Raw genomic sequence first — 57,671 nt, forward strand, 5'->3', positions numbered from 1 at the left:
GGGCCTCGTCGCGCCCGGGGACCCGGGCGATGCTCTCCAGGTCGTTGGGCACGCTGGGGAACGCGACGTCGAGTTCGTCGACGATGATCCCGTCGGTGTCGACGGGGGTCCGCACGATCGACAGGCGCGGGAGGTCGCGCTCGGCGTAGTCGTCCCTGGTGTCGTGGCAGACCAGGAAGATCTGCTGGGGTTCCCCGTCGCTCCCCGCCGTGTCGGAGGTGGCCAGCCAGGTGATGCCGCTGAACTCGCGTGGTGCGATGATCTCTCCCCGGTCGGCCGGTGGGGTGCCGGTGGAGGCCTCGACGCCGCCCGCGGTGAGTGGCAGCACGCTCAGCGCGGCCGCGGTCGCCGCCAAACGGCGTGTGATGAATCGACGTCGCATCGGTTTCCTCCCATCATGTGGCGGGCGCCGCCGCCGGGTCCGCTCCGCACAAAACTAGGACAGGAGACCGGGATCCTGGTTCAGGCATCGCCTGGTTCCCGCGAGAATTCGAAATTCCGCGGTTCAGGGGACATGTGTAAGGACTGTGTCAGACGATGGGCGCTCTCCGGATCGGCGTGTACGGTCCGGTCTTCGACATCCGATCCGGCACCAGGACTTTTCACCGGGAAAACCCTGATACCTCTTTGGGCCGAGAATCCCGATTCCTCACAAAACCGTCGACGAGTGACTTCACCGCCGCCCGACGAGACCGGGACCGGGGACACGGTGCCGTGAACGACCACGTCATTCGTTGGCTTCGAGCAGCGCCCGGGTGCGGCGGAGCAGTGCCTCACGCACGGCGTCGGTGGAGAGCACACGGACGGGGGTGCCCAGGCCGAGCAGGTAGCCGGCGAGCTGTTCCACGTCGTTGCCGCCGATCTCGACCACGGTGGCGTCGGGGCCGTCGGGGGTGTGCGCGCCGATCGTGGGCGGGACCACGGCCAGGGCCTGGTCCAGGGGAAGCGGGAACCGGACCGTCGCGTACACCGGGTACACGACGCTCGCGATGCTCCGGGAGACCAACGACGCGGCGTCTGGCGGATCGACCAGTTCGGTGGGCTCGGCGGTGAGCCGTGTCCCCGTCACACGGTCGGCCCGGAACGTACGCCACTCGCCCCGAGCGACGTCGCGAGCGACGAGGTACCAGCGAAGGCCCGTGTGGACGAGGCGGTACGGGTCGACGTAGCGGACCGTCGCGCGCCCCGCGTGGTCCCGGTACGACAGCTCGGTGCGCGTCCCGTTGCGGCACGCCGTCGCCAGTTCCAGCAGCCTGTTCGGGCTGATCTGCGGTTCCTCGGACCGCGGGGTGTGCGCCAGGGTGGCGTCGAGTTCACCCAGCCGACCGGCCAGCCGCCGGGGCATGGCCTGTTGGAGCTTCAGAAGGGCTGACAGCGCGGCCTGGCCCGCGCCCAGGGCCCCGCTGAGCGCGGCCGAACGCAGGCCGGCGGCCACGGCGAGCGCTTCCTCGTCGTCCAGGACCAGCGGCGGCATCCGGGCGCCGTGGCTGAGGCGGTAGCCGCCCCAGGGGCCCGGGTCGGACTCGATTCCGTAGCCCAGGTCCCGTAGCCGGGCGATGTCACGGCGGACCGTCCGGTCGGTGACCGACATGCGCTCAGCCAGTTCTCGGCAGGTCCAGACCGGTCGTGTGGACAGCAGAGACACCAGGCGCAGCAGTCGGGAAGTGGTACCCATCACAGTCACCCAGTGTGGGGTAGGACCCGGACAGCACCTGTCCGGGTCGCCTTCTACGGTCCCACCATGAGCACAGGAGACACCTCGTCCGCCCCCGTGATCCGATTCCTTTCCGTCGACTTCGACTGCCCGGACCCGGCCGAACTCGCCCGCTTCTATCGCGACGCCCTCGGTCTGCCCGTGCTGTTCTCCAGCGACGACTTCGTTCTGCTCGGCCGCGCGGACGCCCCAGGGCTGGGATTCGTCCGGCAGGCCGACTACCGGCCCCCGTCCTGGCCCGACCCCGCCCAGCAGAAACAGGCGCACATCGAACTGAGCGTCGACGACCTGGACTCCGCTCAGGACCGGATGCTGGCTCTGGGCGCTGTGATGGCGTCGTTCCAGCCTCGGCCCGATGTGTGGCGGGTGCTGCTGGACCCGGCGGGCCACCCCTTCTGCCTCTCCACGCACGGAGTCTGACGCCGGGGAAGCCTTGACCGGTGGGCCGGGGGCCGTGCGCCCCCGGCCCACCCGGGAATCACTCCTCCGGGGAACTCCGGAGGGCGTCGGCCGCCTCCCAGTCCGCCCGCGTCGGGGGGATCGCGGCGAAGCGCCTGTCCAACAGGCGGTCGGGAAGGACCCGGGACAGCACGTCGGCCGTCCAGGCGTCGGCGCCGACCCGGTAGCGGGTGCGGGGGACGGGATCGGTCAGGGCCCTGGCCACCGTCGCGGCGAACCGCTCCGGGGTCGTGCCGCTCTGCGCGGCCGCTTCGGCGTTGGCCGCCAGGAAGGCGGAGAAGGAGGCGCGGTAGACCGACGCGACCCCCGGCGCGGCTCCGCGCAGCGCCTCATCGGCGACCGAGGCGATCTTGCCCCAGATGGGGGTCATGATCGCCCCGGGCTGCACGACCGAGACACGCACCCCGCTGTCGGCCAGTTCCCGGCGCAGCGCGTCGCTCAACGCCTCCTTGGCGAACTGGGCCGCGGCGTAGGCCCCGAGATAGGGGATCGCCACCCGTCCCAGGCCGGAGGTGATGTTGACGATGCGGCCGCGTGCCCGGCGCAGGTGGGGCAGGTGGGCCCGGACCATCGCGAGCTGACCCACGACGTTGGTCTCCAGCTGGCGTCTCAGGGTCGCGCTGTCCACGCACTCCAGCGGCGCGGACACGGCGATCCCCGCGTTGTTGACCAGACCGCGCAGTCCCGGGTACCGGGACGCGACGAGGTCGGCGCAGGCCTCGACGGAGTCCTCGTCGGTCACGTCGACGACCGCGTACTCCAGGCGGCCGCGCGAGGACGCGGCGACCAGCTTCTCTCCGTCCTCGACGCGCCGCACGCCGGCCAGCACCCCGAACCCGCGCCGCTCCAGATCCAGGGCGCAGGCTCGGCCCAGCCCCGATGAGGCTCCGGTGATCAGCACCGGGCCCGCCTCCTCGCTCGCTTCGCGCTTCTCGCTCAACGGTGCTCCTTTCCCGCGTCCGCGGCCATGGTGTCCCCGAGTCCGGTTCCGGGGAAGGTGAGGGCGGGCTCGAGGCGCCCGACCAGAGACGCGTGCGGCATGTGCCGGAAGTAGGCGTCGCGGACCCACCGCCGGACCGGTCCCTGGGACTGTTCGAAGTCGCTGATGGCGCGGGTGGCCGTCACGATGGCGCGGGTGCGTTCCCTGCGGGCGTCCTCGTAGGCCCGCAGCGCCCGGGGCCCGTCGGGTTGGGCCTGCACGTGCCGGGCCAGGACGACCGCGTCCTCGATGGCCATCGCCGACCCCTGCCCCAGACTGGTCAGCATGGGGTGGGCGGCGTCGCCCAGCAGGGTCACCGGGCCGGTTCCCCACCGCTCCAGGAAGGGGCGGTCGCGTGAGGTCACCGACAGGACGTCCGCCTCCGGTGTGACCCGGATGGCTGTTCGGACCTCGTCCGGCCATCCGTGGTAGGCGGCGAGGATCTCGTCCTTGCCGCCGTCCCAGGCCGCCGAGACGGCCGCGGGCATGTTCTTCGTGCCCCACCAGTACAGTCGGCCGTGGCCGATGTCGACCAGCCCGAACCGCATGCCGTCGCCCCAGAAGTGGACGACCGACCCCGGGGTGAACCGGGGGTGGGAGTACTCGGTGATGCCCAGCCAGACGATGTAACCGCTGTCGTGGGCCGGTTCGTTCGGACCGACCAGCTGCCTGCGCACCGCCGAGTTGAACCCGTCGGCGCCGATCAACAGGTCGGCCTCGTCGCTGACCCCGCCGTCGGCGAAGCGTACGCGCGCGCGGCCGCCGTCCACCTCGAACCCCTCCGCGGCCCGGCCCAGGGCGATCGGGATGCCGGCGGCCTCCTCCCGCAGTGCGGCGAAGAGGTCGGGGCGGCCGATGCACACACAGGGCACGCCCAGGCGGTCGACGATCTCGGGGAAGGGGAACTCCCTGATGAGCCGCCCGCCCCGGGATTTGACCAGATAGCGCTCCAGTGTGCTCCCGCGCTTGTCGAGCCGCAGGTCGACGCCGAGGGAGTCCAGCGCCGCGATGGCGTTGCTCATCACCGACAGTCCGAACCCCCGTGCCCTGATGTGCGGGGCCCGTTCGTAGACCCGCACGTCCAGGCCGACCCTGCGCAGGGCGATGGCGGTGGTCAGGCCACCGATACCGGCGCCGATGACGATCGCGTTCCTCGTCCGTGCCATCGCCCTCACTCCTCCACGTCGCCGGTCGGGTGTTCGACGGCGTCCAGTACCGCGGTCACGACGTCGGCCACGTACGGTTCCTCCATGATCGTGAGGTGGTCGCCCTCGACCTCGACCACCGACAGACGGCCCGAGGTCCGCTCCCGCCACCCGTTCTCGGCGTCGGCGTGCATGCTGCCGATCGCCGTGTGCATCGACAGCAGCACCTCCGGGAGCGGTCGCCTGGCGCGCACGAGGAGCATGTCCTGGTCGACGACCTCGGGCCAGTACTCGAACGCCGAGCGCCAGTTCGCCTCGTAGAGCCGGAAGAGGCGGCGCACGACGCTGTCCGTGCTGCCCGGGGGCAGGACGCCCTCGTCCACCGCCAGGCGGGTGATGTACTCGAACTTCTCGTCCAGGGTCGCGGCCCCGTCGGGGATGACCGCCTCGGGGGAGTCGCCCCCGCGCTCCAGCCAGAGCAGCTCCCAGAAGAACCAGGCGATCAGGGCGTTGTCGTCGACCCACGCGCTGCGGTCGTCGCCCAGCGCGGTGGTGTCGAGGACGACCAGCGAGCCGACCTCGTGTCCCTCCGCGCGTAGTTGGCGGGCCATCTCGAAGGCCACGAAGCCACCGAAGGACCACCCTCCGATGTGGTAGGGGCCCTCGGGCCGCACACGGCGCATGGCCTCGATGTAGCGGCGGGCGATCTCCTCCATCCCCCGCACGGGCTCGGTTCCCGCGTCGGCGCCGAAGGCCTGGAGCGCGTAGAGCGGCCGGTCGTCGGGCAGGTGCTGGGCGAACGGCACGTAGCAGAGCACGTTGCCGCCCATCGGGTGCACGTAGAACAGAGGCGCGGCGTCCCCGCCCTCGCGGATGCGCACCAGCGGGTCGAACCCGCTCTCCGGACGCCGCTCGCCGTCTCCGGCCCCGGGCAGCTCCCGCGCGAGTTCGGCGATGGTGGGCGCGGCGATGAGCCTGGACAGCGGTATCGGCGTTCCGAAGCGCTGTTCGACCAGGACGGCCAGCCGCATCGCCGTGATCGAGGTGGCGCCCGCGTCGAAGAGGTTGTCGTGGACACCGAGTTCGGTGCGGCCGAGCAGGTCTCCCAGCATGTCGGCGAGGACCTGTTCCTCCGCGGTGCTCGGCGGGGCGGACGTGCGCCGGGAGGGCGCCGCGAGCGGCCGGCGGCCCAGCGCGGCGTCGTCGCGCTTGCCGCTCGGCGTCATCGGCATGGCCGTGATCCGTTCGACGTGCGCGGGGACCATGTACTCGGGCAGGACTGCCCGGAGGCGGCGGCGGAGCGCCTCCACGTCCAGGTCCGCCTCCGCGGAGACCGCGTAGGCGGCGAGGAAGGTCTCCCCCGCCGCACGGGTCCGGGCCACGACGGCGACCTCGACCGCCTCCGCGCCCAGTTCCGCCGCCGCCTCGGCCAGGGCGATCTCGACCTCGGCCGGCTCCACCCGGTATCCGCGCACCTTCACCTGGCGGTCGGAACGGCCCAGGCAGACGACCTCGCCGCCGGGCAGGACCATGCCGATGTCACCGGTGCGGTAGAGCCGTTCGCCCTCCCGCGTCGGGTCGGCGACGAACCTCTCCCGGGTCAGGTCCGGGCGGCCCGCGTAGCCCGAGGCCAGGCAGGCCCCGCCGAGGTGGATCTCGCCCTTGCCTCCGACCGGCGCCGGGCGCCCGGACGGATCGAGCACCAGCACCCGGGCGCCGTCGACCGGTCGGCCGACGGGGGGCAGCGCCGGGAAGCGGGCGGGGTCGCCGTCGAGTGTGTGGACCGTGACGACGTGGCTCTCCGTCGGACCGTACTGGTTCTCCAGGACCACGTCCTCTCCCAGGGAGCGGCACAGGCCGCGGATCTCCGGGGTGATGCGCAACTGCTCGCCCGAGGAGGCGATCACCCTCAGGGATCGTGGCACGACGCCCAGCGCGGTGGCGGCCTCCGCGAGCCGTTGCAGGGCGACGTAGGGCATGAAGACGCGTTCGACGCCCGCCTCGTCGATGTGGCGGAGCAGCCCGGGGACGTCCCGGCGGAGGTCCTCGGGGATCACCACGAGCGTGCCCCCGCCGCAGAGCGTGGAGTACACCTCCTGGAACGAGACGTCGAAGCTGAGCGGCGCGTACTGCAGCGTCCGGCCGCCGACGGCCCCGCTGGGCACGCTGTTCTGCCAGGCGACGAGGTTGGCCAGGGAACGGTGCGGCATGGCCACGCCCTTGGGCGTACCGGTGGAGCCGGAGGTGAACAGCAGGTAGGCCTCGTCCTCCGGGGACACCCGCGGCAGTGGTGCGGAGCGGTCCGGTGCGGGGGCCGCGCTCCCGTCGAGGAGTGACTCGGCCACGAGCACCGCGCTCCCGTCGTCGATCAGGTGCTCGTAGGCCTGCGCCACGACCACGCGTTTGGGCGCGCCCTGCTCGACCATCTCCCGAAGCCGTCCGGCGGGGTAGGTGACGTCCAACGGCACCGCCGAGCAGCCCGCCCGTGCCACACCGAGCAGGACCGCGACGGCTCGGGGACCGCGTTCCAGGGCGATGCCGACGCGGTCACCGGGTCTCACCCCCACCGACAGGAGTGCGCGCGCGACGCGTTCGGAGACCTCGGCGAGCCTGGCGTAGGACCAGGAGTCGTCGCCGGACACGACGGCCGTGGCGTCCGGTGCGGCTTCGGCCCGCTCCTCGAAGGAGCGCACCACGCACACGGGCGGGGCCGGTCGGGGCGGTGGACTCGAGGGGGCGGGCGCGAGGAAGGAGGGGTCGGCCTCCTCCAGGGGCCTTTCGGCGATACGGCGCAGGATCTCGGTGTAGGAGGCGGCGAACAGGTCGGCCTGGCCCGCGGTGAAGGTCTGGCCGGAGAAGTCCATGCGCAGCCGGACACGGCCGTCCACCGGGTCGGTCATGGCGTTGACCAGCAGCGTGAAGTTGGTCTCCTCCCAGGCGGTGAACCCGCGGTCGCGCACACCGGTGAGCCCGAGCACCTCGCCCAGCTGCCGGAAGTGGACGTAGTTGAAGGCCGTGTCCACCAGGGTGGCGCCGCCCTGGTCCTGCTGGATCACCTCCAGCGGCACCCGGCGGTGCGGATAGGCCGCGCGCTCGGCCTCCGCGACGTGGTGGACCGCGTCGATCCAGGTCCCGCGGGTGGGTGAGACGCGCATGGGCAGGGTGTTGAGGAACAGCCCGCAGACGCGTTCGCCGTCCTCGACGTCGGGCCGCCCGTGGGCGACCAGCCCCGTGCACAGGTCGTCCTGGCCCGCCATCGCCGACAGGGTGAGCGCGTGCGCGGCGAACAGCACCGACTTGATCGGAACGCGGTGTTCCTCGACCAGTGCGCGGACGCGGGAGAGGAGGTCGTCGGGCGGGCGCACCTCCCTCACGATCATCTCGTCCCCCTCGGGCGGTTCGTGGGACCGGAAGCCCTCCAGGTTCGGCGGAGCGGCCCCGGCGAGTCGGCCCCTCCAGAAGGCGCGGCCGTCCGCGGAGGAGATCGCCGCGCGCTCGTCCGCCGCGTGCAGGGCGGGGCTCGGCAACGGCCCGCCCGCGACGGGGCCGACGTCCAGTCCGCAGGAGTGCAGATGGTCCTGCAGCAGCTCGCTCACCAGGTTGGCGACGCTGCCCCCGTCGAGCAGGGCGTGGTGGAAGGAGAACACCAACTCGACCGCGCCGTCGGTGACGAAGGCGTGGAAGAGGTAGAGCGGCGGGCGCTCGAAGACGTAGTCGTGCCGACGGCGTTCCCGCATGTGGGCGATGATCCGCTCCTCGGCCTCCCGTGCGTCGACCCCTCTGAGGTCGGTCGTCTCCAGGCCGCCCGAGGGCGCGTGGCGGTCGACGATCTGCAGCGGCTCCGAGTAGCCCGTGAGCGCGAAGGACGACCGTAGGACGGGATGGCGCGCGACCAGCCGGTCGAAGGCCGCCCGGAGGTGCCGTGCGTCCCATGGCATCTCGATGCTGTAGCGGAAGACGTCCTTGTAGACCGCCGACTCCTGGGTCCGCCTGCTGTGGAACAGGAGCCCCAGCTGGAGCCGGGTGACCGGGAAGGCGTCGGCGCGGCCCTCCAGGCGTGCCCGGTCCACGTGGGAGACCAGGGCGAAGGGCGGGTGTGCCGTGTCCCTCGGGGCGGTCGCCCCGCCGCGCCGCCCGATCGCCGCGGCCAGCCCTCGGACGGTGGGGTTGCGTACCAGGTCCGACAGGTCGAATCCGACGCCGGCCCGCTCGGCGAGGGCGCGGATCCGGAGCATGGTGATGGAGTCTCCGCCGAGCGCGTAGTAGTCGTCTTCGACGCCCACGCGCCCGAGGCCCAGGACCTCGCCGATCACGTCGGCGAGCGCGGCCTCGGTGGGGGTGTGCGGCTCGTCCCCGCTGGAGGGGGAGGCGGCGGACGGTCGGGGAAGCGCCCTCCGGTCGGCCTTTCCGTTGGGGGTGAGGGGGATGCGGTCGAGGCGGACGTGGCGGGCCGGAATCATGTAGTCGGGCAGGCTGGCGCCCAGGCGCGCGGAGAGCTCGCCCGGGTCGAGCTCGGCGTCGGCCACGTAGTAGGCGACCAGGACGGTCCCGCGGCCGGGCGGGGTGTGGTCGATCACCACCGCCTCACGTATCTCCTCCAGGCTCACCAGGGCGTTCTGCACCTCGCCGAGTTCGACGCGGTTGCCGCGGATCTTCACCTGGTCGTCGATGCGGCCGAGGTACTCGATGTTCCCGTCGGAGAGCAGGCGGGCCAGGTCGCCGGTGCGGTAGAGCCTGCCGCCCGGGGAGTAGGGGTCCTTGATGAACTTCTCGTCGGTGAGTTCGGGGCGGTTGAGGTAGCCGCGCGCGACCTGCACTCCTCCGATGCACAGTTCTCCCGGGACGCCGACGGGCTGCGGTCCGCCGTGCGCGCCCAGCACGTACAGGCTGGTGTTCTGCACGGGTCGGCCGATGGGCACGCGGTCGACCCGGGTCGCGGGCGGGCAGTCGAAACGGGTGACGTCGACCGCGGCCTCGGTGGGACCGTACAGGTTGACCAGGACCGGCCCGCCTCCCCTCTTCTGGGTCTCGGCGAAGACGCGGTTGAACTGGTTGACCCGCTCGGCCGGGAGCGCCTCGCCGCTGCAGAAGACCCAGCGCAGGCTCGCGGCCTTCGCGACGGCGGTGGAGTCACCCTCCACCATGTCCAGGAACGGCCCCAGCATCGAGGGGACGAAGTGCAGGGCGCTGACCCTTCGGGCGGCCACCGCTTCGAGGATGCGCCGGGGGTCCTTCTCCGCGCCGGGCGGCAGCATGGCCAGTCGCGCGCCCTCGACACCCCACCAGAACAGTTCCCACACCGACACGTCGAAGCTGACGGGGGTCTTCTGCAGGAGGGTGTCGCCGCGGCCGATCGGGTAGTGGCGCTGCATCCACGCGAGCCGGTTGATCACCGAGTGGTGCTCGACCATCACACCCTTCGGACGGCCGGTGGAGCCGGAGGTGTAGATGACGTAGGCGACGTCGGTGGACTGCGCGGAGGGTGCGAGCGGCCGGTCCGATCCGCGGTAGAGCTCGGCGACGCGGTGCACCGGGATCCCCGGCGGAACACGGTCGGTGCCGACGCCCCGGCTGGTGAGGACGGCCGCGGGGGCGCAGTCGTCGAGGAGCAGCTCGATCCGGGCCCCGGGGTAGCCCGGGTCGACGGGCACGTAGGCTCCGCCGGCCTTGAGGATGCCGAGGAGCCCGGGGAGGAGTTCGGGACCGCGCTCGGCCATGACCGCGACGCGCGACCCGGGGCCGACCCCCTGGTCGCGCAGCCCGCGGGCGACCTGGTTGGACCTGCGGTCCAGCTCGGCGAAGGTGAACGCGGCCCCGGTGGCGGTGTCCTGGACGGCCAGACGCTCGGGGGTGAGGGCCGCCTGCTCCTGGAAGAGCCCGTGGACGGTCTTCTCCCGCGGGTAGTGGGCGTGCTCCCCCTGTCTGCGGCGCACCAGGTCCTCGTACTCGTCACCGGTGAGCATGGACAGGGCCGAGACGGGCAGTTCCACCATGTCCAAGCCCTTGGCCACCAGCTCGGTGATGTGTCCGGCGAACGCCTCCGCGGTGAGTTCCCCGTCGAAGACGTCGCGCGCGTAGTCGAGGTCGACGCGCAGGTCGTCCTCGTCCTCGAAGGCGTGGACCATGATCGACAGGGCGTTGTCCTCGTGGACGGGGGCCATGACGGTGGTGCGCCGTTCGATCCCCTCCCCCGGTGACGGGTGCGGGTAGCGCAGGTAGGACAGGGTCACGTCGAAGGGCCGGCGCGCTCCGTCGGAGGCGGTGGGCATCTCCTTGACGATCTCGCTGAGCGGCAGTCGTTCGTGGTCGCGCATCTCCCGGAGCCGCGCGCGGGCGGCCTCGGCGAGTTCCAGGAGGGGACGGGACTCGTCCGCGTCCAGGCGCAGTGGCAGGTTGTTGGCGAGGTGGCCGACGACGTGGCGCTCGGTGTCGGTCCGCCGGTTGAGGAAGGGGACGCCCACCGCCACCTCGGAGGCGCGCAGCACGCGGCCGAGCCAGACTCCCAGGGCCGCGGCGAGGTAGGACATGGGCGAGCCGCCGGCTTCGAGGATCCGCTGCACGGTCTTGCCGTCGACCGTGAAGGAGTGTCTCCCCCGTCGTGTCCGGCCCGTACCTGAGCGGGGGAAGAGCACGGGGGTGAAGCCTTCGAGGTTGCGCCGGTGGAACCGCCGGTCGCTCTCGCACTGCCGCGACTCGGTGTAGGCGCGTGTGCGGGCGAACTCGTCGGTGTAGGCGGGCGGTGCGGGTTCGTGCTCCGGTCCGCCGTCACGTCGTCTCCGGTAGGCGGCCAGGATCCGCGCGGAGACCTGGTTGAGTGCCCAGGCGTCCGCGACGATGTGGTGCGCCTTCAGGTGCAGGTGGACGACCGACGCGTCCTCGACGAGCAGTGCCGCGCGGACGAGGCCGCCGCGGTGCTGGTCCAGTGGTCGGTAGAGGTCCTTCTCCCGCCAGGCGAGGACGGCGCCGGCGGGGTCGTCCTCGCCGGAGAGGTCGACCGTCTCCACCGGGATGTTCGCCTCCCGCGGGTCCTCCACGCGGACGAACGGCACTCCCCCGTCGTCGAGGAACCGCATGCGGAACGCGTCGTGCTCGCGCAGGGTGTCGGCCACGCAGGCCCGGAACAACGGTAGGTCGAGGCGGCCGCGCAGCCGCTCGTGCAAGACCACGTTGAACTGGGGGCTGTTCGGGGTTCGGCTCTCGGAGGCCCAGACGTCCTCCTGGTACACGGTGGGTCGGATCCTGTCGGACGGGCGTCCAGGAAGGTCATACCGGATCGGGAAACTGTTCACTGACCATCCCCCAATTTTGAATGTCTCCGTAGTGGCCCACACCGGCAGCTGCCACTCGCACGCTTTTCCGATATGAGCGCCACGACGTCGGACGATAGATGCGCGAGCGCTTACACCGCCACTACGCAATCAAGTAGTTGAAGCCGAAACAACACGAGATTCGCAGCTCAGAATGGCTTCATGCGCGCAAACATGAGACCAGGCAGGCAATGTTCATGAACAACGCCGACCAGGAGTGACGCCAATCCGCACTCCCCGGAACAGCGGATTTCCCCTCGGGCCGCGTCGGCGAAATACGCGAGACGTCCGGTGTTACCCACATCACATTGCGCTCTATTGCCCCGTGTTACGCGATAGAAAAAAATGGAACGAACGTACAGGTTTCGCAATCGGATGACGAAGCGCAGACCCAGGGCCGATCCGCGCCGTTTTTATGTGGACCTGCCTCGAACCGTGTGCCATCGGCCAGAACGCGCTTCGAGTACGCCGCGTTCGAGAAGGAGGTTGACGATGCTGGTGTCCGCCGCGCATTCGATACCCGGCACCGCGCCGGCGGAGAGGGGGGAGGTCCCGCCCGCGTCGCCCGCCGGCCAGGGGTGCCGGGTGGTCCGGGGCCGGGAGAGGGAACTGGACGACGTACGCCGCGTCCTCCGGCAGGTGCGTGCCTCCGGACTGGCCGTGCGCATCGCCGTCGAGGGCCCCGTGGGAGCGGGACGGGCGGCCTTCGCGGCCGAGTGCCTGAAGGCCGCGCGCGAACTCGGGCTCCGCGTCCAGGGGCCGGTGCGCTGCCCGGGATCACGACGCCGCTCCCCCCTGCTGCCGGCCGGATGCTCGTCGTGCCTGGCCGGAGGGCCGTGGACGCGCGCCCGCCCGGGCTCTGCGGGCGGAGCGGCGCACCGGACGCGGGAGACCGCGGGGAACTGCCCGGCCTCCGGGCGGGTGTGGCTGCGCGTCGGCCCCGACTGCGCCGCCGTCACCCGTGTCCACCCCGGGGAACGGCTGCACCGGGTGCGCCTGGGCCCCCTGACGCGCTCGGCCGTCGTCGCGATGGCGGAGGACGTCCTGCGGGTTCCGCCGGGAGCGCCCCTGACCGCGTTCCTGATGAGGGCCAACGGCCATCCCGCCCTGGTCCGCGAGTCGCTGGCCGGCCTGTGCGAGGAACAGGCGCTCGTCAGGAGGAAGGGGGTGGCCGAGATCCGCGTCGACCGCCTTCCGGCGAGGGTCTACGAATGGATCGACGGCGTTCTCGGTTCGCTTCGCTTTCCGCTGGAGAAGTACCTCGCGGTCTGCGCGTCGATGGGTGAGGAGTTCGCTTCGCTGGAGCCGACCGGAAAGGCCATGGGGGCCGCCGAGCACGAGGCGGAGGAGATGGCGCGCGTCGCCGTCGAACTCGGATTCCTGACGGTGGGAGACCGGGTCCGTTTCCAGAGCCCGATGGTCCACGAAGTGTTCTGGTCATGCATACCGCGCCGTTTTCCGACATTCATCCACCCGGCCGCCCCCGCGAGACACCTGCCCCGCCCGCGCGCCGAGGTGGGAACCGGATTCATTCTCACCGCGCAGGAGAAGCGATTGATCCAGTTGACCTCGGAGGGTTTCACGAACCGGCAGATCGCGCATCGGCTGAAGATCTCCCAGCACACGGTCAACTACCACCTGAAAAAACTGTTCAGGAAATACGAGGTGAACTCGCGCGTCCGGCTGGTGAGCACGGCCCTCAAGGACACCGCGCCCCTCCCCAGCACCGACGGAGCCCCCTGACGCCCACGCCGACGCACCCGCGTCGAACGGCCCCGACCGAACCTGGAGCAGCCTTGCCACGCCCCCTCAGCCCCCTGGAACGCTGGTACTGGATCGCCGATCAGATCTCACCGCTCAACGTGCTCGGCAGGATGACCGTCGAAGGGCGCTTCGACCGGCGGACCGCCCGGGCGGGCCTGGACCTGCTGCAGCGGCGCCATCCCGCCCTGCGGACCGCCATCGCCGAGACGCCCGCCGGAGGGCCGGTGTTCGTCGACACGGCCGGCCCGATCCCACTCGTGTGGAGGTGGGAGCCCGGGGCCCGTCTGGAGTCGAGCGCGCGATGGGCCGAGGACGCCGACCGCCGACACCTGGCGAAGAGCGTGGACCGACACACCGGCCCGCTCGTGCGCGCGGAGGTCGTGAGCGCCTCCGAGGGCCGAGGCCGGGGCGTCCACGAGCTCGTCCTCGTCCTGCACCACGCCATCGCCGACGGGACGACGGCGATGTCCCTCGTCCGGCAGTGGGCCGAGCACGTGGCGGAGGTCTCGGGCGCGTCCGACTCGGCGCGGGGGCGCGGACCGGGCGGCGCGCCCCGCCTCCCGGCCACCGAGGACCTCTTCCCGGCCGAGTACCGCTCCGAGCGGGGCGCGGCGGCCGCCGCCGAGAAGCGGCGCCGGGACGCCGACGAGGCGGCCCGGTCGTCCCCGGCGAGGGTCCCGCGTCAGGCTCGGGTCCCCTTCGACCGGCGCCGGACCCGGCTGGTGCATCGCAGGCTGGACACGGCGACCACCCGGGCCCTCGTCCAGGTCTGCCGGGAACGCGGTGTCACCGTGCACGGCGCCCTCGCCGCGGGCCTGGTGAGGGCCGTGCGCCAGGACGCGGGCGCGTCTTCGGGGGCACGCTTCGCCATCGGGTCGCCGGTCAGCTTCCGCGCCGAGCTCGACCCGCCGGTCGGCCCGGACGACGCGGGCAGCTTCGTCGCCACGCTGCCCACGATCGTCGACGGCGACGCCGACCTGTGGGACACCGCCCGGGCCGTCAACGCCGACCTGGCGCGAAGGCGGGCGCGCGGCGAGCACTTCTCCATGATCAACGACCTCGCGGCCCGCGTCGGCCCCGACGTCGGAGGGAGTCTGGAACTCCTCCACTACATGGACCGCGAGGGGCCGATCAACCTCTGCCTCACCAACATCGGCGCCGTACGACTGCCCGAACGGATCGGTTCCCTACGCGTCCTCGACGCCGACTTCGCCGCGGGCATCTCCGTCACGGGTGTGCTGGTCGCCGCCGCCACGACCGCTCACGGTCGCCTCAACTGGAACCTCACCTACGTCGACGGTCTGGTCACGCACGACCGGGCGGCACGCCTGGCCGACGCGTCGCTGGACGGCCTCGTCGCGCTCGCCCGCCGAGCGGCGGGCGAGCGCGAACGAACGAACCCCGAACGCCGAGGAGGAAGCCAAGGATGAGCATCGACACGGCCGACGAGATCCGTCGCAGGGCCGCCGGAGGAAACGCCGAGACCGTCCTCCGCGAGCACCTGGAACGGGTGCACGCCCTCCAACCGAGCCTCAACGCGGTCGCGCACCTGCGCGAGAAGGCCGCGCTGGAGGACGCGCGCCGGGTGGACACCGACGCCGAACTGCGCGACGGCCCCCTCGCCGGGGTCCCCGTGTTCGTCAAGGACGTCCATGAGGTCGACGGGTTGCCCTTCACCAACGGGTCCCGCGCCTTCACCGGCCACACCCCCGATTTCGACAGCGAGGTCGCGGCCCGGTTGAAGCGCGCCGGAGCCGTCATCCTCGGGAGTACGGTGATGCCCGAGTTCGGCCTACGCGCCAGCACGGACAACGCGCTCCACGGGACCACGCGCAACCCCTGGAACCCGGAGTTCGGCCCGGCCGGGTCCAGCGGCGGGGCGGCGGTCGCCGTCGCCGCCGGCCTCGCCCCCCTGGCGCTGGCCGGTGACGGGGCGGGGTCCGGGCGCCTGCCCGCGGCCGCGTGCGGCGTCGTCGGCCTCAAGCCCACGCGCGGCCGCGTCCCCTGGGGCCCCAGCGCCTACGAGCACTGGGCGGGGTTGGCGATCAGCAGCCCCATGGCGCGCACCGTGCGTGACACCGCACGCCTGCTCGACGTCGTGTCCGGCCCGATGACCGGTGACCCCTACGGCCTCCCGGCGACGCCCCCGGGACACTTCCTCGGGGCGTGCGACACGCAACGCGAACGGCTCCGCGTCGCCTGGACGCTGACGCCCCCGCACGGGCGCGTCCACGACGACATCGCCGACGCCGTCCGCTCGGCCCTGGACGTCTTCGACGACCTGCCGCACGCCCTCGTCGAGGCCGCGCCCGACCTCGGAGGGATGCGGGACCCGCTGCTGGCCGTCATGGCGGGCAACGTCGGAGCGCTGGTCCGGGCGGTGGGGCCCGACCGCCTGGACTCCGTCGAGGCCCCGTCCCTGGAGATCGCGCGCCAGGGCGAACGCATGACGGCCGCGGACTACGTCGCCGCCGTCAACGCCTGCCGCGCCGGCGCCGCCCGCGTCCTGGGGTTCTGGGAGGAGTACGACGTCCTGATCACCCCCACCGCGACCCGTCCCCCGCTCCGGATCGGTGAGGGCCCCCAGGGGCGGTCCTTCGCCGAGCGGTGGTCCTTCTACGCGGACGACTTCGCGTTCGGCTATCCCTTCAACATGACCGGCCAACCCGCCCTCACCCTCCCCTGCGGGGTCGACGGAAACGGCGTCCCCGTGGGCATGCAGCTCGTGGGGCGGCCGGGCGCGGAGGACACGTTGCTGGGCCTGGCCGCGCAGATCGAGCGGTCGCCGCGCACGCGGCGTCGGAAGCCGGACCCGGCACGCGTCGCACGGGGGTGAGGGACGCCGCGTGCCCCGGGGGCAGAGGGGCACGCGGCGCCGTCCTCCCGGCCGGGAGGTCCCGGCCGGAGCCGGTCGGCGGGCCGAGCCGCGCACGTTGAGGGGCGGCCCGGCCCGTCGCCCCGTCTCACGGTGTCCGACGGGGGACCAGGATCTGCTCGATGCGCGCCTGGACGTCACGCGCCCGCAGCCGCCGGGGCCCGGTGACCGCACGGAACCGGAGCCCCTCGATCTCGTCGACGGCACGCATCGCGGCCACGGGCTCCCCCACCGCGTGCCGCACGGTCTCGGCGAGCAGGCGCGGCCAGCCGAGGTCCCGCTCGACCACTCCGTCCTCCCTCGTCCCCAGCAGTGCCAGCTCGTACTCCACCAGGGCGCGGCCCCGGTTCAGGGACGAGGCGTCCGCGACCACCGCGGCCAACAGTTCCGCCCGGTCCGCCGACCCTCCCGTCGCGGTGCTCGCCCGTGCCTCGAACTGGGCCGCCGTGTAACGTGCCAGCGCCCGCAACAAGGCCGTGCGGTCGGGGAAGTGGTAGCTCACCAGGGACGGCCCGACATCGCACTCCCGCGCGACCGAGCGCAGGCCGACCTCGGCGATCCCCGACCGCTCCGCGACCCGCAGGGCGGCCGTGAGAAGGGCGACGCGTCGCCTGATGCCCCGCGAGTACCGCTCATCCGTTCGATCCACAGTGCCTCCCGTCATCCCGCAGCGTCTCCCGTCGTCATCGGCACCCGCGGCCACCCGGCCCTCGGACGGTCGGATCGGCGCGGCGGACACCCGCGCTCACCGCGTGGAGCCGGCGGCGGCGCGGTCCCCGGGGTCCGGGCCGGGGTCCGGATCCTCGCCGGCGCCGGTGTCGGCTCCGACGTGGCGCAGCATGACCGCGGTCGTCACGGCGAGGGCGAGGATGACGACGGCCCCCGTCCACCCCGCGGTGTTCAAGCCCGCGATGAACGCCTCCTGCGCCCGTTCCATGACGGACGCGGGAAGTTCCCCGGCGACCGAGGTGGCCCCGGACAGGCTGTTCCGGACGACCGCGGCCGTCTCCTCCGGCAGGTCGGCCAGGACGGCGGGGCTCATCCTGTCTCCGTAGACGGCGGCGGCCAGGCTTCCCACGAGCGCGATCCCCGCGGCCAGACCGAACTCCTGGACGGTCTCCGACATGGCCGAGGCCGATCCGGCCTTCTCCGGCGGCGCGGAGCCGACCACCAGCTCGGTCCCCAGTGCCGCCAGCGCGCCGAGCCCCAGGTAGACCAGGGAGAAGGCCGACACGACCAGGACCACCCCACCGGACGGTCCGACGATCCCCAACAGGACATAGCCCACGGAGGACAGTGTCAGCACTCCCGCCATCACGTACCCCGGGCGGATCCGACGGGTCAGGATCGGCGCCACGATCGACGACAGCATCATCATCAGCGCGGGCGGGCCGTACAGCAGGCCCGCCACCAGGGGTGAGAGCCCTTCGACCAGTTGCAGGTACTGCGTGGTCAGCAGCATGGTCCCGCCGACGCCGACCAGGCCGACGAGCATCATCATGAGGGCGAAGCTGAAAGCGCGGCTGCGGAACAGGGTCATGTCGAGCAGCGGGCTCGGCAGGACGAGCTGGCGCCACACGAAGGCGACGGAGAAGGCCGCCCCGGCGAGCACCGTGACCAGCACGCCGACGCCGGGACCCGCCTTGGCGAACTCCTTGACCGCGTAGACGGCCGGCAGGATCGCGGCCAGTGACAGGACCACGCTGAACAGGTCGAACCGGCCGCTTCGCGGAGCGCGGTACTCGGGTAGCAGGATCGGCGCCAGGACGAGCATCAGGCCGATCATCGGAACGGCGAGCAGGAACGCGGCCCCCCACCAGAAGTGCTGCAGCAGCACGCCTCCGACCAGGGGTCCCGCGGCCATGCCGCCCGCGAAGAACATGGCCCACATGCCGATCGCGAGCGCGCGCTGGCGCGCGTCGTGGAACATGTTGCTGATCAGCGCCAGCGTGGACGGCATGAGTGTGGCGCCCGCGACGCCCAGCGCCGCGCGGGCGGCGATGAGCACCTCGGGTGTGGGCGCGTAGGCGGCCGCGACCGAGGCGGCCACGAACCCGACACCGCCGATCATCAGCAGTCGGCGGCGCCCGATCCGGTCGCCGAGCGTTCCCATGGTGATGAGGAATCCGGCGATCAGGAACCCGTAGGAGTCCACGATCCACAGTTCCTGGGTGCCGCTGGGCCGAAGGTCCACGGCGAGCGAGGGCAGCGCCAGGTGCAGGAGGGTGAGGTCCAGGCCCAGCAGGACGGTCGGAAGGGCGAGGACGGCCAGGCCCGCCCACGCCACCGGGCCTGCCCTGCCGCTGCTCGGGCGGGTCATCTGGGAGCTCCTTTCGTCGTCGGTGCGCCTCCAGCGTCGGCAGTGGCGCGCACGGGACACGCACGGCGCGCGCACGAAGCGCGCACGGGAGCCCGGACCGCGACTTGTATGCTGTGCCCCATGCGATTTGGAGTGCTCGGCCCGCTGGCCGTGTGGAACTCCAGTGGCGCGCGGGTCGCGGTCACCGAACCGAAGGTCAGGGCGGTTCTGGCCGACCTGCTGGTGCACGGGGGCCGTCCGGTGTCCGCCGACCAGCTCATCGAGGACCTGTGGGAGGGTCGCCCTCCCAGCCGCCCCCTCAAGACGCTGCAGACGAAGATCTCCCAGTTGAGGAAGGTCCTCGGCGCGGATCGCGTGGTGCGCTCCCCCGCCGGTTACCGCCTCCTGGTCGAGGCGGGCGAGTTCGACGCCGCGCGGTTCCAGGACCTCGTCGAGGAGGCGGACCGGAGCGAGGACTCCGGCGCCCGGGCACGCCTGCTCACCAGTGCGCTGGAGCTGTGGCGGGGCCCGGCCTTCGCCGACACCGCCGACGCGGCCTTCGTCCGGCCCGAGGTCGCCCGCCTGGAGGAACTGCGCGTCGGGGCGGTGGAGCGGTTGGCCGAGGCGCGGATCGAGACCGGTGACGGCGCCGGGATGATCGCCGAGCTGGGCGATCTGGTCGGGCGGCACCCCCTCCGGGAGCGGCTGCGCGGTGTCTACATGCTCGCCCTGTCCCAGTCCGGGAGGCGGGGCGAGGCCCTGACGACCTTCCATGACCTGCGTGGCAGACTCCGTGAGGAGCTCGGGGTCGACCCCGGGCCGGCGGTCAGGGCCCTCCACACCTCGGTTCTGCGCCAGGAGCCGGAACCGGTCCCCGTCACCCCTGTCGCGGACCGTGGGCGGAGCAACCTGCCCGACCCGCCCACAGCGCTCATCGGCCGGGAGAGCGAGACCCTCCGCGTGTGCGAGGCGTTGTCGGCGCCGCGCGGCGCACGCCTGATGACGTTGACCGGACCGGGCGGGGTCGGCAAGACGCGCCTGGCGATCGCCGCCGCCCGGGCGCTGGCCGAGGACTTCCCCGACGGCGCGTGGATCGTCGAACTGGCCGGTATGGACCGTCGTGCGTCAGCCGCCGACCTCGCCGAACGCGTCATCACGACGCTGGGGCTGTGCGAGGGGGCGGCCGACGCCGAGGGCTTCGACCTGGTGGACTGGCTTCGCGGGGCCCTGCACGGGCAACGGGCGCTCGTCGTCCTGGACAACTGCGAGCACGTGGTGGACCAGGTCGCCGACCTGGTCGGGGCGCTGCTGACCGCTGACGTCGTGCGTGTCATGGTGACCACCCAGGAGGCGCTCGGCATCCCCGGGGAGACCGTCTTCCCGCTGGCCCCGCTGACGCTTCCGGAGTCGGTGGAGGACCCGGAGGAGGCCGTCGGCTCCTCCAGCGCGATGCGGCTCTTCGTCGAACGGGCTCGGGCCGCCTCACCGGGGTTCGTGTTGACCGGGCCGAACGCCGCGGCCGTCGCCGCGATCTGCCGCCGTCTGGACGGCATCCCCCTGGCCATCGAGCTCGTGGCGGCCAGGGTGCGCGCGCTCACGCCCGAGGAGATCGCCGCCGGGCTGGACGACCGCTTCGCGCTGCCCACCGGGCCGGGGCGGGGCCGCCCCACCCGGCAGCAGACGCTGCGCTCGATGATCGACTGGAGCTGGGAGCTGCTCACCGAGGACGAGCGCACGGTCCTGCGGCGCCTGGCGGTGAATCGGGACGGGTGCACCCTGGCGGGGGCACGGGCCGTCTGCGGTGACGGCGCCTCGGCCGCTCCCGGCGTGGTCGAAGCCCTGTCCCGGCTGGTCGACCGGTCGCTCGTGGCGCGCCAGGGAAACCGGTACCGGTTGCTGGAGTCGGTCGCGGCGTACTGCGTCGAGCGCCTGGAGGGGTCGGACGAGCTGGCGGAGTCACACCGCAGGTTCATCGCCTTCCACGTCGGGGAGGCCGAGTGCGCGGACCCGCTCCTGAGGGGCGCCCGGCAACACGAGGCCCTCGTGTCGCTGGACACGGAGACCGTCAACCTGCGCCACGCGCTGGAGCTGGCCGTGCGCGGGCAGGACGCCGACTCGGCGCTGCGGCTGGTCGGCGCGCTGGCGTGGTACTGGCGGCTGCGCAACCGGGTGAGCGAGGCACGGCGCTCCTTCGAGTCCGCTCTGCGCGTGCCGGGCGGTTCGGCGTCCGCCCGGAGTGTCGCCGAGGCCTGGCTGGCGGCCTTCGAGGGCCGCGTGTGCCACCCGGTGGGCGCCGAACCGGAGGTCGCCGGCCGGCTGTCGTGGTTCACCGGGGCGTGCGTCTACCGCGGCGGTGACCGCGAGACGGGTCGTGGCCTGGTCGGGGAGGCCTTGGCGGACGCCAGGGCGAGGGGAGACCGCTGGCTGGAGGCGGCGGCCCTCGCCGAGCGCGCCGGGCACCGTCTCGACACCGGCGACGTGCCCGGCGCGCGCGGGGACGCCGAGCTCAGCGCCGCGATCTTCCTGGACCTCGCCGACCGGTGGGGACGGCTGCGGGCGAACATCACGCTGGCCCGGGCCGCCGAGGCGGGCCCCGACCACCTCGGTGTCACGGATGTGTTGGAGGAGGACCTGCGGGCCGCGGAGGAGCTCGGTCTGTGGGCCGACGTGGTCGAGACGCTGCTGCGGCTGGGCCGGCTCACCGCGGTGGCCGGGGAGCGGTCCCGGGCGCGCTCCTTCCACGAGCGCGCGCTCCGGGTCGCCACGGAACGCTCCTACCACCGCGGGATGGTGGAGGCCCGTGCCTGGTTGGGCCGGGCGGACGGGGCCCCTGAGCCGGACGGCTCACCCGGGTCCGGTGTCCTGCCCGGTCTGAACCGTTGAGGCACCGTCCGGGCCGCGGCCCGGACGGTGCCGTCCGTCAGTCCGCGGGCGGCCCGTCGACCGGGTGCAGAGCCGACGCCTGCGACTTGGCCTCGGGGGTCGCGTCCCAGATCGGATGGGTCGCGAAGGCGATCCAGGTCTTCTGCGCACCCGCCCGGAACGTCACCGGGGCACTCGCCCTCACCCAGACGACCTCACCCGGACCGGCGGTGACGGAACCGTCCTCGGAGTCGACCGTGAACCGTCCGGAGCGGACGACGATCACCTCGTCGTAGCTGGGAGTCCACGTCATGAGGGCCCCGGCTTCGAAGCAGGCGAAGCCTGCGCCCATCGACGTGGAGTTCTTCTCGTGCAGCACGTTGCCGATGTAGACGCCGGAGTCGCCGAACCGGACCCATGCCGCGTCGTCGGCGGTGAACTTGCTGATGGACATCGCATCCTCGATCCGTCTCGCGGTTTCCTGGGGCGGTCACACCATCGGTGAGACCTTCTCGTCGACGCCCAGCAGCGCCTTTCCGTAGATCTCCTTGCCGATGGACGGCTGCACCACGGCGTGCCGCGCGGCCACGTTGGCGTCGCGCCAGACACGCTGGAGGGGGTTGGCCTCGGCGAACCCGCCTGAGCCGTGGACGTACATCAGGGTGTTGATCGCCGAGGTGGTGTTCTCCACGGCGTACCCGAGATCCGCGCGGACGCGTGCCCGGGTGAGGTGGTCGGGAAGCCTGTTCTGGGCGGCGGCCCGGTCGATGGCGTCGGCCGCGCGGTAGGCGTGCAGGTGGGCGGTGTCGATCCGCAGGGCGGCCTCGGCGACGGCGACCTGGAAGGACACCGAGTCGGCCTGCCGGTCGAAGAAGGTGAAGGCGATCGCCTTGTCCGCGGCCTGCCGGGTGACCGACGCGAGCGCCGTCCTGCCGAGACCGAGCAGCGGCGCGACGACCACGGTGGAGACGAAGGGGCCGAAGGAGGACCGGTACACCGGCGTCCGCCCCTCGTCGACGGGGTGGGTTCCGTCGAACAGCGGCGGGACCCGCAGGACGCGATGGTCGGGTACGAAGACCTCCTCCGTCACCAGGGTGTTGCTGCCGGTCGCGCGCATGCCCGCGGTGAACCACGTGTCCTCGACGGTGTAGTCGGACGCGGGCACCAGTGCCATGCCCTGATCGACCACCTCGCCGGCCGCGTCGGTGATCGGGATGCCCACGACCGCCCAGTCCGCGTGCCAGGACCCGGAGTTGTAGTTCCAGCGGCCGGTCACCGAGAACCCGCCGTCGACCCGCCGTGTCCGGGCGGTCGGCGCCACGACCCCGGAGACGATCGGGGCGGTGCCGGTGCCGAAGACCTCCTCGCGCGCGCGTTCCGGGAACAGGCTCGCCATCCAGGTGCAGGAGTTGCAGATGGTCGCCAGCCACGCGCTCGCGCCGTCGCCCTCGGCGAGTGTGGAGGCGACGTCGAGGAAGGTGCGCAGGGGGGTCTCGTAACCGCCGTAGCGGTGCGGAAGGAGGAGTCTGAACATGCCCTCCTCGGTGAGTGCCTTGACCGCGTCGTCCGTCAGGCGTCGTTCCCGCTCGCTCTGTGCCGCCTCCCTTTCGAGGATCGGGAGGACCCGGCGGGCCCGCTCCTCGAGTTCGTCCGCGGCGGGGGGTACAGCGTCCATGGATGCTCCAATCGATGGCGGACACCTCAGTGGTGGGTGAAGGCCAGGATGTAGTCGGTGACGGCGCGCGGCATGCGGGCGTGCTCGGAGTGGGTGCCAAACGTCCGGTTTCCGTACACCAGCGGCGCGGCCGTGGTGCTGTCGGCGTGGACGACCAGCCCCATCAGCAGGACGTGGTCGCCCCCGGGCACCGCCCGGTCGAGTGCGCACACGGCCCACCCCGCGGTGCCGACGAGACGCGGGAGCCCGCGGTCGACGCGCCAGGGGGTGTGGCCGAACCTGTCCTCCCGGGCGCCGGAGAAGGTCCGCGCGATGTCGCCGTCCCCGGCCCCGAGGACGTTGACCCCGAACCGGTGGGTCCGCAGGATCCGTTCGAGCAACCGCGACCGCCGGTCCAGCGCGACGGTCACCATCGGCGGCCGGAGGGAGAGCGAGCCGAAGGAACTGACGGTGGCGCCGTGGGGCGTGCCGTCGTCCATCGCCGTCACGACCGTGACGGGAGCGCACACACCGGCCATCAGATCTCGAAACGCGTCTTTGGTCAGCATGCGCACTCCCCAAGGTCGTCCCGGAAAACGTGGGAGTCCCGACCGCGCCGGGTCGACCGGGGCGGTGTGCCGGCGCATCACCCACGTTCGTGGAACGTAGCCCGACGGCACCGACCGGAACCAGAACGACGGCGGACGACTACTCGAACGCGCAGCGGGCCCCGGGCCCGGCTATCCGGGTTCGGGGAGGAGGTCCATGAGAACGGCCTCGAACTCGTCGGCGCTCGTCTTCTCCTCGGTGAGCAGCGAGTGCAGGAGCAGGCCGTCGATCACACCGGCCACGACGCGCGCCCGGACCGGGTCGTCGGTGTAGCTGTGGGCGAACGCCCGGACCGCACGCAACCACCCGTCCGTCGCGTCGCGCAGGTGCGGGCGCCGGGCCGCGAGGAGGAACAGCTCGTACTCGGCGAGCAGCCGCCCGGGTTCCTCGACCACCTCGGACAGGAGGACGGCGAGGTCACGTCGGCGGTCACCGCCCCCGGACAGCCGTCGCATCCGTTCGGAGTCCTCTTCCATGACGCTGGTCAGAGCGGCGGTGAGCAGATCGCTCAGGCTCGCGAAGTAGTACGTCGTGGCCGAAGTCGGCAGCCCGGCCTCCTGGGAGACGATCCGATGGCTGACGCCCGCCACCCCGTCACGCTCGATCACGCGCAGGGTCGCTTCGATGATCGCGTGCCGACGGCGCAGGCCCTTGAGCCTGCGCCCATCGGTGATGGGCTCTTCCAGCGCTCCTCCTCAGGTCGGGGGGACCATGCGCCGCGGACCGCCGAGCGCGCGGCACGGAGTCACCATGATGTTGTACCCAAGGGCGCTTGTCACACTGTCCTCCGGGGCGTCCGGAAGCGCGGCCGCGGCGGTCGCGCGGGGCGGAACGAAGGGCGCCCCCACTCCCGGGGGAGATGCCCCGGAAGGGAGCGCCCCGCGACGTTCAGGTACCGGAACGGGCCGCGGCGAGCGGCCGTGTGTCGGGGTGCGGCACGGCCCTGATCAACAGCCACAGGATGAACGAGATCTCCGCGACCGCCGCGGGGGTCATGGCGAACGCCGAGATGCTCGCGCCGAACTCGGGGGCGAGGAGGCGCGCGAACACGTCCGTGAGGTGGCCGCAGCATCCGACCACCAACAGGACGCCGAGCGCCTTGGGGAAGTAGCCCGACCTGAGGACCAGGTAGCCCAGTGGCAGCAGCCAGAGTCCGAAGTATGTCTGGGCGATGAGGTACCCGTCGTGCTGCATGCCGGCGAACAGCAGGGCGAGCTGGTCGGCGGCCGCCGGGCCGAGGGCGTCGGCGTAGTCCTGGTCGGTGGCGACCGTCAACGCCGTGTTCTGGTTGAGCAGGTTCAGGCTCTGCATCGCGACGCTGACCGCGACGACGGTGACCATCGCGGCGGCGACCAGCTGGTTGACGTGCCTGAGCAGCAGGTACAGGGTCATGGCCGTCATCAGGAAGGCCGTGGCCCCCACCAGTTCGCTGACGAGGCCGACGCGGAACAGGGTGGCCGAGGCGTCGATGTTGTCCGCGGTGGCCCCGGCGTCCCCCGACGCGACGATCCGCGTGTTCACCACTCCGGCGAAGATGGTGAACGCGGCGACGAGCAGGTACAGCAGGCCCGCGATCCGCGCGAGCGCCCTCGGTCCGGGCCCGGGGTGGTCCTCCGCCGGTGCGCGGAGTCGGCCGACCGGCCCCCGGGCGCTCACGCCGCACCGCCGGCGTGGGCGAGGGCCGACGGGGTCAGTCGGCCGACGATGGCCGGGGCCTCGTGCACGAGGTCGTCGTCGTCCACCGCCTCGATCATGAAGCGGGCGTAGTCCACGCGACGGGTCATGTTGCTCGCGAGGACGGGGTCGCCCACGTGCCGGCTCCACACCGGCAGGCCCTGGCTCTCGCCCTCCTCCAGGTCGCTGCCGCGCACGACCGTCCACCGCGTGTCACTGGCGAAGATCCGCCTGCACGCCTCCACCTGGTCGTCCACGTCGACGACGCGCGCGAGTTTGGCCAGCTTCCCGAACACGGCCGCGTACACCTTGAACCCGCGGCCGTAGACGTCCTTGCCGTCACGGGTGATGTGCCAGCCGCAGGAGAAGACCAGCCGGGCGTCCGGGCGCGCGTGGTCGAGCACGGCCTGGGCGGTTCCGGAGGCGTAGTGGTTCACCCCCCACGGCACCAGCACCGTGAGCACGGCGTCGCACCCGTTGACCGCCCGTGCGACGACCGCGCGGTCGTCGGTCATCCCGGGGATCACCGTGATCCGCCCCTCGAACTCGGCGAGCTTGCCCACGCTCTGCTCACGGCAGACCCCCACGACCTCGTACCCGAGGTCCAACGCCTGCCGCACCATGTGGCGCCCGAGCTTCCCGGAGGCGCCGACGACGCACATCCTCTTCCCCTCGCCCGGTTTCCCGGTTCCGTCCCGACTGATCGCTTCCACGGCCCTCTCCTCGCTCCACAATTCGACTTACGCCGTAAGGTATAGCCTTGCAGTGTAAGGTTGTCAAGAGCCGACGTAGACCGGACAGGAGAACCCCGTGACGACCGAGCCCGCCGACACACCCCGCCGCGACCCGCTCAGCAGGGAGGCGGTGATCCGCACGGCGGTCGCGCTGGCGGACGAGTCCGGCACCGGCGCGCCGAGCATGCGTGGCCTCGCCAAACGGCTCGGCGTCGAGGCCATGTCGCTGTACCACCACTTCCGCAACAAGGAGGCGATCCTCGACGGCATGGTCGACCTCGTCTTCGCCGAGATCGAACTCCCGCCGGAGGGCGTCGAGTGGCGGACCGCGATGCTGCGGCGCGCCTCCTCGATGCGCGGCGCGCTGACCCGCCACCCGTGGGCGATCAACCTGATGGACTCACGGACCAACCCCGGCCACGCGACCCTGCGCCACCACGACGCGGTCATCGGCTGCCTGCGGGCGGGCGGTTTCTCCGTCGCCGGTGCGGCGCACGCCCTCTCGCTGCTGGACAGCTACGTCTACGGGTTCACGCTCCAGGAGCTCAGCCTGCCCTTCGCCTCGTCCGGCGGCCTCGAGGACGTGGCGGGCTCGATGCTGGAGCAGCTCCCCCGCGACGAGTTCCCCCACCTCAGCGAGATGATCGTCGACCGCGCCCTGAAACCCGGCTACGCCTACTCCGAGGAGTTCGACATCGGACTCGACCTGATCCTCGACGGACTGCGGCAGCGGCGCGAGAGCTTGTGACCGCACGCCGACGGCCGGACGGTTCCCCCGCCGGTCTACGCTTCGGCCCATGGGAACGACGATCTGGAACGGTGTCCGGGAGCGGGTCGAGGCCCTGGCCCGCGCGGACCGGCCGCGCGACGTCCTCGGGGCCTGGGGCCGGCACGGGACAGCCGGGCACCGATTCCGGCTCACCGCACCGCTGGCGGAGTCGGAGGTCGCCGCGGCGGAGGCGCGGTGGGGCGTCTCGCTGCCCGCCGACTACCGCGGCTTCCTCCTCGAGGTCGGCGCCGGCGGCGCGGGGCCGCAGTACGGTCTCAGCACCCTGCACCGGACGGACACGGGATGGGAGTGGACCGACCCGGGTGGCGACATGCGGCACGACTCCCTGAGGGTCGCCTTCCCGACGGCGGAGGAACGGTCGCGGCACCTGGCCGCGCACGAGGGCCGGGAACCGGCGCGGTCCGGTTTCGGGACCCAGGAGGCCTTCGACACCGCGTACCGCCTGTGGCGGGACGCCGACGACGACCTCTTCGACTGGTTCGCCTCCGGTGCGCTGTGCCTGAACCACGCGGGCTGCGGCCACTGCCACTGGCTCGTCGTGACGGGTCCCGAACGTGGCAGTATGTGGGTCGACGGCTTCTCGGACGACGGGTTCCGTCCCCTGGGCACGCCGGGCGCGAGGGTCGGTTTCGCGGACTGGTACCTCAGCTGGCTCGCCAGGTGTGAGGCCGCCGACCCGGTAGCACGCGATCCACGACCGTAGGGAAGGAATGCGGAGCCGAGGGAACCCCACCATGACCGGACGCCTTCTGCACGTGGGACCGGTGATCGTCGACGTCGTGATGACGGTCGACGCCCTTCCCCTGGCTGGGGAGGGCGTCCTGGCGTCCTCCGCGCGCACCCTGGCCGGAGGCGGCTTCAACGTCATCGCCGCCGCGGCGCGCGCGGGGATGGAGGTGGTCTACGCGGGAGCGCACGGAAGCGGACCGAACGGGGACGTGGCCCGTGCCGCGCTGCGTTCGGAGGGGGTGGAGGCGGCGCACCCCCCGCGTCCGGACGCGGACACCGGCTTCTGCGTGGCCCTGGTCGACGGCGACGCCGAACGGACCTTCGTCACGCGGCTGGGCGCCGAGACCGACCTGTCCCTGACCGAGTTGCGCACGCTGCGGCCCGGGCCGGGCGACTTCGTCTACACCGTGGGGTACTCCCTGCTCCCCGGACCGCGCGCCGACGAACTCCTCACCTGGGTCGGCGGCCTGCCGGACGGGGTGCGGCTGGTCCTCGACCCCGCGCCGGTCGTGGGCGACCTGCCCGAGCGGTCCCTGGACCTGGCCCTGGACCGGGTCGACCTGCTCAGCCTCAGCGCCGCCGAGGCCGCGACCATGACCGAGGGCGCCGGCCCCGAGAAGGCCGCCGCGCTCCTCGCCGACCGGGTGCGCCCCGGCGGCGTGGTGGTCGTGCGCGACTCCGCGCACGGCTGCGTGGTGGCCGAGGCCGGCGGCCCGCCCCGTCGGGTCCCCGGTTTCCCCGTCCGCGCCGTCGACACCAACGGAGCGGGCGACGCGCACGTGGGCGTGTTCACCGCCGCGCTGGCCGCCGGCCTGGCACCGGTGGCGGCCGCCCGCCGGGCCAACGCGGCCTCCGCCCTGTCCGTGACCCGTCGCGGCCCGGCCACCTGCCCCACCGGGGAGGAGACCGACGCCTTCCTGGCGGAGAACGGGGACGGGCCGAACGGGAGCCCCTGAACGCGTCGCGGCCGCGGACGGCCGCCACGGCGTCCCCTCACGGCTCTCCGCGCACCCCGCGGACCAGCTCCCCGGCGTCCGGAACACCTTGGAGGAGCTGTTTCCAGTGGGGTTCCAGGTCCGCCCCGCCGCGCCGCAGCCACTCGGCCACCAGGGAGCGGAAGGCGGCCTCCCTCAGCCGTCGCGGGAGTGCGCCCGCCGACAGGATGTCCTGTCCCGCCCCGTCGAGGGCACGGCAGCACGCCTCCAGGGGAAACCCCGCGGCCTCCCGGGGATGGCGGGACGAGCGCATCCGGATCATGGCCCGGGCCACGAAGACCGCCGCTCCCCGGGTGGAACCCGCCAGGTTCCCCCGCGACGGCGGAGCGTTGATGTGTCTCTTGGACCGGCGGAGCGGGAACGGCGCGCCGACCCGGCGGCCGGAGTCCGGCGGGTGTTCGGGGCCGAGCAGCGCGTCAATCCGGTGTCCGGCGGCAGCGCCCTGCTCCACCATCCAGGCACGACGCTCGGGACCCAGCTGCGCCATCCACTCCAGTGCCGCCCGGGCGCGCCGTTCCCGCTCGTTCCCTGACCGGCCCGTCGCCGCCCGGAACAGGGGGAAGGTGTTGTTGTCCCACACGTCGGCCGCGACCCTGACGGTCCCCCGGTCGAACGCACGCGTGTCGCGGGCGGCGTCGGCGATCTGCGTGAGGGACCGGTCCAGCAGGGCGGCCGACGCGGCCAGGGCCGGTCCGGGAGGGTCGTGGCGCACACCCGCGATCCTAGGGCGTGCACCGCTGTCGGGGCGTCACTCCTCCCGCATGTCCTGGAGGGCCGCCATGAACGCGTCGACCTCACCGCGCGGGTTCGAGTCGACGAACGGCACCTCCGCGTCGCCCACGACCGAGCCGGGCCGCCCGTTCGAGACGACGGCCTCCGGCTCCGCCTCGTCGGCGAACCGGACCGGGGCCCGCCCGGTCAGGGCCCCGGTCGTGCCCGCTGCGGTCAGAGCAGGCTGCGCTCACCGGCGATCGCGTGGATCCACTCGTGCAGCGTGCCCGCGATCTCCTCGGGGTCGGTGGAGTCGTGCTCGACGCTCAGGCGCAGGAGCGTGTCGCCGCCCTCGCTGAACAGGATGCCGGGCTTCTTGTCCAGCTCCAGCACCACGTCCATCCCCTCCTCGTCGGTGAGGAAGGTCAGTTCCAGAGACTCCAGGCCCTCGTACTGTCCGCCGCCGACGTACTCGAACTCCTGGTAGAAGGGCAGCTTCTGGCGGGTGTCGGGGATCTCGGCCTTCTCCAGGTCGACGCTCCTCAGCTCGAAGCCCAGCGCGTGCAGCGCCGACAGGACCGCGACCTGGGCCGGGAGCGGCTCGATGAGCAGCGGGTCCACGTCCTTGCGGTCCAGGGCGTTGTCCACGTGCAGACGGGTGTTGAGCCCCACCCCCTCCAGGAGGTGGTGGCCCTCCACCGCGGTGATCGGCGCCTCCATGGGGATGGGCAGCTCGAAGGCGACCTCGAACTCCTGCTCGGGCTCCAGCTCGAACTCCTCGTCGCTGACGACCTGCTCGGCGACGACCACGTCGATGGTGTACTCGCCCGACTGCTCCTCGCCCTCGGAGTCCTCGTACTCGTACTCCTTCTCCACGGTGGCACGCAGACCGACGCTGATGCCCTCGACCGTCTGGGAGACGTTGCCACCGGTGACCTTGATCGTGCCGGTCACGGTGCCGCCCGGGATGACGGTCTCCTCGTCCAGGGTGGTCTCCACGGTGGCGCCGCCGATGCCGACACTGGCGAGCATGCGTTTGAAGATCACGGTGTCTCTCTCCTCGGTTCCGCCGCCCCGGGCGCCGGGGAAGGGGGTGGACCGGTAGGCGAAGGAATGGGGGACCGGCGCCGTGTTCTAGGACGCGGTGGGAGCGGGGAGGGTTTCCCCCGGGACGGAATCCTGTGGACCGGCTCCCGGCGCGTGCGCCAGGATCGGCACATGATCGTCATGCAGCCCGTCCTGGAGGTCCGTCCGTCCGACGGTTTCACCCTGTGGCCCGTCGACGGCTCCGCGCCGTACGGCTTCCTGGCCCTCGACGGCGCGCTCGGCCCGGCCGGAATCGGCACGGCCGTGATGAGTGTCGCCGCCCACAACGACGTCGACCCCGGCGAGGACCGTCCGTCCCGCCCGGACGAACCGCTCGACGGCTTCCTCCACGGCCTGCTCACCATGGACGAGCTCTTCGCGGCCGGGGGGCTGCGGGTCACCGACACCGTGAGCGGCACCACTCTGGTCCCCGGATGCTGGGCGGATTCAACTGGTCGTCGCAACACCTCGATCACGAAGGTGTGCGATGGGACGCGAACAGAAGCAGATACCTGAGATGCCTGCGGGAGCGCGACGGCAGTGGGCAGCGGATCGGGCGTTGCGACCTCCGATGCGCTCACCTGGCCGCCCCGAGCCCTCCCGCGCGGTGCAGCGCGACTTCTGGCGGCGGATCGCGTCGGGCATGACCACGGTAGAGGCCGCGCAAGCCGTCGGTGTGTCATGGCCGGTCGGGGCACGTTGGTTCCGGCACGCTGGCGGCATGCCGCCGATCAGCCTGGACGAGCCCACGGGCCGGTACCTGTCCTTCTCCGAGCGCGAGGAGATCGCGCTGCTGCGTGCACAGAAGATCGGCGTGCGAGAGATCGCCCGCCGGATCGGACGCGATGCGGGAACGATCTCGCGTGAGCTGCGTCGTAACGCAGCGACCAGGGGCGGCAAGTCCGAATACCGGGCCTCGGTGGCGCAGTGGAAGGCGCAGCAGGCCGGAAAGCGCCCCAAGACGGCCAAGCTGATGGAGAACGATCGGCTACGCGCGTACGTGCAGGAACGGCTCGCCGGGAGCGTCCGCCGACCCGACGGCACGATCGTCACCGGCCCCCAAGCACCAACGTGGAAGGGGCTGAACAAGCCGCGTCGACAGGACAGGCGATGGTCTTTGGCGTGGAGCCCGCAGCAGATCTCCCAACGGCTCAAGCTCGATTTCCCTGATGATGAGTCCATGCGTATCAGCCACGAGGCGATCTACCAGTCCCTGTTCATCGAGGGGCGCGGCGCGCTCAAGCGCGAGTTGGTCGCGTGTCTACGCACCGGGCGGGCGTTGCGGGTTCCCAGAGAGCGGGCACGCAACAAGCCGCAAGGACATGTCACCGCCGATGTCGTCCTCACGCAGCGTCCCGCCGAAGCTGCGGATCGCGCGGCCCCGGGGCATTGGGAAGGGGATCTGATCATCGGGACGGGCCGGTCCGCGATCGGCACGCTGGTGGAGCGCAGCAGCCGGTCCACGCTGCTGGTGCACCTGCCCCGGTTGGAGGGTTGGGGCGAGCAACCAACGGTGAAGAATGGTCCCTCGCTCGGTGGTTACGGTGCCGTCGCGATGAACGCGGCGCTGACTGTGTCGATGGCGAAACTACCCGAGCAGCTACGCAAGACCCTCACCTGGGACCGTGGGAAGGAGCTGTCCGCACACGCCCAGTTCGCGCTCGAGACCGGGACGAAGGTGTTCTTCGCCGATCCGCATTCGCCTTGGCAACGACCGACGAACGAGAACACGAACGGGCTGCTGCGCCAGTACTTCCCGAAGGGCACTGATCTGTCCAGGTGGTCGATTGAGGACCTCGAAGCTGTGGCCCTGGCGGTGAACAATCGGCCCCGCAAGGTCCTGGGCTGGCGGACTCCGGCCGAGGTCTTCGAAGAGCAGCTACGCTCACTCCAACAGCCCGGTGTTGCAACGACCGATTGAACTCACCCTGCACCGGACTGGAGGAGTGGCGGGAGTGGTACGGGCTCCTCGACGACCGCGTACCCCTCTACCTCGGCCACGATCCCTGGCCGCTCGCCGAACACGTGGGCGACCGGGTCCGGCTGACCGTCGACACCGAGCGGGACGACAGTCCGGTGATCGAGCTGACCGCGGCGGGGCTCCGGGCGCTGCTCGCCGGGGTGGAACGGGACCTGGCCGACTTCCACCGGCTGGCCGCGGCCTGGGCCGAACGGCACCTGCCCGACCACGCCGCCCCCGTCACCGCGGCGCTCTCCCAGGCCCTGGACCTGACGCCGTGACCCCCGGGACGGGTCCGGCTGGCGAGCGCCCCGGCCCCGGTCCCGCGAACGCCGGGAGCCGGCCCGGCCATGACGGCCGAACCGGCTCCCCGTCCGGGGTCGGCGCCCCGGGGTGAGGATCAGACCAGGTCGAACCGGTCCGCGTTCATCACCTTGTTCCACGCCGCGACGAAGTCCGTCACGAACTTCTCCTTCGCGTCGTCGGAGGCGTACACCTCGGCCAGGGCGCGCAGCTCGGAGTTGGAGCCGAACACCAGGTCGACACGGCTGCCGGTCCACTGCACCGCACCGGACTCGTCCGTGGCCTCGAACGTCTGCGACGTCTCGGAGGTCTCACCGGTCGGACGCCAGTCGGTGCCCAGGTCGAGCAGGTTGACGAAGAAGTCGTTCGTCAGCGTGCCCGGCTTGTCGGTGAGGACGCCCAGGTCGGAGTTGTCGTAGTTGGCGCCCAGCACGCGCAGGCCACCCACCAGGACGGTCATCTCGGGCGCGCTCACGCCGAGCAGGTTGGCCTTGTCGAGCAGCAGGTACTCGGCCGGAAGGCGGTTGCCCTCGCCGTAGTAGTTGCGGAAGCCGTCGGCGACCGGCTCGAGGAAGGCGAACGATCCGGCGTCCGTCTCCTCCTCCGTGGCGTCCACGCGGCCCGGGGTGAAGGGCACGACGACGTCCTGGCCGGCGGCCTTGGCGGCCTGCTCGACACCGACACCGCCGGCGAGCACGATCAGGTCCGCGAGCGAGACCTTCTTGGCCGAGGAGGCGTTGAACTCCTTGGCCAGACCCTCGAGCGTGCCCAGCACCTCGCGCAGCTCGGTCGGGTTGTTGACCTTCCAGTCGATCTGCGGCGCCAGGCGGACGCGCGCACCGTTGGCGCCACCGCGCTTGTCGCTGTCGCGGTAGGTCGACGCCGAGGCCCACGCCGTGGACACGAGCTGGGCGATCGTCAGACCGGACTCGGCGACCTTGGCCTTCAGCGCGGCGATCTCCGCCTCGCCGATGACCTCGCCCTCGCGCGCGGGCAGCGGGTCCTGCCAGATGAGCGTCTCCTCCGGGACCTCCGAGCCGAGGTAGCGCACCTTCGGGCCCATGTCGCGGTGGGTCAGCTTGAACCAGGCGCGGGCGAACGCGTCCGCGAACTGGTCGGGGTTCTCGTAGAAGCGGCGCGAGATCTCCTCGTACACCGGGTCGACGCGCAGCGACAGGTCCGTCGTGAGCATCGTCGGCTTGTGCTTCCTGCCGGCCTCGTGGGCGTCGGGGATGATCTCCTCGGCGTCCTTGGCGATCCACTGGTTGGCGCCGGCCGGGCTCTTGGTGAGCTCGTACTCGAACTCGAAGAGGTTCTTGAAGAACCCGTGGCTCCACTGCGCGGGCGTGGTCGTCCACGTGACCTCGAGACCCGAGGTGATCGTGTCGTTGCCCTTGCCGGTGCCGTGGTTGTTCTTCCACCCCAGGCCCTGCATCTCCAGGCCGGCGGCCTCGGGGTCGGCCTCGAGGTTGTCGTCCGGGGCGGCGCCGTGCGTCTTGCCGAAGGTGTGGCCACCGGCGATGAGGGCGACGGTCTCCTCGTCGTTCATCCCCATGCGGCCGAAGGTCTCGCGGATGTCGCGGGCGGCGAGCAGCGGGTCCGGGTTGCCGTTCGGGCCCTCCGGGTTGACGTAGATCAGACCCATCTGGACGGCGGCCAGCGGCTTCTCCAGGTCGCGGTCGCCGGTGTAGCGCTGGTCGTCGAGCCACGTGGTCTCGGGGCCCCAGTAGACGTCCTCGTCGGGCTCCCAGACGTCCTCACGGCCGCCGCCGAAGCCGAAGGTCTCGAAGCCCATCGACTCGAGCGCGACGTTGCCCGCGAGGATCATGAGGTCGGCCCAGGAGATGTTCTGGCCGTACTTCTTCTTGACGGGCCAGAGCAGGCGGCGGGCCTTGTCCAGGTTGACGTTGTCCGGCCAGCTGTTCAGCGGCGCGAAGCGCTGCTGACCGGCGCTGCCGCCGCCACGGCCGTCGTGCGAGCGGTAGGTGCCCGCGCTGTGCCACGCCATGCGGATGATGAGCGGGCCGTAGTGCCCGAAGTCGGCCGGCCACCAGTCCTGGGAGGTGGTCAGGACCTCGGCGATGTCGGCCTTCACGGCCTCCAGGTCCAGCGCCTTGAACGCCTCGGCGTAGTCGAACCCCTCGCCGAGCGGGTTCGCCACGGCCGGGTTCTTCGCCAGGATCTTCAGGTTGAGCTGGTTGGGCCACCAGCCTCGGTTGCCGCCGCCCTCGGTCGGGTGCGGGGCCCGACCGTGCGCGACCGGACAGCCACCCGTTGCTGCGGCTTCGTGGTTTTCGGACATGGAGATCCTTCCAGCGTTGGGAGGAAGCGAACAGGATGATTCACGAACCGTGTGTGCTCGAGCAGTCGGGGCACAGACCCCAGTAGACGACCTCGGCCTCGTCGACCGAGAAACCGTGGTCGTCGGAGGCGGTCAGGCACGGTGCGTGGCCGACGGCGCAGTCGACGTCGGCTATGGCACCGCATGACCGGCACACGATGTGGTGATGGTTGTCCCCGACCCGGGTCTCGTAACGGGCCACGGAGCCCTGCGGCTGGATGCGGCGCACCAGGCCCACACTGGTCAGTGCTTTGAGCACGTCGTAGACGGCCTGGTCGGACACCGCGCCGAGGTTCCCGCGCACGACGCCGATGACCGACTCGGTGTCCGCGTGCGGGTTGTCGTGCACGGCCGAGAGCACGGCCAGCCGAGGGCCCGTCACCCGCAGAGCGGACTCGCGCAGCATTCGCTCGAAATCCGAAGGGGTTGGCATGCTCGACAGTCTGGCTCGTTTTCTGGAGTAAGTCAAATAATGTGGTGGCCCTGATCTGGATCGGCCGCACCACCGCCGGTCCGGGCCGGGCCGGCGCTCGCGTTGACGGACCCCGACCCCGCCCGGAACCCCGCCGGCGGAAGCGCGGCGAGGTCGGTCATCCGCTGCGCGACGAAGACCTCGCGCTCCCGTCCGCCCACCCCGGACACGGCGGCCGCGACGTAGGTGGTTTCATGACCGCATGCCCCCTCCCCCACGGACGACACGCACCCTCGCCCCGGCCGCCGCCCTGTCCCTGGTCTGGTTCTACGAGGGGCTGTGGTGCAAGGTCTGGCCGGGACGCGCCGACCACCGGGCGATCATCTCCGACCTGCCGCTGCTGCCCGAACCCCTGGTCACCCCCCTCATGCTGGGGATCGGACTGGCGGAGGCCGCCATCGGGCTGTGGGTCCTGTCCGGGCGCCTGCCGTACGCGGCGGCGACCGTACAGACGGCGCTCATCGGGGTGTTCAACCTCGGCGGACTGCTCTTCTCCCCCGCGACCATCGACGAGCCCGGGCGGATGCTGACCGCCAACCTGGCGATCGTCGCGCTGGCCTGGGTCGTCGCGGCGCGGCACGCCGAGGCCCGGTCATGACCCCCACCCCCTGGTCCGCCGGGCGCGTCCTCGCCCTGCCCGGGCACGGCCCCCGCCTGCTGTTCGGCCGCATGTACGAGGACCCGCGCGTGGAGGAACGCGCCTTCCCCGCCGCCCCCGCGCGCGTGCTGTGCGTGGCCTCGGCCGGGGACACCGCCGCCGCGCTGGCCCGCGCGGGGTATGACGTGACCGCGGTCGACGTCAACCCCGTGCAGCTCGCCTACGCCCGCGCCCGCGTCGAGGAGGGCGCGCCGACGGCCCTGGGCAGCGCCGAGCTCATGCTGGCCGCGGCCCGGCGGGGCGCCGCAGCCGCGCTTCCGCGGTGGCGCCCCGGACCGCTGCGCGCCTTCCTCGACCTGGACGATCCGCGGGTCCAGTCCCTGTGGTGGCGCACCCGGCTCGACCGCCCCGGATTGCGCCTGCTCATGGGAGCGGCCCTCCGACCGGCCGGAGCGCTCGCCGCGGCCCTGGCCCCGGGATTCCGCCACGTGGTCCCGGCCCGTTTCGACGCCGAGTTGCGCACCCGCATCGCCCGCGTCGTCGCGCGCCACCCGAACGCGGACAACCCCCTTCTGGCGGGACTGCTGGCCGGACGAGCACCGGACCCGCCGCCGGGCGGCACGGACCTCGCGGGCCGGGTGCGGTTCGTGCTCGGTGAGGTCGCCGAGCACCTGGAGTCGGTCCCGGCGGAAAGCTACGACGCGGTGACCCTGTCCAACGTGCTGGACGGCCCCGGCCCCGCCTACCGCCGACGGCTGCGCGCCGCGGTCGAGCGCGCGGTGCGACCGGGCGGGACCGCCGTCCTGCGCAGTGTGGGTGCGGCGGGAGGCGCGGCCGCGGTCCGCGCGGAGGAGGAACGCTGCCCTCTGTGGGGGAGCCTGTACGTCACGACCATCGGAGGAACGGCTTGAGGATCCGGGAACACCCCCTGCCCATGCGCGCGCACTTCACCGACTCTCTGGTGCTCACCTACGCCTTCCCGCCGCGCGTCCTGCGCCCTTTGCTCGCCCCCGGCCTGGAGTTGGACACCTACCGTGCGCCGGACGGAACCGAGTACGGCTTCGCGGCGGTCGCCGCCGTGGCGCTCCGGGGCCTGCGTCCGGCCTTTCTCCCCCCGTGGGCGGGCGCGCGGCAGGTGATGACCGGTTACCGGGTCTTCGCGCGGCTGTCGGTGGAGCGGGCGAGGACCGGGGGAGGTCCCCGCACCCTCAGGGGCCTGCGCATCCTGCGAAGTCAGACGTCGAGCCGGGCACTGGCCGCCGCGGGCTCACTGCTCACCCGCTACCGGTACGAACGCGCCGTGCTCGGGACGCGCAGGACCAGTGACCGGCTGGAGGTCGCGGTGCGGTCCGCCGACGGGCGGGCCGACCTGCGCGTCAGCGCCGCCTTGGACGGGGCCGCCGCCCCGCTGCCCGAAGGCTCCCCCTTCGCGACGGAGCGGGACGCCAGGCGCTTCGCCGGGCCCCTGCCCCACACGTTCGAGCACGACGGACGCGGCGGTGACGTGCTGGTGGTCAAGGCGTTCCGGACGAACTGGGAGCCGCGCCCGGTGGCGGTGGACGTGGAACGGGTGACCTTCTTCCGCCACGGGCCCTTCGAGGGGACCCGACCCGTCCTCGCCAACGCCTTCCACGTGGCCGACGTCGACTACGGCTGGCACCGGGGCCGACTGGTGACTCCGGCGGGGAGGCGGGGATGAACGGTCAGGCGCCCGGGGGCCACCGACGACGCCCGTCCGGGGCACGGCACGTGATCGCCTACAACTGGCCCCTGTACCTGGCGGGCGGTGCGGTGACCGTCGGCGCAGCGCTGGTCGCCCGGCGGTCGCGCGGGATCGTCCGCGCGGTGGCGTGGACGGCCGGGGCCGCCGCGTCCTGGTGGACCGCCGCATCCCTGGTGGCCTCCCACGTCGTCTACGACCGGTCGCCGCTACACGGCTGGGAATGGCTCTCCCCGGCCCTGGTCCGGGCCGGTCGGCCGCCCCGTCCGGGCAGACACCTGGTGGTCTCGTCCGGCCTGGACGAGGCGAGCGCGGTGATCGGCGCCCTGCACCCCGGGTGTGAGCAGACCGTCGCCGACCTGTACGACGCGCTGCCCGTCGTGGAGTCGTCACTGCGGCGGGCGCGCCGCAGGGTCGCGCCGAGGCCGGAGTCGGTGGCGTGCTCAGCGGACGCGCTGCCCGCCCCGGACGCCTCCGTGGACACGGTCATCGCCCCGTTCGCCCTGCACGAACTGCGCGCCGCCGATGACCGGGAGGCGGCGTTCGGCGAAGTGGCGCGCATCCTGCGACCGGGAGGCGCGCTGGTCCTGGTCGAGCACTGCCGTGACGCGGCCAACATCGCCGCCTACGGTCCGGGCGCCGAGCACTTCATGCCGCGTGCGCGCTGGCTGCGGACCGCGCGCGGCGCCGGGCTCCGACTGGCCCACGAACGGCGCATGGGCGGGTTGGTCACGGTGTTCGTGCTGGTGGGGCCGGAGCGGTGACCTCCTGGGTGTTCTCGGTCCAGGGTCAGGTGCACCTGGTGGGTGCGGTGCTGGTGACGCTCGGCGCGTTCCACCTGGTGCTGCCCCGGCTGATCGGCTGGCCCGACCAGGTGGCGCGCATGGCGGCGCTGCCCAGGCAGGTGGCGGGTGCGCACTTCTTCTTCATCGGTGTGACCTGCGTGCTCCTGGGCTCGCTGCCACTGCTGCTGGCTCCGGAACTGCTGACCGGCGGCCCCCTGGCGCGCGCCCTGCTCACGGCGGAGACCGTGTTCTGGTCCCTGCGCTGGTTGTTCCAGTTCGCCTACTTCTCTCCGGCCCTGTGGCGGGGCGACCCGCTGCGCACCCTCGCCCACGTGGGGTTCTGCCTGCTGTGGACGTGGGTGGCCGGAGTCTTCGGGCTCGCGCTGTACGCGACCACCTGACCCGACCCGGCGCGGACCCGCGCACGTAAGGAGACTCGGGGCGCCGGAACGCGCCGGTAGAGTCGCCAGCGCCTTGCCCCGCCCACCGAACGAGACGCGTCCGTACCGCCCGCGCGGCGGCCGGGAAGGGCCCGCGCCACGTGTGGACGTCACACCGACGGATCGCGACCACGAATCCCCAGGAATGGTGAGAACGGTCTATGCGCACCCCAGGGAATCCGCCGAGAACGAGAATTCCGAAGGTCGTCGTCGTCAACTCCGCGCTGGCCGGCTGCGTGTGGCTGGTGTGGGCGCTCGTGTGGGGGCCGCGGTTCCTCGACATCCTCCAGGCCAACTGGCCGGTGGCGCTCACGATGGTGTTCGGCTCGCTCATCGGCGGTGGGACCAGTGAGGGCGGCGGCGCGGTCTCCTTCCCCGTCATGACCAAACTGCTCCACGTGCCCGCCGACGAGGCCCGCGTCTTCACGTTCGCGATCCAGTCGGTCGGCATGACCGCGGCGTCGATCTCCATCCTGGCGTGCCGCGTGCCCATCGAGAGACGCGTGGTGGTCTACGGTTCGGCCGCGGGCGTGGTCGGCGTGTTCGTCAGCGCCGTGTACCTGGCGCCCCTGGTACCGCTTCCGATGGTCCGTGTGCTGTTCACGATGCTGCTCGTGGCACTCGCCGTCGCGCTCCTGCTCCAGTTGTTCCAACGCGGATACCGGCGCAATCCGACCATCCCCGAGTGGACCGCCCGGGAACGGGCCCTGGTCATCGGTACCGGGTTCGCGGGCGGGTTGCTCAGCGGTGTGGCGGGCGTGGGCGAGAACTGTGTGATGTTCCTCCTCCTGGTGCTGCTGTTCCGTGTCTCGGAGAAGGTGAGCACACCCACGACCGTGATCATGATGACCGTGGTCTCGCTCGCCGCGTTCGCCACACACGTGTTCGTCATCGGGGACTTCACCGGGGCCGTGGTCGACTACTGGGTGGCGGCCTCGCCCGTCGTCGCGGTCGGTGCGCCGCTGGGCGCGTGGATCTGTACGCGGCTCACGCCGTTCACGATCCGGGTGATCCTCTTCGCGCTGATCGGGAGCGAGTTGGCGAGCACGCTGCTGTTCGTGCCCTTCACCCCCCTGCTGACGGCGCTCAGCCTGACGACGCTCGCCGTCTTCACGACGCTCTGCGTGGCCTTCATCCGGACCAGCCGGTACGCGGCCGGTGGGCACGCGCCGCGGGAGGTCGGCGACGTCAGGACCCCGCAGAGGTCCGGAGCCCCGTGACGCCGTCGCGGTCCGCCCCTCCCGGAGGGTTCCGGGCTGGGCGGACCGCGACGGCGGGCCGGCGGAGGCTCAGTCGTTGCCGGACTCGATGGCGGCGTGGTCGAGCAGGTCGCCGGCGCCGGAGCCCTCGCCGCGGGAGGCGATCGTCTCGGCGCCGCCCTCGGGCATCGCGCCGATCAGGCCGGTCGAGGCGGCCTGGGCCGCGCCGATGCTCGTCGGGTGGGCGCCCTCGCCGACCATGCCGATGCTGGCGTACTCCTCCAGCTTGGCGCGGGAGTCGGCGATGTCGAGGTTGCGCATGGTCAGCTGGCCGATCCGGTCGACCGGGCCGAACGCGGAGTCCTCCGTGCGCTCCATGGACAGCTTGTCCGGGTGGTAGCTGAACGCGGGGCCGTTGGTGTCGAGGATCGAGTAGTCCTCGCCCCGCCGCAGCCGCAGGGTCACCTCGCCGGTGATCGCGGTGCCCACCCAGCGCTGCAGCGACTCGCGCAGCATGAGGGCCTGCGGCTCCAGCCAGCGGCCCTCGTACATGAGTCGGCCGAGCCTGCGCCCCTCGTTGTGGTAGGCGGCGATGGTGTCCTCGTTGTGGATCGCGTTGACCAGCCGCTCGTAGGCCGCGTGCAGGAGCGCCATGCCCGGGGCCTCGTAGATGCCGCGGCTCTTGGCCTCGATGATGCGGTTCTCGATCTGGTCGGACATGCCCAGGCCGTGGCGCCCGCCGACGGCGTTGGCCTCGAGCACCAGGTCGACGGCGGAGGGGAAGCCCTTGCCGTTGATGCTCACCGGACGCCCCTGCTCGAAGCCGATGGTGACGTCCTCGGCGGGGATCTCGACCTCGGGGTCCCAGAACCGCACGCCCATGATCGGGTCGACGATCTCGACGCCGGTGTCGAGGTGTTCGAGGGACTTGGCCTCGTGCGTGGCGCCCCAGATGTTGGCGTCGGTGGAGTAGGCCTTCTCCGTGCTGTCCCGGTAGGGCAGACCGCGCTCGGTCAGCCACTCGGACATCTCCTTGCGGCCGCCGAGCTCGTTGACGAAGTCGGCGTCCAGCCAGGGCTTGTAGATACGCAGGGCGGGGTTGGCGAGCAGGCCGTAGCGGTAGAACCGCTCGATGTCGTTGCCCTTGAACGTGGAGCCGTCGCCCCAGATCTGCACGCCGTCCTCGAGCATGGCGCGCACCAGCAGGGTGCCCGTGACCGCCCGCCCGAGCGGCGTGGTGTTGAAGTAGACGCGGCCACCGGACCGGATGTGGAACGCCCCGCAGGCCAGGGCCGCGAGCCCCTCCTCCACCAGGGCGGCTCGGCCGTCGACCAGGCGGGCGACCTCCGCCCCGTAGTCGGCGGCACGCCCCGGCACCGAGGCGATGTCGGGTTCGTCGTACTGGCCGATGTCGGCGGTGTAGGCGCACGGGACGGCGCCCTTCTCGCGCATCCACGCGACCGCCACCGAGGTGTCGAGGCCGCCGGAGAAGGCGATCCCGACCCGTTCACCGACAGGGAGAGAGGTGAGTACCTTGGACATGGCAATAAGTATGCGTGAAAATGAATGATCATGCAAGGCGGGCGTCCGGCGCCCCGGTGGACGCCTCCCGTCCACCGGGGCGCCGTAGAGGGCGGGGGCCGCGCGCCGACGCGGGAGCACGGCCTCGGGGGGTCAGGCGCGGGCGGCGGCCAGAACCACGTCCACCAACCGGTCGGCGGCGTCCGGACGGCCGAGCTCGCGGGCGCTGTCGGCCATGCGCCGACGGCGCTCGGGGTCGGCCAGCAGCGGCTCCACCGCCTGCCGGAGCCGCTCGGCGTCGACCTCGTCGAGCAGGGCGACCGCCGCACCCGACTCCTGGAGGTGGCGGGCGTTGTGCCGCTGCTCGTCACCCGCGGAGGTGGCCAGCGGGATCAGCGCGGCGGCCTTGCCGAGCGCGGTCAGCTCCGCGATCGTTCCCGCGCCGCTGCGCGAGATCACCACGTCGGCCAGTGCCAGCAGGTCGGGCAGCTCCGGGCCGACGAAGTCGGTCACGTGGTAGCGGCCGCGCAGTTCGGGGGCCAGCCCCCGCGACGCGTCGCGCAGGGCCTCCAGGTTGGCGGCGCCGCACTGGTGCACGACGTTGGCGCGGGTGAGCAGCCACGGCAGCAGGTCCCGGACGGTCCCGTTGATCTGGACCGACCCCTGGGCCCCTCCGGTCACGTAGACGGTGGGCAGCGACGGGTCGTGGCCGTCGAACCCGAGCGCCTCGGCCGCCCGGCCCGCCTGGCCGCGCAACACCTCCGGCCGGACCGGGTTACCCGTGATGACCGCGCGGTCGCGCACCTCGTCGGGCAGCAGCTCCGTGCTCGACGGCGAGGACACCGCCACCCGGGCGGCCCGCCGCGCGAGCACCTTGTTCGCCAGACCGAGGCGCACGGTCTGTTCGTGGACCACCAGCGGACGACGGCACATCGCCGCGCCCAGACCGACGGGGACCGCGACGTAACCGCCGGTGGCCAGCACGACGTTCGGGGCGAAGTCCGTGATGAGCCGACGCGCCTGGACCACGCCGCGCGGCACGTTGGCCATGTCGCGGAGGTTCTCCCTGGAGAGCATCCGCAGCGGGTTGGCCGCGCGGCGGATCTTGCCGACCTCCACCGACTCGAACGCGATCCCGTTGGCCGCCGCCACGCGCGCCTCCAGGCTGTCCGCGGCACCCACCCACAGGACGTTCAGGGATCCGCCCTCGGCCTCCAGCCGCTCTCGCAGGGTGTTGACGGCCGTCAGGGCGGGATAGGTGTGCCCGCCCGTTCCCCCGCCGGTCACGATCAGACGCAGTTCCTGGGTTCGGCTGTGGTTCACGGGTGTCCTGTTCTCTGCCCGGTCTCGGGAGCGCGCGGGCCGGGGTCTCGTCGGTCGAAGGGGAGGCCCCGTCGGTCCGGTCGGGTCCCGCCGGGGTCGACAAGCACGGTAGCCGCCCGCCGGACCCGGCGCACACGTGGAGGGCGGCCATGGCGCCCGGGGGCGACCCCGGGCGCCATGGCCGCCCCGGCGCTCAACCGACCCGGCACCCGGCCGAGGCCATGCCCAGCCAGGTGTGCGGGTTGCGCTCCCAGCACCACCCGAGTTTGGGCGCGACCTTACTGATCCACAGCGCCGGGACCCGCCGGTCGCCCATGCGGGTTCCGCCCAGGGAGAAGCACGTGTTCTTGGCCAGGGCCTCCGGGTACTGCGTCACGATCGCGACGCCCTCCTCGATGGTGAGAGGGGTGCGGTCGCGCCCGGCGATGGCGGTCAGGGCGTCCAGCGGGACGGCGCCGCAGAACTCCTCTCCCCGGTCGACGTCGAACACCACGTACGCCCGCCCCTCGGGCAGGCCCAGGTCGTCGGTCGAGACGAACCTCTCCAGCTCCCCCGGGGCGTAGGAGTGGTCGATGAACCCGGGCCGGGTCCTCCCGGCGAGCGTGGTCAGCGGCACCGACTCCTCCAGGGGCACCAGTTCCCTGGTGACCACCACCAGGAACGGGATCCGGCCCTCGGCCGGCGGAGCCATCGCCGCCGCGCGGGCGAGGACGGCCTCGCGCAGCGGCGCGAGGAGCGCGCGGAACGCGTCCTCGGCCATCCCCGCCCGGGCGGGGTAGCCCAGGTCGACCAGGGTGGCGGTCTGCCGGTCGAACTCGGCTCCGGCGTCGAACTCGGTCATGCTCTGGCCCTTCTGGTCGGGATGGGACGGACGGCGCGTGGTCGCGGACAGCGGAGGACCTCCCCACGAGGGAAATTTTACGACGGACGTAAACTTACTCTTGGGCTCATGATCTGTCAAACACAAATTTATGTCGAGTGTAAGATTCCCCCATGAGCAACGAACCCACAGGGCTCCGGGAGTCCAAGAAGCAGGAGACCAGGCGACTCATCTCCGACCACGCCACCAGGCTGTTCATGGCCAACGGGTTCGAGGAGACGACGATCGCCGACATCGCGGCGGCCGCCCGGGTCGCCAAGAAGACGGTCACGAACTACTTCGCGCGCAAGGAGGACATGGCCTTCGACCGCCAGGAGGAGTTCGTCCGGGGCCTCGCCCTCCTGGTCGCACTGCGCGAGGAGGGGGAGTCGGCCCTGGCCTCCCTGCGGCGGGGGCTCCTCGCCGGGATCCGGGGCCACGACCCGGTGATCGGGTTCTCCGGGCCGGAGTTCGCCCGCATGGTCACCGACAGCCCCACGCTGGTGGCCCGGCTGCGCGACCTGCACGACCAACGCGAGGCCGCGCTCGCCGAGGCGCTGGCGGCCGAGACCGGAACCGCCCCCGACGACCTCGCCCCCCGCATCGCGGCCGCCCAACTGGCCGCCGCGGACCGGATCCTGTTCCGCCGGGTGCAGGAACTGACCCTCCAGGGGTGGGACGACACGCGCATCGCCGAGACCGTGGCCGCCTCCGCCGAACGGGCCTTCACCCTCATGGAGGGCTCCCTCGGGGACTACGCCGTGCGTTGAGCCGCACCGCCCGCCGCACCGCGACCTCCCGGGCGAAGGTCTCTTGCGCTTTCCGCGTAGATCGTGAAGGTTTTCCACAGAACCTCCGGGACTCGTCACCGAACGTGTCCGAAAAGCTACGATGAGATCCCACTCGGTGTCTGGCCCACGCACAGCTTCCAGGGAGGAAGCCGGAAGGAGCCACGTTGACGCGACCGAAACGGAACCGACCCGCCCCCGGGGTCACCGCGGCACGGATCCGCGGCCCCCACACCGCGCTCCTGAGCGGCGCACTCGCCGCCGCGCTCGCCGCCCTACCGCTCCACGCGCCCCCCGCCGCGGCCGATCCGGAGTACGGACACCGACACGGACCCACGGAGTGCGCGCCCGATCCGCTCGCTCCGCCCAAGCGCGAGATGCGCGCCGAATGGATCGCGAGCGTGGTCAACATCGACTGGCCCAGCGAGCGGGGGCTCAGCGCCGAGGAGCAGCGGGCGGAACTCGTCGGCCTCTACGACGAGGCCCGGTCCAACGGGCTCAACGCCGTGTTCGTGCAGATCCGCCCCACCGCCGACGCCTTCTGGCCCTCCCCGTACGAGCCGTGGTCGGAGTGGCTCACCGGCGAACAGGGCCGGGACCCCGGCTACGACCCCCTGGAGTTCGCGGTCGAGGAGGCCCACGCCCGCAACCTGGAGTTCCACGGGTGGTTCAACCCCTACCGCGTGGCCATGCACGACGACCCGGACCGACTGGTCGAGAACCACCCGGCTCGGCTGAACCCGGACTGGGTGTTCCCCTACGGCGGCCGCCTCTACTACGACCCGGGCGTTCCCGAGGTGCGCGAGTTCGTGATCCGGGCGATGACGCACGCGGTCGAGAACTACGACCTGGACGGTGTGCACTTCGACGACTACTTCTACCCCTATCCGGTGTCCGGCGAAGCCATCCCGGACCAGGACACCTTCGCTGAGCACGGCGGCGCGTTCGACGACGTCGGCGACTGGCGGCGCGACAACGTCAACCGCCTGGTCCGGGAGATGGGCGAGGCGGTGCACGCCGTCAAGCCGCACGTGCGGTTCGGCATCAGCCCGTTCGGGATCTGGCGCAACTCCTCCAGCGACCCGGACGGCTCCGACACCCGGGGGTTCCAGTCCTACGACGCCATCTACGCCGACAGCCGCAGATGGGTCCGCGAGGGGTGGCTCGACTACGTCAACCCGCAGGTCTACTGGGAGATCGGGCTGCCGATCGCCGACTACGCGGTACTGGTCCCCTGGTGGGAGGAGGTCACCGCGGGCACCGGCACCCACCTGTACATCGGCCAGGCCGCCTACAAGGTCGGCAACGACGGCTCGTGGTCGGATCCGCGCGAACTCGCCCGGCACGTGGAGCTGAACCGGGAGCGTTCCGGGGTGCACGGCGACGTCTATTTCAGCGCCACCTCGCTGCGCACCAACGCGGCCGACGCCATGGCCGTCCTCGCCCGGGAACACTACGCCCGTCCGGCCCTCGTGCCGGTGACGCCGGGCCGGGGCGGCGAAGCACCAGGACGGCCGATGCTGGTCGGCGCCGGGGAGACCGACGGCGAGGTCCGCCTGACCGTCCGCGCCGGTCGCGGCCAGGCTCCCGCCTACTACGCGGTCTACGCCTTCGACGGGCACGACGGCCACAGACCGGACCCGTGCCTCCTGACGGACCCGCGCTCGATGGTCACCACCGTGCGCGCCTCGGGCGGCCGGGAGACGGTCCTGACCGTGCCGGGCGGCGGCGAGCACACCTACCTCGTGACCGCGCTCGACCGTCTGCACCATGAGAGTCAGCCGAGCAACCCGCGCCGCCTGCCCTGAGCGGCCGCCGACCGACCGGGGTCAGCAGCGTTCGCGCAGCAGCCCGACCCCGTCGCCGGTGAGGTCGTCGCAGAACGTCCCGCGCCCGGTCATGGCCATGATGAGCGCCAGGGTCGGACCCGACACCAGCGGCCCCTCACCGGCGGCGAACGGTCCGTCCGTCGCGGCCAGGCGCAGTCCGCGGACGCGCTTTTGGGCGACGACCACCAGGTCGGTGCCCCGGTAGTAGTCGGCCACGCGGGTGAGGACGTCGATCGGGTGGGATCGCCTGATCCCCAGGGGCCGGCGGATGTCCTCGGAGTGCACGACCACCTCGCCGAGCCAGGCCGCCGTCGGCCCCGGCGGCGAGGTCGTGCTCGTGACGACCGCGCGAAACCCCTCCAGGGTCTCCTCCGGTGTCCGGCCCAGGTGTTCGGCCAGACGCATCGCCACCTGCTCGTCGAAGTCGAACCGGCAGCGGATCACACCCGCCATCCACCGCACGGGGTTCAGGCTGGCGCCCGCGGTCATGTGCGCGAGGACCTCACGCACGCTCAGCCCCGCGCACAGGGACGGGACCCGCCACTGCTCGTCGGTGAGCCCGGTCAGGTCCGCCGCCAGGGCCGCCCGCTCGTCGTGCGCCGCCCGCCAGAGAGGGTTCATGACCGCAACGCTACGCGGACGCACCGACGGACGGCCGTCCCCGAACCGGGTCCCTCCGCCGACGGGCCCCGCACCGGACCGCCTCCTGAGCGGCCTCAGGCCCGGGTGGCCCTGCGGCGGGGCGGCGCGGGCTCGATGCCGGCGTCGGGCACGTACTCGGGAACCTCGCGGTCGGCGAAGGGCAGGCGGTCCGCGTAGCCGATGGCCAGCGCCACGTGCCGTCCGGCCAGTTCGCGCGCCGCCGGGACGGTCAGCCCCGGGTCCCGGGCCAGGAGGCGCACGGCCAGTCCGCCCAGCAGCGCGTGGGCCGCGGTGGCGGCCTCCTCCGGATCGCAGGAGCCGAAGACCCCCGCCGCGACGCCGTCTCGGACCGCCGCGGCGAAGGGCGCGCGCATCCGGGCGTACAGACCGGTCAGCGCCGTGGCCAGGTCGGTCGAGCGCACGGCGCGGCCCTCCAGTTCCGACCACAGCATCCATTCGCGCACGTCGTCCGCGGTGAGTGGCAGCCAGAAGTCGACCAGGTCGGCGACGCGCTCGGGCGGTGAGGTGCGCCCGACGTCGTCGGCCAGGTCGGCGACGCGTGTGTGTTCGCGGTCCAGCGAGTGGGTGATGGCCGCGGCCAACAGCTGGGTGCGCGTGGCGAAGTGGTAGTGGATCAGGGCCGTGGACGATCTGGCGTGCCGGGCGATCTCGGCCAGACGGACGCCGTCGTATCCGTCCCTGGCGATGAGTTCGACGGCGGCGTCCAGGATGCGGGTTCGGCTGTCGCTGGAGGTCATGGCGCCATTCTTTACCATCAGCCGCTTGTGTCGCAGCTCACCCTGACTTTAGGATCAGTTATATTGATTTTAAAGTCAGGAACCGAGGAGTGCACATGCCCGACCCCCACGGCATCCGCCCGCCGAGCACGGGAGTGGCCACGGACGAGGTCTTCCAGGTCGAGACCCACGGCGCCGACCGCATCCCGCACAGCGACCGCCACGGCGGCCCGCGCGAACTCTTCTGGGTGTGGTTCGGCGCCAACCTGACCTTCACGTTCGTCATCAACGGCGCCCTCGTGGTCGGTTTCGGCCTCTCCTTCTGGGAGGCGACCGCGATCTTCCTCATCGGCAACCTGGCCTTCTTCGCCGTCGGAGCCGCCTCGATCACCGGCGCCCGCACCGGCTCGCCCACCCTGGTCGTCGCCCGCGCCTCGTTCGGCCGGTGGGGCAACTACCCGGTCGCCGTGCTCAACTGGCTCGTCAGCATCGGCTACATCATCCTCAACACGGTCGTCGGGGTCCTGGCCCTGACCGTCCTGGCCGACACCGTCGGGCTGGGCGACGGCGCGGCGGTCCGCGTCATCGGCCTGGTCCTGATGATCGTGTGCACCGCCAGTGTCGCCGTCTGGGGACACGCCACCGTCGAGGTCATGCAGCGCTGGCTGGGTGTGGGCCTGGTCGTGTGCACGGTCGTCCTGGGCGCCCTGGTACTGCCCCAGGCCGACCTCTCCGTCGCCGCCCCGACGGAGCCCCGTCTGTGGGCGTGGAGCCTGGGTCTGGTCGTCGCCGTCTCCGGCGGGGCCCTGTCCTACATCGCCATCTGCGCCGACTTCACCCGCTACCTGCCCGCCGACAGCCGCGCGCGCGGCATCACCCTGGCCACCGGGCTGGGCGCGATGCTGCCCTCGGTCGTGCTGGGCGTCATCGGCATCGCCGCGGCCACCAGGGTCGGGATCGGCGGGGACACCGACCCCGTCGAGGCCGTCGCGGGCATGCTGCCGGTGTGGTTCCAGGTCCCGTTCCTGCTGGTCGTGGTGGGCGGATCGGTCACCAACACGATCATGACCCTCTACTCCTCGGGGCTGAACCTGCAGGTCCTCGGCGTGCCGCTGAAGCGGGCCCGGACCGTGCTGATCCAGGTCGTCCTGGTCACCACCGGGTCGGCGGTCGCGCTGTTCGTCGTCGACTTCACCGCGGCCGTGCTGTCCCTGCTGTCGGTCATGGTCGTGGTCTTCACGCCCTGGGCGGGTGTGTTCCTCACCGACGCCGCCCTGCGCCGGGCCCGCTACGACGCCGCAGGGCTGCACGACCTCCACGGCGGCCCCTACCGCTACACCCGCGGGTTCCACCGCTCGGGCCTGGTCGCCCTGGCCGCGGGCACCGTGTTCTCGGCGCTGGCCGCCGACTCCGAGCTGTGGCTCGGCCCGTTGGCGGCGGCCACCGGCGCGGACCTGTCCCTGCTGGGCGGCCCGATCGCCGGAGGCGTCTACTACCTGCTCGTCCGGGGCCGGGTGGGGCCGCCCTCCGGTCCGGGGCCGAGCACCACCGCAACCACCATCGAAGGAGACCGTCCATGACACGCCTCGCACCGCTGTTCGGCCCCGACATCACCTTCCTCGGCATCGACCGGTGTGACCTCGACGAGCCCGCCACCTGGGCCGACTCCGCGGCGGTCATCATGGGGGTGCCGTTCGACGGGGGCACCTCCTACCGGGCGGGCACCCGCTTCGGGCCGCGGGCGCTCCGGGGCACCGACTACCTGCCGCACGACGGCCGACGGCCGCACCTGGCGGTCCGCGCCGACGGCCTGGTCGAGCTCAACGTCAAGGACGCGGGTGACGTGGACTGCTTCAACGGCGACATCGAGGGGATGGTCGCCAGCGTCCGCCAGGCCGTGACCACGGTGGCCGCGGCCGGGAAGATCCCCGTCATGCTCGGCGGCGACCACACCATCGCCCTGCCCGACGTACAGGGCGTGGCCAGCCACCACGGTTGGGGGCGCGTGTCGGTGATCCACTTCGACGCGCACGCCGACACCGGAAACATCGACTTCGGGTCGCTGCTCGGCCACGGGCTGCCCATGCGCAGGCTGATCGAGTCGGGTGCCGTGCGCGGTGACCGGTTCATCCAGATGGGTCTGCGCGGGTACTGGCCCGAGGAGGAGACGCTGTCCTGGATGGCCCGGCAGGGCATGCGGTGCTACGAGATGAGCGAGATGGACGCGCGCGGTCTCAACACCTGTCTGGACGAGGCCTTCGCCCTGGCCACCGACGAGTGCGAGGGCGTGTTCCTCTCGGTCGACGTGGACGTCGTCGACCCGGGGATGGCCCCGGGCACCGGGACCCCGGAGCCGGGCGGCCTCACCTCGCGCCAGCTGCTCGACGCCGTGCGCCGCATCTGTGTGGAGCTGCCCGTCGTCGGTGTGGACATCGTGGAGGTGTCCCCGGACCACGACCACGCCGACGTCACCGCGATGCTGGGCAACCGCGTCGTGCTGGAGGCGCTGTCGGGTATCGCCGCCCGCCGCAAGGGACGGGGCTGGGACCCCACCCGTCCGCTGCTGGACGGCCGCTGACCGCCCTCTCGCGCCGCGGTGGCCGGCCCCTGGGGGACCAGGGTCCGGCCACCCGCCGCGAGAACATCGAGACAGGCCGTTCGTATGTTCTCCTCGTCACCGCGAAGGAGGGCCGTCACGCCGTCCGCGTTCCCGGCCGAGGCGCGGGAACGGCTCACCGAGATCCTGCCGACCCGCCCGGACGACACCCGCGAGGCCCCGCGTCGCGTCCCGCGGGCCCCGGTGTGACGTCCCACTCCCCGCCCTCCCCTCGTGGGCGTTCCCGGCGAATCCGGGTCTAACGTGGGGTGAACACCAGCAGGAGGGGGACAGCGTGGCGCAGGCGCACCACATGCGGATCGGCGAGGTGGCGGAGCGCACGGGGCTGTCCCTGCGCACGATCCGCTACTACGGCGAGGTCGACCTCGTCGTGCCCTCCGCGCGCTCACGCGGCGGATACCGGCTCTACACCGAGACCGACGTCGACCGACTCCAACTGATCAAGCGGATGAAACCGCTCGGCTTCAGCCTGGACGAGACCCGTGAACTCCTGACCGCCGTCGACGGCCTCGGCGCGGACGGCACCGACGAGGACGAGCGCGCCGCCCTGACCGAGCGGCTCGACTCCTTCGAGGCGGCCATCGCCGACCGCTGCGTCACCCTGCGGCGCCAACTGGAGATGGCCGAGGAGTTCGCCGAGCGCCTGCGCCGACAGCGCGCCGGGCGCGCCGCGTCCGCCTGACGCCTCCCGCCCCGGCCCGCTCCTCCCCCGCCCACGCCTCAGCGCGCGTGACCGGAAAATGTGCGTGCCCCAGACCTGACTCACGGGACATCACACAGGGTCATGAGCGTCGAAACACGGACGCGGTCCACGTTTTCCGGCTGTCGTCAGGCGCAACGACACCACCGAGCACCCCCTGTGAGAGTTGTCTCAGTCGCACACAGTGACACCAACCTTCACGTAACGGTAGGGTCTGTCGCGTTGGGCCCACTCGTCATGATCCCGTCCAACCCCCTCTTCTTCCCGGCGCGCCCCACGGGGGCGGCACGTCCCCGCCAGCGTGACCGGGCCCGCGGCGACGCGGCCGCGCTCCGGGGCACCCACCCGTGCCGCACCGGAACCCCAGGCGCCACCCCGCACCCCACGCGGTGCGGGCCGCCGCGCGCCGTCACCGCACCGCCTGACCCGAACACCGCGGCCCACCCGCCGGGCTGCCCGACCCCAGATGGGTTCCATGAATCTGCCGCTGAAGACCTCCTCACGGACGTGGAAGTCCCGTATCCCCGGCGCGGCCCAGATCCGCGCGGACGTGCTCGCCGGACTGGTCGTGGCGCTGGCCCTGATCCCCGAGGCCATCGCGTTCTCCATCATCGCCGGCGTCGATCCCCGCGTCGGGCTGTACGCCTCCTTCGTCATGGCCGTGTCCATCGCCTTCCTGGGCGGGCGCCCCGCGATGATCTCGGCCGCCACCGGCGCCATGGCCCTGGTCGCCGCACCGCTGTCCAAGGAGTACGGGGTCGACTACCTGTTGGCCGCCACGATCCTGGCCGGCCTGTTCCAGGTGGTGCTCGGCCTGCTCGGGGTGGCCAAACTGATGCGGTTCGTCCCCCCGTCGGTGATGACCGGATTCATCAACGCCCTGGCCATCCTCATCTTCCTGGCCCAACTCCCGCACCTGGTCGGAGTCGGGGTACCGATCTACGTCATGGTCGCCGTCGGGTTGGCCATCATCTTCGGCCTGCCCTACCTCACCAAGGCCGTCCCCGCGCCGCTGGTCGCGATCGTCGTGCTGACCGTCGCCGCCCTGGCGATGGGGGTCAACGCCCGCACCGTCGGCGACATGGGCGAGCTGCCCGACAGCGTCCCGGTCCCGTTCCTGCCCGACGTTCCCCTGACCCTGGACACGCTCGTCCTCATCGCCCCCTACGCCCTGACCCTGGCGCTGGTGGGACTGATGGAATCGCTCATGACCGCCAAGGTCGTCGACGAGCAGACCGAGACCTCCTCCGATCACGCGCGTGAGGCCCGCGGTCAGGGCATCGCCAACGTCATCGTCGGGTTCTTCGGCGGCATGGCCGGGTGCGCGATGATCGGGCAGACGATGATCAACGTCTCCTCCGGCGCCCGCACCCGCATCTCCACCTTCCTGGCCGGGCTCTTCCTGCTCATCCTGTGCGTCGGACTCGGCGACGTGGTCGGCATGATCCCGATGGCCGCCCTGGTCGCGGTGATGATCTTCGTGTCCGTCGTCACCTTCGACTGGCACAGCATCGCCCCCACGACCATCCGCCGCATGCCCTGGACCGAGACCCTGGTCATGGTGGTCACCGTCGCCGTGGTCGTCTACACCCACAACCTCGCGCTCGGTGTGATCATCGGGGTGATCGTGTCGATGGTGCTCTTCGCCCAGAAGGCCGCCACCCAGGCCGACGTGACCAGCGTTCTGGACCCCGAGGGCGGAACCCGGGTGTACACGGTGCACGGCGAGCTGTTCTTCGCCTCCACCAACCAGCTGGTGGGCCGGTTCGACTACGCCGAGAAGGACCTGACCAAGGTGGTCGTGGACATGTCGAAGGCCCACGTGTGGGACTCCTCGGCCGTGGCCGCCCTGGACCACGTGTCCGAGCACTTCCGCAAGCACGACGTCGAGGTCGAGATCACCGGCCTCAACCAGCCCAGCCAGCGGTTGCACACCGAGCTGACCGGGACCCTGTCCGGCGGGCACTGACCGACCGAGCACGACACCACGGGCCGCCCGGAGGAGATCTCCTCCGGGCGGCCCGCTTCGTGTTCCGGTTCCGGGGGTCTCCCGGGCCCTCGCCTCCCTCACCGACGCGGTCCGGTGCGAGCCGTTCCCGTGGCCCGGTCGCGACTCCCCCGATCCGGCCATGTCCTTAACCGGTGGAATTACGACCTTTAATTGTCCACATAACTCCCCGTTCCACCGAATCCCCGATTCAACAAGCACACAAAATCAACACGCCGGGACGAAACGAATTCAGACTCCGGGCGCGCCGCGGCTTGGTCTGGTACTTTTCGAATCGCCGTGACGATCGCGGCAGAGCGCGGCCCAGCCAGCCCGACCAGCACCGCACAAACCCTCGAAACCACCACCGCCCCACATCCAGAACGGCCTGAACACACCGGCCGCACCCATGCCCATTCAACGGAACACCACGTCCGGGGAAAGTGCACGCGACACAGGCGCACCATTCTTCTGACAATGGACGTCTCCGAAGCATCAGCGTGCCCGGAGAACCCTCCGGGATCGCACCGCGCGCATGCCCGCCGCGACCACGCGGGCTCGACAATCCAGAAGGAAACGATGCTGACCGACCCCGGATCATCCTTCAGCGACGACAGGATCGCGATCATCGGCGTGGGCTGCCGCTTCCCCGGCCGTGCGTCCGACCACCGCACCTTCTGGAGAAACCTGGTCGAGGGCCGCGACTGCCTGGAGCCCACGCCGAGGGACCGGTACGACGTCGGCACGCTCGGCAGCCGGGACAGGGCCAAGCCCGGCCGCCTGGTCGGCGGGCGCGGCGGCTACATCGACGGGTTCGACCGGTTCGAGCCGGAGTTCTTCGGCATCAGCCCGCGCGAGGCCGAGCACATGGATCCCCAGCAGCGCAAACTGCTGGAGGTGACCTGGGAGGCGCTGGAGGACGGAGGGCGCAAACCGTCGGAGCTCGCCGGGGCCGACGTCGGCGTCTTCGTCGGCGCCTTCACCCTGGACTACAAGATCCTCCAGTTCGCCGACCTGGACTTCGAGACCCTGGCGGCGCACACCGCGACCGGGACCATGATGACGATGGTCTCCAACCGCATCTCCCACTGCTTCGACTTCCGGGGGCCCAGCGTCTCCCTCGACACCGCGTGCAGCTCGTCCCTGGTGGCCGTGCACATGGCCTGCCAGAGCCTCCGGCGCGGGGAGAGCGCCCTGGCGCTGGCGGGCGGCTCCCTGCTGCACATGACACCGCAGTACACGATCGCCGAGACCAAGGGCGGGTTCCTGTCCCCGGAGGGGCGGTCCCGGACCTTCGACGCCTCCGCCGACGGCTACGTCCGCGCCGAGGGCGTGGGAGTGGTCGCGCTCAAACGGCTGTCGGAGGCCCTGCGTGACGGCGACCCCGTACACGCCGTGATCACGGCGACGGGCGTCAACCAGGACGGCCGCACCCACGGGATCACCGTCCCCAACGCGGACGCCCAGGTGCGGCTCATCGAACGCGTGTGCGCCGAGGCGGGCGTCACACCCGGCGATCTGCAGTACGTCGAGGCGCACGGCACCTCGACCCCGGTCGGAGACCCGATCGAGGCGGGCGCCCTGGGCCGGGCACTCGCGGTCGGCAGGCCCGCCGGGGCGCCCTGCTTCGTGGGGTCGGTCAAGGCCAACATCGGGCACACCGAGTCCGCCGCCGGGGTGGCCGGGCTGATCAAGACGGTGATGAGCCTCAAACACGGCGTGATCGCCCCGCAGATCAACCTGGAGGAGCTCAACCCCGGGATCGACGCCGAGACCCTGCCGTACACGATCCCCACCGAGGCGACGCCCTGGCCCGAGCACGACGGCCCGGCCCGCGCCGGGGTCAACTCGTTCGGGTTCGGCGGCACGAACGCGCACGTCCTGCTGGAGGAGGCGCCTGAACGGCCCCTCCCCCCGACGCCGCCCGCCACCACCCGCCGACCACACGGGTACGGCGTCCTGCCGCTGAGTGCCCGCGACCCGCGGGCCCTGCCGGATGTCGCGGCCGGGATCCGCGACGAGCTCACCGAGCGCGGCGCCGACCTCACCGACGTCGCGCACACCCTCGCCCACCGGCGCGACCACCTGGAGTCGCGGCTGTCGGTGGTGTACTCCTCCCGGGAGTCCCTGGTGGCGGCGCTGGACGCCCGTGCCCGGGGCGAGACCCACCCGCGCGTGGTCGACGAGCGCGTCCTGGGCGCCGACGACCGGCGGCTGGTGTGGGTGTTCACCGGGATGGGCCCTCAGTGGTGGGCGATGGGGCGGCGGCTGCTGGAGACCGAACCGGTCTACCGCGCGGCGGTCCAGCGGTGCGACCGGGAAATCGCCCGCCTGGCCGGCTGGTCCCTCATCGAGGAGATGTCCGCCGACGAGGACGCCTCGCGCATGGACCAGACGTGGCTGGCCCAGCCCGCCAACTTCGCCGTCCAGGTGGGCCTGGCCGCGCTGTGGCGGTCGTGGGGGGTGCGCCCCGACGCCGTGGTCGGGCACAGCACCGGCGAGGTCGCCGCCTTCCACGAGGCGGGGGTGTACACGCTGGAGGAGGCGGTCGCCGTGGTCGTGCACCGCAGTCGGCTCCAGCAGACCCTGGTCGGCACCGGCACGATGCTGGCGGCGGGGCTGACCGAAGAGGAGGCGGCCGCGCGCGCCCGCCCGTTCGGTGACCGCGTCTCGGTGGCGGCCGTCAACGCCCCGGCGAGCGTCACCTTCGCGGGCGACGCCGACGCCCTGGAGGAGCTGGCCGGGGGGCTCGCGGACGAGGGCGCCTTCCATCGGTTCCTCGGTGTGCGGGTGCCCTACCACAGCGCCCGGATGGCCCCGATCCGCGACGCGCTGCTGGCCTCGCTCGCGGACCTGAGCCCCAAGCCCGCCGGGGCGCCGCTCTACCTGACCGGGCGCGAGGGCCGGGCCGAGGGGCCGGAGCTGGACGCCGGCTACTGGTGGGACAACGTCCGGGGTACCGTCCGCTTCCGCGCGGCCGCCGACCTGCTGATCGAGGACGGCCATGGCCTGTTCCTGGAGATCGGGCCGCACCCGGTCCTGGCCCACGCGATCCGCGAATGCCTTGACGCCCGTGACCGCCCGGGCCGCTGCCTGCCCTCGATCCGCCGCCGGGAGGACGAGGCCGAGTGCATGGCCGTGTCACTGGCGACCCTGCACGGGCTGGGGGTCGAGGTCGACTGGTCCGCCCTCCAACCAGGGGGCTCACCCGTCACCCTGCCGCCCTACCCGTGGCGCCGGGACCGGTACTGGGCCGAGCCCGGGAGCGTCGCCCGAGTCCGTCTGGGCCGGGTGGACCACCCGCTGCTAGGCCGACGGCTGCCCGGCGCGGACCCGGCCTGGGAGGCGTCGCTGGACACCGAGGCCATGCCCTACCTCGCCGACCACCGCATCCAGGGCAACGTCGTCTTCCCCGCCGCCGGGTACCTGGGGATGGCGGTCCAGGCGGCGCGGACGCTGAGCGGGGGCGAGCACGCGGGGCTGGCCGACGTCGAGTTCCGCCGGGCGCTGTTCCTGCCCGAGGGGTCCGTGACCCGGGCCCGGGTGTCCTTCGCACCGCACGACGCGTCCTTCACCGTCGCCACCGGCGCCGCCGACGGCCGGTCGGTGCACGCGACCGGGACCGTGCGTACCGGCCAACCCCGCCGTTTCGGCCCGGACCTGGCCACCGAGGCGGTGCGGGAACGCGCCGCACGGGTCCTCGACGCCGACACGTGCTATGACGCCCTGGACGGTCAGGGCTACCACTACGGTCCGGCCTTCCGGGGGATGGAACGGGTGTGGATCGGCGCCGACGAGGCGCTGGCGCTCGTCCGGCCGACCGAGGCGGTGGGCGACGCGGCCGCCGACCACCACGTCCACCCAGTGGTTCTCGACTCCTGCTTCCAGACCCTGTTGACGACCCGACTGCCCTGGTCCGGGGTGGACGGCGTGCCGGGCGGCTCGGCGGAGCGCACCGGGATCCGACTGCCGGTGTCCGTGGCCGAGATGCTGCTCGACCCGGTCGGTGCCCAGCCGGTGTGGGCGCACGCGACCGTCACGGCCGAGGACGAGGACGGGTTGACCGGCGACATCCGCCTGTACACCGAGGACGGGACGCCGCTGGGCGCGGTCACCGGGCTGCGCGCGGTCGACGTGGAGCGGGCTCCGACGTCCGTGGGCACGGGCACGATCGACGGTTGGCTCTCCGACGTGGTGTGGGTGCCCGCGGGGGCCACCGACGCCGTCGGGGCGACCGCAACGGCGGGGGCCGAAGGGCCCGAGCGGGCGGTGGGGGCCACGGCGGCGACCGAGGCCGCCGACCGGTGGGGTGGTGAGTGGCTCCTCCTGGCCGACTCGGGTGGCACGGCCGACGCCCTCGCCGCGCTGGTGGCCGAACGCGGGGGCCGGTGCCACCTGGTCCGTCCCGGCGATGGCTACCGGGACGTGGACCATGCCTGTGCGCCACGGGAGACTCCCGAGGCG

Annotated in this window: 47 protein-coding genes (2 of these 47 only partly in view); 25 read left to right on the forward strand and 22 right to left on the reverse strand. The window is 72.2% G+C overall.

Annotated elements, in window-relative coordinates:
• Positions 1-382 carry the beginning of a hypothetical protein gene (locus KIK06_RS15410; protein WP_268643704.1) on the reverse strand. It extends 623 nt beyond the left edge of the window, so only the first 382 of its 1,005 coding nucleotides appear in the window; it begins with the start codon at positions 380-382; its stop codon lies beyond the left edge, outside the window.
• Positions 383-727: 345 nt separating this feature from the next.
• Positions 728-1,675 carry a helix-turn-helix transcriptional regulator gene (locus KIK06_RS15415; RefSeq protein ID WP_268643705.1) on the reverse strand — a complete coding sequence of 316 codons (948 nt, stop codon included), beginning with the start codon at positions 1,673-1,675 and terminating at the stop codon, positions 728-730.
• Between the two features lie 66 nt (positions 1,676-1,741).
• On the opposite strand from KIK06_RS15415, the gene KIK06_RS15420 reads away from it, so the two are divergent.
• The gene (locus KIK06_RS15420) at positions 1,742-2,134 is read left to right on the forward strand and encodes a VOC family protein (RefSeq protein ID WP_017601789.1); all 393 of its coding nucleotides are present in this window, start codon (positions 1,742-1,744) and stop codon (positions 2,132-2,134) included.
• 58 nt (positions 2,135-2,192) lie between these two features.
• Here KIK06_RS15420 and KIK06_RS15425 read toward each other — a convergent pair whose 3' ends face one another.
• From KIK06_RS15425 to KIK06_RS15435, 3 genes are read right to left on the reverse strand one after another with little or no spacing between them, the layout of a single operon-like run.
• The gene (locus KIK06_RS15425; RefSeq protein WP_017601788.1) at positions 2,193-3,113 is read right to left on the reverse strand and encodes an SDR family oxidoreductase; all 921 of its coding nucleotides are present in this window, start codon (positions 3,111-3,113) and stop codon (positions 2,193-2,195) included.
• Positions 3,110-4,318, reverse strand: a complete 1,209-nt coding sequence (locus tag KIK06_RS15430) for an FAD-dependent oxidoreductase (protein ID WP_268643707.1) — start codon at positions 4,316-4,318, stop codon at positions 3,110-3,112. The genes KIK06_RS15425 and KIK06_RS15430 overlap by 4 nt, the downstream gene beginning before the upstream one ends.
• A gap of 5 nt (positions 4,319-4,323) precedes the next feature.
• Complete coding sequence (locus KIK06_RS15435) at positions 4,324-11,523, reverse strand: amino acid adenylation domain-containing protein (RefSeq protein ID WP_268643708.1); 7,200 nt, start codon at positions 11,521-11,523, stop codon at positions 4,324-4,326.
• 573 nt (positions 11,524-12,096) lie between these two features.
• On the opposite strand from KIK06_RS15435, the gene KIK06_RS15440 reads away from it, so the two are divergent.
• The 3 genes from KIK06_RS15440 to KIK06_RS15450 are packed head-to-tail and all read left to right on the forward strand — an operon-like array spanning position 12,097 to position 16,204.
• Positions 12,097-13,347: a helix-turn-helix transcriptional regulator gene (locus KIK06_RS15440; RefSeq protein ID WP_268643709.1), complete on the forward strand. Its 1,251-nt coding sequence runs from the start codon at positions 12,097-12,099 to the stop codon at positions 13,345-13,347.
• Between the two features lie 53 nt (positions 13,348-13,400).
• Complete coding sequence (locus KIK06_RS15445) at positions 13,401-14,798, forward strand: phthiocerol/phthiodiolone dimycocerosyl transferase family protein (protein ID WP_268643710.1); 1,398 nt, start codon at positions 13,401-13,403, stop codon at positions 14,796-14,798.
• Positions 14,795-16,204: an amidase gene (locus KIK06_RS15450; protein ID WP_083924362.1), complete on the forward strand. Its 1,410-nt coding sequence runs from the start codon at positions 14,795-14,797 to the stop codon at positions 16,202-16,204. The genes KIK06_RS15445 and KIK06_RS15450 overlap by 4 nt, the downstream gene beginning before the upstream one ends.
• A 127-nt stretch (positions 16,205-16,331) precedes the next feature.
• Here the strand turns inward: KIK06_RS15450 and KIK06_RS15455 are convergent, their stop codons facing one another.
• A complete protein-coding gene (locus tag KIK06_RS15455; protein WP_017601783.1) occupies positions 16,332-16,892 on the reverse strand; it encodes a TetR/AcrR family transcriptional regulator in 561 nt (186 codons plus the stop codon).
• Positions 16,893-16,988: 96 nt separating this feature from the next.
• Positions 16,989-18,563: an MFS transporter gene (locus tag KIK06_RS15460; protein ID WP_268643711.1), complete on the reverse strand. Its 1,575-nt coding sequence runs from the start codon at positions 18,561-18,563 to the stop codon at positions 16,989-16,991.
• 120 nt (positions 18,564-18,683) lie between these two features.
• Between KIK06_RS15460 and KIK06_RS15465 the strand changes: the two genes are divergently transcribed.
• Complete coding sequence (locus KIK06_RS15465; RefSeq protein WP_268643712.1) at positions 18,684-21,425, forward strand: BTAD domain-containing putative transcriptional regulator; 2,742 nt, start codon at positions 18,684-18,686, stop codon at positions 21,423-21,425.
• A gap of 37 nt (positions 21,426-21,462) precedes the next feature.
• Here KIK06_RS15465 and KIK06_RS15470 read toward each other — a convergent pair whose 3' ends face one another.
• The 6 genes from KIK06_RS15470 to KIK06_RS15495 all read right to left on the reverse strand — a co-directional run bounded on the left by KIK06_RS15470 (position 21,463) and on the right by KIK06_RS15495 (position 26,054).
• A complete protein-coding gene (locus KIK06_RS15470) occupies positions 21,463-21,858 on the reverse strand; it encodes a hypothetical protein (RefSeq protein ID WP_268643713.1) in 396 nt (131 codons plus the stop codon).
• A 36-nt stretch (positions 21,859-21,894) separates the two neighbouring features.
• Positions 21,895-23,079, reverse strand: a complete 1,185-nt coding sequence (locus tag KIK06_RS15475) for an acyl-CoA dehydrogenase family protein (protein ID WP_017601780.1) — start codon at positions 23,077-23,079, stop codon at positions 21,895-21,897.
• 26 nt (positions 23,080-23,105) lie between these two features.
• Positions 23,106-23,627 carry a flavin reductase family protein gene (locus tag KIK06_RS15480; RefSeq protein WP_017601779.1) on the reverse strand — a complete coding sequence of 174 codons (522 nt, stop codon included), beginning with the start codon at positions 23,625-23,627 and terminating at the stop codon, positions 23,106-23,108.
• A gap of 171 nt (positions 23,628-23,798) precedes the next feature.
• Positions 23,799-24,275 (reverse strand): TetR/AcrR family transcriptional regulator, encoded by a 477-nt coding sequence (locus KIK06_RS15485; protein ID WP_017601778.1) that lies wholly within the window; start codon positions 24,273-24,275, stop codon positions 23,799-23,801.
• Positions 24,276-24,555: 280 nt separating this feature from the next.
• The gene (locus KIK06_RS15490) at positions 24,556-25,323 is read right to left on the reverse strand and encodes a DUF4386 domain-containing protein (protein ID WP_017601777.1); all 768 of its coding nucleotides are present in this window, start codon (positions 25,321-25,323) and stop codon (positions 24,556-24,558) included.
• The gene (locus tag KIK06_RS15495) at positions 25,320-26,054 is read right to left on the reverse strand and encodes an NAD(P)-dependent oxidoreductase (protein WP_268643716.1); all 735 of its coding nucleotides are present in this window, start codon (positions 26,052-26,054) and stop codon (positions 25,320-25,322) included. The genes KIK06_RS15490 and KIK06_RS15495 overlap by 4 nt, the downstream gene beginning before the upstream one ends.
• Positions 26,055-26,151: 97 nt before the next feature.
• On the opposite strand from KIK06_RS15495, the gene KIK06_RS15500 reads away from it, so the two are divergent.
• Genes KIK06_RS15500 through KIK06_RS15510 form a run of 3 tightly spaced genes read left to right on the forward strand, consistent with a single transcriptional unit; the run spans position 26,152 to position 28,550 of the window.
• The gene (locus tag KIK06_RS15500; protein ID WP_268643717.1) at positions 26,152-26,823 is read left to right on the forward strand and encodes a TetR/AcrR family transcriptional regulator; all 672 of its coding nucleotides are present in this window, start codon (positions 26,152-26,154) and stop codon (positions 26,821-26,823) included.
• A gap of 49 nt (positions 26,824-26,872) precedes the next feature.
• On the forward strand, positions 26,873-27,568 hold the full coding sequence (locus tag KIK06_RS15505; RefSeq protein ID WP_268643719.1) for an SMI1/KNR4 family protein: 696 nt from the start codon (positions 26,873-26,875) through the stop codon (positions 27,566-27,568).
• A 31-nt stretch (positions 27,569-27,599) separates the two neighbouring features.
• Complete coding sequence (locus KIK06_RS15510; protein ID WP_268643720.1) at positions 27,600-28,550, forward strand: PfkB family carbohydrate kinase; 951 nt, start codon at positions 27,600-27,602, stop codon at positions 28,548-28,550.
• A gap of 37 nt (positions 28,551-28,587) precedes the next feature.
• Here KIK06_RS15510 and KIK06_RS15515 read toward each other — a convergent pair whose 3' ends face one another.
• Positions 28,588-29,301: a hypothetical protein gene (locus KIK06_RS15515; RefSeq protein WP_268643721.1), complete on the reverse strand. Its 714-nt coding sequence runs from the start codon at positions 29,299-29,301 to the stop codon at positions 28,588-28,590.
• 233 nt (positions 29,302-29,534) lie between these two features.
• The gene (locus KIK06_RS15520) at positions 29,535-30,347 is read right to left on the reverse strand and encodes a sporulation protein (RefSeq protein WP_268643722.1); all 813 of its coding nucleotides are present in this window, start codon (positions 30,345-30,347) and stop codon (positions 29,535-29,537) included.
• A 171-nt stretch (positions 30,348-30,518) separates the two neighbouring features.
• On the opposite strand from KIK06_RS15520, the gene KIK06_RS15525 reads away from it, so the two are divergent.
• Genes KIK06_RS15525 through KIK06_RS15535 form a run of 3 tightly spaced genes read left to right on the forward strand, consistent with a single transcriptional unit; the run spans position 30,519 to position 32,627 of the window.
• Positions 30,519-30,902: a hypothetical protein gene (locus tag KIK06_RS15525; protein WP_268643723.1), complete on the forward strand. Its 384-nt coding sequence runs from the start codon at positions 30,519-30,521 to the stop codon at positions 30,900-30,902.
• 1 nt (position 30,903) lies between these two features.
• On the forward strand, positions 30,904-32,307 hold the full coding sequence (locus KIK06_RS15530; protein WP_442789827.1) for an IS30 family transposase: 1,404 nt from the start codon (positions 30,904-30,906) through the stop codon (positions 32,305-32,307).
• Positions 32,304-32,627, forward strand: coding sequence for a hypothetical protein (locus KIK06_RS15535; RefSeq protein ID WP_268643725.1), 324 nt, complete (start codon positions 32,304-32,306; stop codon positions 32,625-32,627). The genes KIK06_RS15530 and KIK06_RS15535 overlap by 4 nt, the downstream gene beginning before the upstream one ends.
• A 119-nt stretch (positions 32,628-32,746) precedes the next feature.
• Here KIK06_RS15535 and katG read toward each other — a convergent pair whose 3' ends face one another.
• Together katG and KIK06_RS15545 are read right to left on the reverse strand one after the other, a co-directional pair.
• The gene (gene katG / locus KIK06_RS15540) at positions 32,747-34,951 is read right to left on the reverse strand and encodes a catalase/peroxidase HPI (RefSeq protein ID WP_268643726.1); all 2,205 of its coding nucleotides are present in this window, start codon (positions 34,949-34,951) and stop codon (positions 32,747-32,749) included.
• Between the two features lie 40 nt (positions 34,952-34,991).
• Positions 34,992-35,423 (reverse strand): Fur family transcriptional regulator, encoded by a 432-nt coding sequence (locus tag KIK06_RS15545; protein ID WP_268643727.1) that lies wholly within the window; start codon positions 35,421-35,423, stop codon positions 34,992-34,994.
• A gap of 241 nt (positions 35,424-35,664) precedes the next feature.
• Between KIK06_RS15545 and KIK06_RS15550 the strand changes: the two genes are divergently transcribed.
• The 6 genes from KIK06_RS15550 (at position 35,665) to KIK06_RS15575 (ending at position 40,225) form a co-directional block, all read left to right on the forward strand.
• Positions 35,665-36,060, forward strand: a complete 396-nt coding sequence (locus KIK06_RS15550; protein WP_268643728.1) for a DoxX-like family protein — start codon at positions 35,665-35,667, stop codon at positions 36,058-36,060.
• Positions 36,057-36,971 carry a DUF3419 family protein gene (locus KIK06_RS15555; RefSeq protein WP_268643729.1) on the forward strand — a complete coding sequence of 305 codons (915 nt, stop codon included), beginning with the start codon at positions 36,057-36,059 and terminating at the stop codon, positions 36,969-36,971. The genes KIK06_RS15550 and KIK06_RS15555 overlap by 4 nt, the downstream gene beginning before the upstream one ends.
• Positions 36,968-37,759 carry a DUF2071 domain-containing protein gene (locus KIK06_RS15560; protein ID WP_268643731.1) on the forward strand — a complete coding sequence of 264 codons (792 nt, stop codon included), beginning with the start codon at positions 36,968-36,970 and terminating at the stop codon, positions 37,757-37,759. Before KIK06_RS15555 ends, KIK06_RS15560 begins: the two co-directional genes overlap by 4 nt.
• Positions 37,756-38,544 carry a class I SAM-dependent methyltransferase gene (locus tag KIK06_RS15565; RefSeq protein ID WP_268643732.1) on the forward strand — a complete coding sequence of 263 codons (789 nt, stop codon included), beginning with the start codon at positions 37,756-37,758 and terminating at the stop codon, positions 38,542-38,544. The genes KIK06_RS15560 and KIK06_RS15565 overlap by 4 nt, the downstream gene beginning before the upstream one ends.
• The gene (locus tag KIK06_RS15570; RefSeq protein ID WP_268643733.1) at positions 38,541-38,966 is read left to right on the forward strand and encodes a hypothetical protein; all 426 of its coding nucleotides are present in this window, start codon (positions 38,541-38,543) and stop codon (positions 38,964-38,966) included. The genes KIK06_RS15565 and KIK06_RS15570 overlap by 4 nt, the downstream gene beginning before the upstream one ends.
• A gap of 200 nt (positions 38,967-39,166) precedes the next feature.
• Positions 39,167-40,225, forward strand: coding sequence for a sulfite exporter TauE/SafE family protein (locus KIK06_RS15575; RefSeq protein ID WP_268643734.1), 1,059 nt, complete (start codon positions 39,167-39,169; stop codon positions 40,223-40,225).
• Between the two features lie 69 nt (positions 40,226-40,294).
• Here the strand turns inward: KIK06_RS15575 and argG are convergent, their stop codons facing one another.
• The 3 genes from argG to KIK06_RS15590 form a co-directional block, all read right to left on the reverse strand.
• Positions 40,295-41,746, reverse strand: a complete 1,452-nt coding sequence (gene argG, locus KIK06_RS15580; protein WP_017601759.1) for an argininosuccinate synthase — start codon at positions 41,744-41,746, stop codon at positions 40,295-40,297.
• Positions 41,747-41,878: 132 nt separating this feature from the next.
• Positions 41,879-43,048, reverse strand: coding sequence for a UDP-N-acetylglucosamine--N-acetylmuramyl-(pentapeptide) pyrophosphoryl-undecaprenol N-acetylglucosamine transferase (locus tag KIK06_RS15585; RefSeq protein WP_268643736.1), 1,170 nt, complete (start codon positions 43,046-43,048; stop codon positions 41,879-41,881).
• 193 nt (positions 43,049-43,241) lie between these two features.
• Entirely contained in the window at positions 43,242-43,889 is a 648-nt protein-coding gene (locus tag KIK06_RS15590) for a DUF5701 family protein (protein WP_268643738.1), read from the reverse strand.
• 152 nt (positions 43,890-44,041) lie between these two features.
• Here KIK06_RS15590 and KIK06_RS15595 point away from each other — a divergent pair, with 152 nt between their 5' ends.
• Positions 44,042-44,677, forward strand: coding sequence for a TetR/AcrR family transcriptional regulator (locus KIK06_RS15595; RefSeq protein ID WP_268643739.1), 636 nt, complete (start codon positions 44,042-44,044; stop codon positions 44,675-44,677).
• Positions 44,678-44,862: 185 nt separating this feature from the next.
• Positions 44,863-46,503, forward strand: a complete 1,641-nt coding sequence (locus tag KIK06_RS15600; protein WP_442789774.1) for a glycoside hydrolase family 10 protein — start codon at positions 44,863-44,865, stop codon at positions 46,501-46,503.
• Between the two features lie 21 nt (positions 46,504-46,524).
• On the opposite strand, the gene KIK06_RS15605 is transcribed toward KIK06_RS15600, so the two are convergent.
• Both KIK06_RS15605 and KIK06_RS15610 read right to left on the reverse strand, forming a co-directional pair.
• Positions 46,525-47,145, reverse strand: coding sequence for a maleylpyruvate isomerase family mycothiol-dependent enzyme (locus tag KIK06_RS15605; RefSeq protein WP_268643740.1), 621 nt, complete (start codon positions 47,143-47,145; stop codon positions 46,525-46,527).
• A gap of 95 nt (positions 47,146-47,240) precedes the next feature.
• Positions 47,241-47,924, reverse strand: coding sequence for a TetR/AcrR family transcriptional regulator (locus tag KIK06_RS15610; protein ID WP_268643741.1), 684 nt, complete (start codon positions 47,922-47,924; stop codon positions 47,241-47,243).
• Positions 47,925-48,019: 95 nt separating this feature from the next.
• On the opposite strand from KIK06_RS15610, the gene KIK06_RS15615 reads away from it, so the two are divergent.
• The 6 genes from KIK06_RS15615 to KIK06_RS15640 form a co-directional block, all read left to right on the forward strand.
• Entirely contained in the window at positions 48,020-49,483 is a 1,464-nt protein-coding gene (locus KIK06_RS15615; protein WP_268643743.1) for a purine-cytosine permease family protein, read from the forward strand.
• The gene (speB, locus tag KIK06_RS15620; RefSeq protein WP_268643745.1) at positions 49,480-50,481 is read left to right on the forward strand and encodes an agmatinase; all 1,002 of its coding nucleotides are present in this window, start codon (positions 49,480-49,482) and stop codon (positions 50,479-50,481) included. The genes KIK06_RS15615 and speB overlap by 4 nt, the downstream gene beginning before the upstream one ends.
• A gap of 84 nt (positions 50,482-50,565) precedes the next feature.
• Positions 50,566-50,709 carry a hypothetical protein gene (locus KIK06_RS15625; protein WP_268643747.1) on the forward strand — a complete coding sequence of 48 codons (144 nt, stop codon included), beginning with the start codon at positions 50,566-50,568 and terminating at the stop codon, positions 50,707-50,709.
• 85 nt (positions 50,710-50,794) lie between these two features.
• A complete protein-coding gene (locus KIK06_RS15630; RefSeq protein ID WP_268643748.1) occupies positions 50,795-51,202 on the forward strand; it encodes a MerR family transcriptional regulator in 408 nt (135 codons plus the stop codon).
• A gap of 484 nt (positions 51,203-51,686) precedes the next feature.
• On the forward strand, positions 51,687-53,189 hold the full coding sequence (locus KIK06_RS15635; RefSeq protein ID WP_268643749.1) for a SulP family inorganic anion transporter: 1,503 nt from the start codon (positions 51,687-51,689) through the stop codon (positions 53,187-53,189).
• Between the two features lie 597 nt (positions 53,190-53,786).
• A protein-coding gene (locus tag KIK06_RS15640; protein WP_268643751.1) for a non-ribosomal peptide synthetase/type I polyketide synthase crosses the window boundary here: on the forward strand, positions 53,787-57,671 show its start. The gene runs 5,757 nt beyond the window's last position; only the first 3,885 of its 9,642 coding nucleotides appear in the window; it begins with the start codon at positions 53,787-53,789; its stop codon lies off the right edge, out of view.

The sequence above is a fragment of the Nocardiopsis sp. EMB25 genome (assembly GCF_026797795.1).
Lineage (GTDB): Bacteria > Actinomycetota > Actinomycetes > Streptosporangiales > Streptosporangiaceae > Nocardiopsis > Nocardiopsis lucentensis.

Excerpts from the sequence above, each read along its gene's own strand:
- KIK06_RS15565 (WP_268643732.1), top strand. The coding sequence starts at position 37,756 with ATGAACGGTCAGGCGCCCGGGGGCCACCGACGACGCCCGTCCGGGGCA.
- katG (WP_268643726.1), bottom strand. The coding sequence starts at position 34,951 with ATGTCCGAAAACCACGAAGCCGCAGCAACGGGTGGCTGTCCGGTCGCG.
- KIK06_RS15615 (WP_268643743.1), top strand. The coding sequence starts at position 48,020 with ATGCCCGACCCCCACGGCATCCGCCCGCCGAGCACGGGAGTGGCCACG.
- KIK06_RS15575 (WP_268643734.1), top strand. The coding sequence starts at position 39,167 with ATGCGCACCCCAGGGAATCCGCCGAGAACGAGAATTCCGAAGGTCGTC.
- KIK06_RS15635 (WP_268643749.1), top strand. The coding sequence starts at position 51,687 with ATGGGTTCCATGAATCTGCCGCTGAAGACCTCCTCACGGACGTGGAAG.
- argG (WP_017601759.1), bottom strand. The coding sequence starts at position 41,746 with ATGTCCAAGGTACTCACCTCTCTCCCTGTCGGTGAACGGGTCGGGATC.
- KIK06_RS15470 (WP_268643713.1), bottom strand. The coding sequence starts at position 21,858 with ATGTCCATCAGCAAGTTCACCGCCGACGACGCGGCATGGGTCCGGTTC.
- KIK06_RS15450 (WP_083924362.1), top strand. The coding sequence starts at position 14,795 with ATGAGCATCGACACGGCCGACGAGATCCGTCGCAGGGCCGCCGGAGGA.
- KIK06_RS15475 (WP_017601780.1), bottom strand. The coding sequence starts at position 23,079 with ATGGACGCTGTACCCCCCGCCGCGGACGAACTCGAGGAGCGGGCCCGC.
- KIK06_RS15415 (WP_268643705.1), bottom strand. The coding sequence starts at position 1,675 with ATGGGTACCACTTCCCGACTGCTGCGCCTGGTGTCTCTGCTGTCCACA.
- KIK06_RS15460 (WP_268643711.1), bottom strand. The coding sequence starts at position 18,563 with ATGACCCGCCCGAGCAGCGGCAGGGCAGGCCCGGTGGCGTGGGCGGGC.
- KIK06_RS15605 (WP_268643740.1), bottom strand. The coding sequence starts at position 47,145 with ATGAACCCTCTCTGGCGGGCGGCGCACGACGAGCGGGCGGCCCTGGCG.
- KIK06_RS15465 (WP_268643712.1), top strand. The coding sequence starts at position 18,684 with ATGCGATTTGGAGTGCTCGGCCCGCTGGCCGTGTGGAACTCCAGTGGC.
- KIK06_RS15625 (WP_268643747.1), top strand. The coding sequence starts at position 50,566 with ATGTTCTCCTCGTCACCGCGAAGGAGGGCCGTCACGCCGTCCGCGTTC.
- KIK06_RS15550 (WP_268643728.1), top strand. The coding sequence starts at position 35,665 with ATGCCCCCTCCCCCACGGACGACACGCACCCTCGCCCCGGCCGCCGCC.
- KIK06_RS15530 (WP_442789827.1), top strand. The coding sequence starts at position 30,904 with ATGCCTGCGGGAGCGCGACGGCAGTGGGCAGCGGATCGGGCGTTGCGA.
- speB (WP_268643745.1), top strand. The coding sequence starts at position 49,480 with ATGACACGCCTCGCACCGCTGTTCGGCCCCGACATCACCTTCCTCGGC.
- KIK06_RS15525 (WP_268643723.1), top strand. The coding sequence starts at position 30,519 with ATGATCGTCATGCAGCCCGTCCTGGAGGTCCGTCCGTCCGACGGTTTC.
- KIK06_RS15430 (WP_268643707.1), bottom strand. The coding sequence starts at position 4,318 with ATGGCACGGACGAGGAACGCGATCGTCATCGGCGCCGGTATCGGTGGC.
- KIK06_RS15510 (WP_268643720.1), top strand. The coding sequence starts at position 27,600 with ATGACCGGACGCCTTCTGCACGTGGGACCGGTGATCGTCGACGTCGTG.
- KIK06_RS15505 (WP_268643719.1), top strand. The coding sequence starts at position 26,873 with ATGGGAACGACGATCTGGAACGGTGTCCGGGAGCGGGTCGAGGCCCTG.
- KIK06_RS15480 (WP_017601779.1), bottom strand. The coding sequence starts at position 23,627 with ATGCTGACCAAAGACGCGTTTCGAGATCTGATGGCCGGTGTGTGCGCT.
- KIK06_RS15545 (WP_268643727.1), bottom strand. The coding sequence starts at position 35,423 with ATGCCAACCCCTTCGGATTTCGAGCGAATGCTGCGCGAGTCCGCTCTG.
- KIK06_RS15610 (WP_268643741.1), bottom strand. The coding sequence starts at position 47,924 with ATGACCTCCAGCGACAGCCGAACCCGCATCCTGGACGCCGCCGTCGAA.
- KIK06_RS15595 (WP_268643739.1), top strand. The coding sequence starts at position 44,042 with ATGAGCAACGAACCCACAGGGCTCCGGGAGTCCAAGAAGCAGGAGACC.
- KIK06_RS15440 (WP_268643709.1), top strand. The coding sequence starts at position 12,097 with ATGCTGGTGTCCGCCGCGCATTCGATACCCGGCACCGCGCCGGCGGAG.
- KIK06_RS15590 (WP_268643738.1), bottom strand. The coding sequence starts at position 43,889 with ATGACCGAGTTCGACGCCGGAGCCGAGTTCGACCGGCAGACCGCCACC.
- KIK06_RS15555 (WP_268643729.1), top strand. The coding sequence starts at position 36,057 with ATGACCCCCACCCCCTGGTCCGCCGGGCGCGTCCTCGCCCTGCCCGGG.
- KIK06_RS15420 (WP_017601789.1), top strand. The coding sequence starts at position 1,742 with ATGAGCACAGGAGACACCTCGTCCGCCCCCGTGATCCGATTCCTTTCC.